The sequence below is a fragment of the Enterococcus sp. OL5 genome, assembly GCF_006491895.1.
In the GTDB taxonomy this organism is placed as follows: domain Bacteria; phylum Bacillota; class Bacilli; order Lactobacillales; family Enterococcaceae; genus Enterococcus_D; species Enterococcus_D innesii.
This window is the reverse complement of the sequence record NZ_VHIL01000006.1, coordinates 115,344-173,014: the sequence shown is the minus strand read 5'-3', so window position 1 is coordinate 173,014 and position 57,671 is coordinate 115,344. Positions and strand designations below refer to the sequence as shown.

The following is a 57,671-nucleotide window of genomic DNA, read 5'->3' as shown; positions in this document are numbered from 1 at the left end:
TTTTCAAACTTTACACCATTTATAAAAGATAGTTTAAAATCTAGCTCTGAAAATGTTGTATGCATGGATTATGTTCAAGAAAAGTTAAAAGAGATCTTTTCTTTGGATATACATTCTGGTATTATTAGAAATTTATTTGATAGACCATCTCAGAATAATTATATTATTGATACTGATTCTTATATATAAACCTGATCGTGAAATGTTAGAAAAAGAAAAGGGGAAAAATATCTTCATAATGAGATTCAAAAGAATTAAGGGTGGACAAAGACTAACGTGGAAATAGTCTTAGGATGTATAAAGGTTTTTTTGATACTCCGTTCGAGAGCTATATAAAGTCAGAAAACAATTTCGGTTACTTATTACGGCACTTAACAGGATGAAACTAACAAATACAGGTATTTGAATCACCGAAAATAATTATAAAAAATAAGGCGCACTTGAAAAATAAGACATTTTCGAGTGCGCCTTGTTTTTTAGAAAACGTAGCTAACTAATTTATATTTCACCTCTTTTGGTGATTTTAAAAGTACACACATAGTGAGTTTTAATAAAGATATTCTATGCGAAAATGTGTGAATAGTTATGTAATACCGATAACTTAATAAGGATTAAAATTTCTGTTATATCCATAATAGATTGGTTATCTCTTAATAAATTTTGCGACGTAAGTGGATGAGCAGGAAATGCCCTGAAAAGGATAATTTCATGTTGTTAATTTAGCAATGAGAGAATGAAATAATTAGAAGAGAAAATAATGATTTGTAATTTGTATCAATGATTTTTCGTTTTTAATCATCATTAAATGAAATCGTTTTATTTATTTTCTTTTTGTGATAAAAGTGAAATGAGAAGGTGATTAATAGTTATAAAGTAAGTAGGAGGGTGAAAAGAATGATAGAACTAAAAAGAATATATTATACAAATGATTTAGCGTATTCTACAAATGATCTTAGCAAGAAAGGGTGGACTATACTGTTGACGAAGAAAGGAATGTATCTGGAGAAATCAGAGGTAGAAATAATTCTAATAGAATATCAAATGATTTTTCAATATGTTGAACAAAACGTACTAAACCAAATTATTATCGTCGAAATGAATTTATTTTGCGAACCTTCTTCAAACTACATTCGAAAGATTGATCTGAAAATTAATCAAGAGTTATCCAGTTTGATTCAGTTGCTTTTTACAAGATTTGAAACGAAAGATCGAACCTATTTAGTGGAACCGGCTATCGAAATGATAATAAGAAAAGTATTTCGATTGAATATTTCTACCCTGAAAGAATATTTTGAAATATTTAAATTAATAGCATTCATAAAAGAGAACTTATCTGAAAATTTGTCCGTTAGTGATTTGGCGGAATTTATGCATATGTCCAAACCTACTTTAAATCGTTTTTGTTTGAACAAAATAAATACAGTACCTCAAGATTTAATTAATGATATAAAAATTACATTGGCGAAAAATTTGTTGGAATCAACGGATGAAAAAATCTTCGAAATTGGTGAGAGAGCTGGATTTTTTAACGCTAGTGCATTTACTATTTTTTTTAAAAGATCAACTGGTTTATCTCCAAAAGAATATAGACAGAATTATTTTGATTCTTGGAAAGAACATAGCTTAACTACCTAGAGGTGAAGTATTATGGGGAGTAGAGAAATAGAAGTTCGCATGATAGAAATAATGGATGAAATTGTTATTTTAACAAAAGAATATGTTCTGTTAAAGGACCGAACATTTAAATATGACAAGAAAATTTCGCAAGAGAAAATTCATGAAGAATATTTAAGAGAGAATGATTACCAAAAATATAAAAATAGTTACGACATTATTTCTTTGTATATAACTTCTTTTTTAAAGGAAAGAGGCATCCCAACAAAATCCCAAATTATTTATGAACACTTAGTGAATGAAAAGCGAATATCTTTATCTTATACTAATTTGCAAAGCAACTATCTTAAAAGGATCCATGATGACAATAATGTCAATGTGGAGCGCGCATATAGGGGATATTATCAATATAGACGAAAATCAAAATGAATTATAAATGTGTCTAGTGATGTCTATAATCAGTAACAATTAAATAAAGTTATAGCATTCTATATTTTAGAAGCACTAGTATTTGTGATTCGGATCAAAAACTTTTCAATATGTGTCATTCTATGCTGCGCCTATATATCTTCTGAAAAAAATTGATAAAACTATTTTAGAAAGGAACGATTGAGTTCCTTTATTGCTCATTGATAATCGAATAGTCCATTTTCTAAATTTTTTTCAGTGATTAAGTAGCAGGCAACTTTTTGGCGCCAAGATCTCTTAGATTTGAAGGAGCGATAGACCAAAAGTTGTGACTAAAGCATGGAAACTTTAGGCAAAGAGATAATTATTGAAGATAATGATACTCACGTAAGCGTCCCGCTGATGAACAGGGGGAGGAGGAGACTCCTGTGTACCTTTTCCAAGGTGGTTTAGAAAATGTTTAAAATAAAAAATGGAACAGCATAAATGTTTTCGAAATGCTTTCGCACCAACATTTACCTGTTCCGTGGGTTTGGCACCCAATGGGCCATGAAGGACTCGAACCTTCGACACCTTGATTAAGAGTCAAGTGCTCTACCAACTAAGCTAATGGCCCAAAAATTATTACTTTGATATAGTATCACTATTTTAAAATGTTGGCAACAATAACTTGTGATTTTTCTAGGAGGAAAAAATGGATCGAAACATTTATGACGTCATGTTTGAGAACTATAAAGATCTGGTTGGAATAAATGAATTGAGAGAGATGTTAGGAGGAATAGGTAGGAATAAAGCTTATGGGTTACTAAAAGCAAACAAGATAAAACATGTCAAGATAGGCAGCAATTACAAGATTCCTAAAAAGTGTGTGATCGAATACTTAAAAGGTGCCCAAAATGTGGCAGATGAGCATACGCAGGCTATGGTACAATAAAGTTGTTAGAATTGCGTTTTCCATAGCTTACTTTTTTCAGCTTTAGGAGGATTTGAATTGAAATTAAGAGCGAATATTGTAGAAAAAAGAGGAACTCTCCAAGTTGTTGTTACAATAAAAGATGGTTTTGGAAAAACTTCTCAACGATGGAGAGATACCAAACTAAAAAAGAAAGGAAATAAGAAAAGAGCTGAAAGAATAAAAGAACAATTTATATCTGAGATTGAGCAAGAAATTGCTATGAAACAAGAGGATTATCTTGTTTTAAAACAGGAAAAAACCGAAACTCCTTTTGTCGATTACCTTTATAGTTATCTTGAAACAGCTAAACCACAACTGTCTAAAACGTCTTACTTTAGTTATAAACGTTACATCGATATTAGGATAAAGGGTTATTTTGGACCTAGTGGAATTATGTTATCTGACTTAAAACCGGTCCATTTGCAAAGGTTCTATCAAAAAATATTAGATGATGGGTGCACTGGAAATACTGCTCTACACTATCATGCCTTTATTAGAAAAGCTATACAGGAAGCTTGTATGACAGAACAAATAGATGAAAATATTGCTGATCGTGTACGTAGACCGAAAAAGGACTCCTTCGTGCCAAACTTTTACACAAAAGATGACGTACTAAAACTACTACAAATATTCAAAGGTGAGAAGCTCTATCCAATAATTTTATTAACAGTATTTTATGGATTTAGAAGAAGTGAAGTTTTAGGGCTGAAATGGGATGCGATTGATTTTATGAATAAGACGATCACCATTAAACATGTAGTTTTGGAAAATAAAGAAGACTTAACAACAGTTCTTAAAGAAGACAGAACTAAAAATGCTTCAAGCTATCGTTCTGTTCCTTTAATAGAAACAGTTGAAGAGGAGTTAGTGAAATTAGCGCGGTGGAAGGAAAAAAATAAAAAGCTTTTCGGAGCTGAATATAATTACGAAGATGATGATTATCTATTTACTATGGAAAATGGCAATATCATAAGACCAGATTTCGTTTCCAAACGATTTGCAAAGGTGATCAAGAGAAACAATATAAAAAGGATACGATTCCATGATTTGAGACATACAACTGCTTCTATAATGATTGGAAATGGTGAGCACATGAAGAAGGTGCAAGAGTGGCTTGGTCATGCCTCTTATACGACAACTGCTAATCTTTACGCACACCTTGATCCAAGTTTCAAATATGCTTCTGCAGAAAATTTAGCTAATACATTTGGATTCAAAAAATAAATAACAAAAAAAGACTTGATCAAAATTGAATGGCAAGTCTTTAAGCGATTATTATTAAAAAAAGTCTGTCATTTTGTTGGCAAATTGTTGGCAATTAGATGGCCTGAAGATTATCAACTAAGTAAGCCTCGTTAAAACCTCTATATATCAACGTTTATAAACATACCTCTACATAAGAGGGCAGGTGATTAAGAGTCAGCTGCTCTACCAACTGAGCTAACGGCCCGTACCAAAAGTACTTCATTATCTTAGCACTCCGTTGTTTAAAAATCAATCATTCTTTTGAAAAAAATGTGTGCTTTTTCAGTTGTAAAACAGAGGTTATCTTAAAAAAATACCATTCATTCCCCAATTTCAAATGATAGGAAATTCTTAAAAGATTGATCAGAATGCTTTAAAAACTCAGAAAGCCGTGATAAAATGTATCTAGTTATCGAAACTAGGTGATTAGTTTGTGATAATCTAACCTTCTGTTAGTCAAAATGGAGGATGACATGGAAAAATTACGATCGGACATGAAAACATGGGGCGAATCGCTGCTGGAATTCCATCTGCCTAGGTGGGAAGAATTACCGACCCTGGAACTGTATATGGATCAGGTAATCACTTTGATTGACCAATATTTATCACCAGTGATCCAAACAGAAAAACATCCGCTATTGACCTCGTCTATGGTCAATAATTATGTCAAAAAAGGGATGATCCCCGCACCAGAAAAAAAACGTTACAACCAAAAGCATCTCGCATTTTTGATCGCGATCACGATGCTGAAGCAAGTGTTGACGATTCCAGAAATAAAGACAGGCATCCTTTTTCAAGGGAAAGCTGTCGGAATCAGAAATGCCTATAATGTATTTTGTGAAGAACAAGAAAAAGCAATTCATCTTGTTGGCAAAGAAGCAATGGGAGAGCCCGAGCAAATGGCATCGGAACCAATCCCGATTGAATTAGTGGCCATGAAAGGTGCAACGCGTTCCTTTGCTAATAAATTATTGGCAGAAAAAACAATCGAATTAGAAGTCATTTATTTAGAAACACATAAAGGAGAAGCCCATGAATAAAGAGAAAATTGCCCTATTAGTTGATTCAGGTACCGATGTTCCCGCACAGATCATGGAGCAATACGGCATGTATATGCTGCCATTGCAAATTATTTACAAGGATCGGACCTATACCGATAAAGTTGATATTACTGCCGAAGAAATTTACGAACGTTTGCCGCAAGAGATTCCTAGTACTTCATTACCTGATGGCGCGGCGATCGGGGAAATCTTTGATCGGATCAAAGCCGATGGGTATGAAAAAGTCTTTGCTGTAACCATCTCCAGCGGATTGAGTGGAACGTTTAATGTTGTTCGCCTGTTAGGTGAACAACGGACCGACCTTGAGGTTTTTGTACTTGATACGAAAAATATCGGGATCGGTGCAGGGCTACAAGCGATTCGTGCGGCAGAACTGTTAGAAAAAGGCGTGACCTGGGAAGAATTGCAGGCACAACTAACGAATGAAGTCCCGAAAAACAAAGTCTTTTTCAACGTAGCTACCTTAGAGTATTTACAAAAAGGCGGCCGGATCGGTCTTGTCGCATCCATCTTAGGTAATGCTTTAAAATTGAATCCCATCATTTCTTGTAATGAAGAGGGAATCTACTATACGGTCGCAAAATCTCGTGGACGGAAGAAAAGCTTGGACAAAACCGTCGACTTGATCAAGCAATTTATCGGTGATCATCGCCATGTGCGTTTAGCTGTGGCCCAAGGTGATGCACTACAAGAAGCCAAAGAGATGAAGGCAAGATTAGAAGCCGAATTTCCAAAGGTCAAAGAAATCTTGTTTGGGCAAATCTCTCCCGCATTAGTTGTCCACACGGGTCCTGGGTTGTTAGGAATCGGTATCCAGCTTTTAGAAGAGTAAAAAAGAAAGGCCCCGTGCCTTTCTTTTTTTGTGCTTTCCTTAAGAATGAGGCGGCGGTTTTTGGGAAAGATGAAAAGCCTGTTTAAATAATGTATAATAAGTAAGAAACCAAAAAAAATTGAGGTGACATTTTTGAAAAAGATCCTAGTCGTGGACGATGAGAAACCAATTTCTGATATCGTCAAATTTAATTTAACCAAAGAAGGATATGAAGTATATACCGCCTATGATGGAGAAGAGGCATTAGAAAAAGTAGCCGAGGTCGATCCTGATCTGATTTTACTTGATCTGATGTTACCAAAAATGGATGGGTTGGAAGTTGCACGGGAAGTGCGCAAAACCCATGACATGCCGATCATCATGGTCACAGCCAAAGATTCTGAAATCGATAAAGTACTAGGCCTTGAGCTTGGTGCGGACGATTATGTAACCAAACCATTTTCAAACCGGGAATTGGTGGCCCGCGTCAAAGCCAATCTGCGTCGCGGCTCGGCAGCTGCGAAGGAAGCAGACGACAATGCCAACAGCGAATTAACGATTGGTGATTTAACGATTCATCCGGATGCCTACATGGTCACTAAAAATGGTGCAGCCATCGAATTGACGCACCGGGAGTTTGAATTGATGCACTACTTGGCAAAACATCTTGGTCAAGTGATGACCCGAGAACATTTATTGCAGACTGTCTGGGGCTATGACTACTTTGGTGATGTCCGAACCGTTGACGTGACGGTGCGCCGTTTGCGTGAAAAAATCGAAGACAGCCCGAGCCATCCAAACTATTTGGTTACTCGTCGCGGAGTGGGCTATTACTTGCGGAACCCAGAACAGGAATAAGCTATGAAAAATAAGGTTCGCTTTTTTCAATCGGTGAACTTCAAAATCGCCCTGACTTTTATCTTGATCTTATTGATTGCGATCCAGATTATCGGGGCGTATTTTATTCGCGAATTGGAAAGAACAACGGTCGATGCCTTCAAACGCGACATGGAGGCACGGGCCAGCACGTTAGTGGTAACATTAGGCTCTGAATTGAGTCGCATGGATAATGATGACGGTTTGGATTGGGATTCCATGAATGCTTCCTTGAATCGAATCTTAACGAGTACCAACTCTTCGGAAATTTTGGAGATGCGGGTGGTGGATGAGCAAGGGATTATTCGTGCAACCACCAATATCAATGATCGTGGATCGGTGGGAGAAAAAAATGATTACCGTGATTACGATACGAACCGTAGTGAAGTCCTTTATGATGAATCCAGCGGACAACGCGTGTTCAATATCGTCCAGTCGATCCAATCACCGACAGGGGATGCCGTCTTAGGAACCCTTTATTTACGGAGCAATCTTGAGTCAAAATACAATGAAGTTAGTACAACAGCGGTCATCTTTGTTACCGCCTCGCTGATTGCGGCAGTGATTTCGATCATTGTGGCACTATTGGTCTCTCGTTCCATTACCCAACCAATTGGAGAGATGCGGGAACAAGCGATTCGTATCGCCAAAGGAGATTATAGCCGCAAGGTCGCGATTCATGGAAAAGATGAATTGGGGCAACTGGCGGAAACCTTTAATCAATTAGGGGAACGAATCGAAGAGACCCAAGAGGCGATGGAGTCCGAGCGAAATCGGTTGGACAGCGTCTTGTCTCACATGACCGATGGGGTTGTTGCCACCGACCGACGAGGCAAAGTCATTACCATCAATGAGATGGCGATGTCTTTATTGAATGTCACTAACGAAGAAGCGATCGGGCAGTCGATTTTGACGTTATTGGAAATCGATGAAGAATACACGTTACGAAAGCTTTTGGAAAACCCTGAAGACATGCTATTGGAGCGTCCTAGCAATGATTCGACGGGAACAAATCTGATTTTGCGCATTGATTTCTCCATGATCCGTCGAGAGTCCGGGTTCATTTCCGGTCTAGTTGCCGTAATGCACGATGTCACGGAACAAGAAAAGAATGAGCAGGAACGGCGAGAATTTGTCTCCAACGTTTCTCATGAGTTGCGAACGCCTCTAACGAGTATGCGCAGCTACATCGAAGCGCTGAGTGAAGGGGCTTGGAAAGATCCAGAAATTGCACCGAACTTTCTGAAAGTGACCTTGGATGAAACGGATCGGATGATTCGCATGATCAATGATCTGTTGAGTTTGTCGCGGATGGATAGTGGCAATTCGCAACTGCAGTTGGAATATATCAATTTCAATGAAATGGTTAATTTCGTGTTGGATCGTTTTGACATGATGGTGACGAATGAAAGTAAAAAATATTTGATTCGCCGCGAGTTTACCAAACGAGAATTGTGGGTGGAAGTCGATACGGACAAAATGATCCAAGTGATCGACAACATCATGAATAATGCCATCAAATATTCCCCAGATGGTGGGATTATTACGGTGAAATTGATGGAGACTCATAACAACATCGTCCTTAGCATCAATGACCAAGGACTAGGAATTCCGAAAAAAGATCTCACGAAGATCTTTGATCGTTTTTACCGAGTCGATAAAGCTCGAGCCCGCCAACAAGGAGGCACCGGCTTAGGGTTGGCGATCTCACGTGAAGTCATCAAAGCTCATGGCGGTGCGATTTGGGCGGAAAGTCGAGAAAATCGCGGGTCAACATTTTACATCATGTTGCCGTATGAACCGTATGAGGAGGATTGGTGGGTATGAGAATCTCAGAAAAAATCATTCGTGTAGGCTTGATCGTGATGATCGCCTTGAGTTTTTATTTCTCCTATATGATTTGGCTAAATCCGACCGGGTTCAACAATGCCAGCACGGAAACAGACACTGGCGTCAATCCTTCGGTTCAAACCTACAAACAAAAAAGCGATTTGTTTTTGCCCCTATATCTGACTTGGAATGATGAAGAGGATATCAAAGAAACCAATTCTGAAGCGGTGATTCGAGAGATCCAAGAGGTGATCAACGAGGCAACGATCAGTGATTTGACCCTGCGGACCTATGGTGAGGAACAAGCTTTTTCAAAAGCCCAAGAAGTCAATCAAGGAATATCCTTAAACTACTATACGACGTTTTACTTGAAAGACTACGAGAAAACCTTTGATAAAGAGCTGTCCTTAGAGGACGAAAGTGAAACAGAGGATTTTCCGTTTTCTCGCATCCAGTTTGATCTCGAAGAAAACACGATCCAATTTGTTGACTTTACCCATCAACGAGTAGTTCGAGGCAAGATCGACTGGGATAAAAGCCAAGTAAAACACTTACTGGCAGACAATCCTCGGGAATGGACGGCAATGAGGACTGATCAAGAACGATCCAGCAATCAATATTATACGCAAGATTCGATCAAGCTGAAAAAATACAGCTACTATTCTTCGACACAGTCTCAGAGTTTATTTCGAGAAGCCTTTTTCAGCAATCCTAAAAACGTCAAAATCAATGATGAAAGTGTCGATACCTACTATTATGAAGGTGGGCAAAACATGACGGTCTTGCAAGATCAACAGCAAGTCAAGTTTGAAACCACCACAGATGGTTCCGATGAAACGGATCTGGCAATGTTGAGTGCGGATTACATTATTCGTCTAGGCAATAACTTTGGGACAATCCGCTATTTTGATCAACAAGACAAACACTTGGATTATCGGGTTTTCGTTGAAGGCTATCCAGTCTTTAGTACTGGTGGCCAGGGGGTGATCAGTGTAGCTTTTTCAGAAAGTGGTCAGACCGGCAGTCGTGAAATGACGATTTCTGCCAGCTTGAATGCGATCCAAGTGCCGATTCCTTCTGAAACCGAGATTGAATTGCCTTCTAGTTTGTCAGTCAAAAACGATCTGATTGCGGCAGGGGCTGATCCTGAATCGTTGCAACAGATCATCGTCGGCTATCAATGGGGGGAGATCAAAGATGCACCACTTGTTGATTTGACGCCTGCTTGGTATGTCAATTATGACTCGTCTTGGATCAGTTATGATGCATTAATGACAAAATTAGCAGAAACGGAGGGGAATTAATTGGATTTTAAACGAATCGAATGGATTTTTTTCCTCGCTTTTCTTGGCCTGAATGTCTTCCTTTTCAATGTCTACAGTGAGGCTCGCAGCGAGCATCAGATGGTTTCACAATCAAACCAAACGATTCCAATCGAACAACGACTCGATTCTGAGGACATTCGGTATTCTGGCGAATTATCAGATGAGGTCTTGAGTGGCTATTATTTGAGCGGTGAACAGACGGATTTTGATGTGGAACTACGAGATCCGCAACTTAATACTCAGTTCAAAAGAGGGTCGACGGTCAAAGGGCAGCAGTTGATCCATGTCTCAACCAATGGCTTTTATATCAGTGATGATTCTCAAACGGAAGAAACCGTCAATGGTTTCTTGCAACGAAAAGATCAAGTCCTATTTGGGGATGAATATGACTATTTGGAAAACCTCTCTGTCTTGAACGCCAATCATCCGACCGTGGTGGCGGTTCAATCCTATGAAGGCATTCCTTTCAATGACAGCTCAAGTCGGATCGATATCACCTTAGAACAAACGGATGATCTTTTGCAGATTGCCCGGTACACCCAAACACATATCTCCAATATTACGCCTCTAAGGGAAAAGATGACGGTCTATTCAGAAAAAGAAGCAGTAAATACACTTTATCTGAACAACAAGCTGCCGAGTCACTCGAAAATTCTCTGGACGGAATTAGCCTATACGATGATTTTAAAAGTTAGGGAAAAAAATGTGTATATTCCTGCATGGTTTATTGCTTTCCAATTAGATGGCGATGACACTATCCAAATCGAAACGGTCAATGCCTTCAGCAATCGGATCATCACGAATAATGCCGTTCAAAAGGTAGAAAATCCATAAAAAAGCGGGTATAATGGAACTCGTTGAAACAACCAGAGAGGAAGTCACGTAAACCATGATGAAGGAAAATGCCTTTCAAGTAAGTATTCTAGCCAGCGGAAGCTCAGGAAATTCGCTCTATATCGAAAGCAATAAAAAGCGGATCTTAGTGGATGCCGGTTTGAGCGGCAAGAAGATCACTTCATTATTGGATGAAGTAGGGCGCAAACCAGAAGACTTGGACGCCATTCTTGTGACCCACGAACATCGGGACCATATCCACGGTGTTGGAGTACTGGCACGAAAATACAAACTTGATGTCTATGCGAATACAAAAACATGGCAAGCGATGGACCCAATGATCGGCAACGTCGCTGTCGAACAAAAACACATCTTTGAGATGGGCAAAGTGCTAACTTTGGGTGACTTGGACATCGAAAGCTTTGGTGTCTCCCACGATGCTGCAGCGCCGCAATTTTATCGTTTCCATAAAGATGGCAAATCATTCGTGATGTTGACGGATACCGGTTATTGCAGCGATCATGTGCGAGGCATTATCAAAGGCGCCGATGCATACCTTGTGGAAAGCAACCATGACCTAGAAATGCTGCGAATGGGCCCTTACCCATGGAGCCTCAAGCAGCGGATTCTTGGAGATCGCGGTCACTTATCGAATGAAGATGGGGCTCTTGTCATGACGGACATCTTGACCGACAACACCAAACGGGTCTATCTTGGTCATTTAAGTAAAGAAAACAACCTGAAAGAGTTGGCGCACTTAACGATGGTCAATACCATGAAAGAACATGATCTAGGTGTTGGAGAAACGTTTGAAGTCTATGATACCGATCCTGACAAAGCGACGGAATTGTTTGCGATCTAATCGATCATCAGAGGGATGAATTTGTTGGGTGGAGGCAGTGGGATGTTTGATGAAGAAAAAATCAAGACTTTGAACGAGCTTGAAATGGCAGTTTATAAATACATTGTCCAACATTTTGAAGAGATCGATCAGCTGACGATTCGCGAATTGTCAGCTGCATGCCACGTCTCAACGTCGACGATTTTACGATGTATCACGAAATTGGGCTATCGTGGATATTCAGAGTTAAAGTATGCGATCTGTCAAAAAAAGGAACAAGACGCACGAGCGTTTGATCTTTTCTATGATGCAACGATTCAAGTCAATACATTCTTAAAAAAAGTCAATAATGAAGATTACCGTAAGTTTATCCAGCCGGCAGTAGAACTGATTCTTTCCGCACGCCATGTGGCGTTTTCTGGAATCGGCACAAGTGGGATTCTTGGTACTTATGGCAGTCGCTATTTTGCCAACTTAGGTATCAATGCTTATAGCATCGTCGATCCCTTTTTGCCAGTACCGCCTCGTGGGATGGAAAATACGTTAGCGATCATTTTATCGGTGTCGGGTGAAACCATTCAAATGATCAAGCAAACGGAGGACTTTAAACGGTATGGGGCAAAAGTACTCAGCATCACCAATGATGAAAAATCGACGATCGCCCAAATGGCCGATTACAATATTTCCTACTATATGCCTGTTGTCAGTGGAGGAAAAGAAGTCGATTTGAACCTGACAACGCAAGTCCCGGTGATTACATTGATCGAACTTTTGGCCCACCAAGTCTACAAGCAAATCTAAGCAATGAAAAAAACAGCTTCGGCTGTTTTTTTTGTTGGAACATGTTTCATATCTCAGAGAAGCTATAGGCAAGGAGCATATTATCCATTAAGATTTATTTGTAAGCGGATTCACTGGCCGGTGGATAGAACTTTATTTTAGGAGTGATGTGAGATGAACGAATGGATCAATGAGAAATTATTACCCCCAATATTAAAATTTGTCAATACGAAAGCAATTACTGCATTAAGAAACGGCATGCTCTATACGATGCCCTTTTCAATCGTAGGATCGATTTTCCTACTATTAGCAAACTTTCCCGTCCAGTCGATTGCGGATTGGGTAACGAATAGCGGCTTAGGTGAATACTTCAACCAAGCCTATGGTGCCTCTTTTGCAATTATGGCCTTTTTCGCCGTAATGGGTATCGCCTATTCATATGTAAAAGCAGAAGGTTATGAAGGACTCCCTGCAGGAATGATTGGTTTAGTTATTTTCTTATTAACTATGGAGTCAAGTGTAACGGATGCTGAAACAAGTGTGACCATCGCAAATGTCATTGATAAAACATGGACCGGTGGACAAGGCATGATCAGTGCCATCTTAGTGGGACTTTTTGTGGGCTGGGGCTATACTTGGTTCTTAAAACGCGACATCCGGATCAAACTGCCAGAACAAGTGCCCACCAATGTCGCAAACTCATTTACAGCGTTGATTCCGGCAGCTGTTTTGACGACCATCGCATTAGGCATTTATGTTTTCTTTGATAAGGTCTTTCAGACAACCGTGGTCGAATGGATCTACACTGTGATTCAAAGTCCGATGCAAGGTGTGACGGATTCCCTTGGCGGTGCCTTGATGCTAGGCTTCTTAGTGCCATTCTTGTGGTTCTTCGGGGTTCATGGTTCGACGATCGTGGGCGGTATCATGGGGCCGATTTTACAAGCCAATTCATTAGCAAATACGGCTATTCTTGAATCTGGAAAAGCATTGACATTGGAAAATGGCGGACACATCGTGACCCAACAGTTTTTAGATCAATTTATGACGGTAACTGGTGCAGGAATGACGATTGGCATCGTGCTATACATGGTGGCTTTTGCCCGTTCAGCGCAGTTCAAACAATTAGGACGTCTCTCCCTGATCCCAGCATTCTTTAATATCAATGAACCAATTATTTTTGCGACACCGATCGTCATGAACCCAATCATGGTATTACCATTTATTTTGACACCGATGGTTTCAGGCGTGATCACGTATTTTGCACTTTATACCGGTATCGTGCCGCTCTTTACTGCTGTGCAAGTTCCCTGGACGACCCCGCCGATCATTTCAGGCTTTCTAGTAGGCGGTATCCGGACCGCAATTTTACAATTTGTTGTTTTAGCAATCGGCTTCTTTATTTACTATCCTTTCATTCGTAAGGTCGATAGTTTGAACTATAAACAAGAAACAGAGATCGTTTAATACCAAGGAAGCAGGTTGAACAGAAATGAATAAACTTAGAAACGATTTTTTATGGGGTGGCGCAGTCGCTGCTCACCAATTGGAAGGCGGCTATCGTGCGGGTGGAAAAGGCGTGAGTGTCGCTGATGTCATGACTGTAGGAGGCAACGGAATTCCTCGCCGAATCACGGAAGGTATCCAACCGGGCGAAAGTTATCCCAATCATGAAGCGATCGATTTTTATCATCGGTATCCTGAAGACATCAAGCTTTTTGCCGAATTAGGGTTGAAGTGCTTCCGAACATCGATTGCCTGGACCCGTATTTTTCCAAAAGGTGATGAACGCGAGCCGAATGAGGAAGGCCTGGCCTTTTATGATCGATTATTCGATGAGTGTTTACGTTATGGCATTGAGCCGGTCATTACCCTTTCTCACTTTGAAATGCCCTATCATTTAGTTACCGAATACGGAGGTTGGCGTAACCGTAAGTTGATCGATTTGTTTGTCCGCTTTGCAGAAGTTTGTTTTACGCGCTATCAAAAGAAAGTGAAGTATTGGATGACCTTCAATGAAATCAATAATCAAGCAAACTACAAAGAAGATTTTGCGCCGTTTACCAATTCCGGTCTGTTCTTTACCGAAGGAGAAGACCGAGAAAAAATCATGTACCAAGCAGCCCATTACGAACTCGTTGCCAGTGCGAAAGCAGTGGCGCTAGGGCATGCGATCAATCCTGCGTTTCAAATCGGATCGATGATCGCGATGTGTCCAATCTATCCGTATTCTTGCGATCCCAAAGACATGATGGCAGCCACGGTGGCCATGCAGCGCCGCTATTGGTTTTCAGATGTGCATGCCCGTGGACACTATCCGAGATATATGCGCAGCTATTTTGAGAGAAAACAATTTGATTTAGATATCACCCCTGAAGATGAAGCAATTTTGGCAAAAGGTTGTGTTGACTACATCGGCTTTAGTTACTATATGTCTTTTGCGATCAAAGGTAAGGAAAATGATCCAACCTATGACTATGATGAGAGCCAAGATCTGGTGGACAATCCTTATGTCGATGCTTCTGAATGGGGCTGGCAGATTGATCCCGTAGGCTTGCGCTATGCCCTGAACTGGTTTAACGAACGCTACGAATTGCCGCTTTTCATTGTAGAAAATGGCTTTGGTGCGGTGGATACGGTGGAAGAGGATGGACAGATCCACGATGACTATCGTATTGACTATCTGAAAGCTCATATAGAAATGATGAAAGAAGCAGTAGCTTATGATGGCGTCGACTTATTAGGTTATACACCGTGGGGCATCATTGACTTGGTTTCTGCGGGGACAGGGGAAATGAAGAAACGCTATGGTGTGATCTATGTGGACAAAGACAATGAAGGAAATGGGACCCTTGCTCGTCGGAAGAAAGATTCATTTGCATGGTATCAGCAAGTGATTGCATCCAATGGCATGAAGATATAAAGAAAAAAACGTTACGCGAAATTTCTGCGTAGCGTTTTTTTCTTTAGGGCATTTGGATATAGCCGTAATGAAGCAACAACTGAATAATAATCACTAAAGTGTTCATTCCCACATGGGTGATCATGGAAGTCCAAATGCTGCCGGTCAAAGCATAAAGCCCAGAAAAGAATAGACCAAGGAAGATATAGACTAAGAGATGATTGTCATTGTGGGCAAAAGCAAAGGCTACGGCGCTGACCACTGCACCGACCCAGACATTGCTGTATTTTCCAATGATACCAACCAAGGCTCTGCGGAAGACAAACTCTTCCATAATCGGTCCACCGACCATTGCTGCGAGAGCGAAGAGTGGGTTTTGCACCACGATGGCAATGATGTTTTCGGTATTTTGCGAAGCACTGACCTCACCGAAAAAGGATTCGATAAAAATGGCTAGATTTTGCAACAAAATTGCTGCGACAATGCCTGTCAGTCCATAAATAAGAATCGATGAAATTTTTGATCGTTTATGTTCAAACGATAACGGTTCCGTTTGTTTGAAATACAAGAAAAACATGATCGTAGCACCAACTAAATAACCAATCGTTGTTGCGGCCACTTGATGTCCGCTAGGGATGAAGGCGATCGGTAGAAAAAAGACGATGCCGTAAGTAAGAATCGTGGACAAAGAATATTTTGATAAAGACATAGTTGTTTCCTCACACTCCTTTGCTTCATTATAGACTAGGATGCTTCTATAAACAAAAAATCCTACCATTTTTTTCATCTAATAGAAATGCAAAAAAAATTTAGCAAAAGGCTTGCAAAAATGAGGGAAAATGAGTAATATTGAAAATGTAAGTTAGCACTCGACATAAGAGAGTGCTAATACTAAATTCTATAACATTCATTGGAGGGATTTATCGTGTTAAGACCATTAGGTGATCGTGTGATTATCGAAGTCGCAAAAGAAGAAGAAAAAACTGTAGGCGGAATCGTGCTTGCATCAGCAGCAAAAGAAAAACCACAAACGGGTACCGTTATTGCAGTCGGCGAAGGACGCACGCTCGAAAACGGTGAAAAAGCTCCTGTTGCTGTCAACGTTGGCGAACAAGTTATGTTTGAAAAATACGCTGGCACAGAAGTGAAATATGAAGGAACAGAATATTTGATCGTTGCTGCAAAAGATATCATTGCAGTAGTAGAATAAGAAAAATAAAAATACTTGAGGTGATGAAATCATGGCAAAAGAAATCAAATTTGCAGAAGACGCACGTGCAGCAATGCTTCGTGGGGTAGATAAATTAGCAGATACAGTAAAAGTAACCTTAGGCCCTAAAGGTCGTAACGTGGTTTTAGAAAAATCTTACGGTTCACCATTGATTACAAATGACGGTGTAACGATCGCTAAAGAAATCGAATTAGAAGATCATTTTGAAAACATGGGCGCAAAACTTGTTTCTGAAGTGGCTTCAAAAACAAACGATATCGCTGGTGACGGAACAACGACTGCTACGTTATTGACACAAGCAATCGTTCGTGAAGGATTGAAAAATGTTACCGCTGGTGCGAACCCATTAGGTATTCGCCGCGGGATCGAAATGGCAACAAAAGTGGCTGTAGAAGAGCTACACAACATTTCATCAATCGTTGATTCAAAAGAAGCGATCGCACAAGTTGGTGCTGTTTCTTCTGGTAGTGAAAAAGTTGGTCAATACATCGCTGATGCAATGGAAAAAGTCGGCAATGACGGTGTTATTACTATTGAAGAATCAAAAGGGATCGAAACAGAATTAGATGTCGTGGAAGGAATGCAATTTGATCGTGGGTACTTATCACAATACATGGTAACTGACAACGATAAAATGGAAGCAGCGTTAGAAAATCCATACATCTTGATCACTGACAAAAAAATCTCTAACATCCAAGATATCTTGCCATTGTTAGAACAAATCTTACAACAATCAAAACCATTATTGATCATCGCTGATGACGTTGATGGTGAAGCATTACCAACACTTGTATTGAACAAAATCCGTGGAACATTCAATGTTGTCGCAGTGAAAGCACCAGGATTTGGTGACCGTCGTAAAGCAATGCTAGAAGACATTGCGATCTTAACTGGTGGTACAGTGATCACTGAAGACTTAGGCCTTGAGTTGAAAGATGCAACCATCGATAACTTAGGTCAAGCAAGCAAAGTGGTTGTGGATAAAGACAACACAACGATCGTTGAAGGTGCTGGTGAAAAAGAAGCAATTGACGCACGCGTTCAATTGATCAAAAACCAAATCGCTGACACAACTTCTGACTTTGACCGTGAAAAACTACAAGAACGCTTAGCAAAACTTGCTGGTGGGGTTGCAGTGATCAAAGTTGGGGCACCAACTGAAACTGAATTGAAAGAATTGAAATTACGTATTGAAGATGCATTGAATGCAACACGTGCCGCTGTTGAAGAAGGCATGGTCTCAGGTGGGGGAACTGCCTTAGTCAATGTCATCAACAAAGTTGCAGAAATCGAAACAGATGGCGATGCAGCTACAGGTGTCAAAATCGTGTTACGTGCATTAGAAGAACCAGTTCGTCAAATTGCTGAAAATGCAGGCTACGAAGGTTCAGTCATCATCGACAAATTGAAAAACGCTGACTTAGGCGTTGGTTTCAATGCAGCAACTGGCGAATGGGTAAACATGCTAGAAGCTGGGATCGTTGACCCAACAAAAGTGACGCGTTCTGCCTTACAAAACGCAGCTTCTGTTGCCGCATTATTGTTAACAACTGAAGCAGTCGTTGCCGACAAACCAGAACCAGCAGCGCCAGCAGCTCCTGCAATGGACCCATCAATGGGTATGGGCGGCATGATGTAAGCAAGCCTTGAGAACTCCTCTTTTGAGGGGTTCTTTTTTTATTTGTGGAAAAAGTTTAGTGACTAGGGGCAAGAAAAAGCAAATTGTTTTTTAAAGCGAGAAATACTTACTCAGCGAGGGCTCTGATTTCTGATAGCTGAACAGATTAAGGCATCGATTCGGTTCGAAAATTCCAAGATTTTTAGAAAGCGGTAACAATAATCATTTCTTTTCATGGTATACTAAAAAAAATTTGAAGAAGGTGATTTTGTGCAGCTGGTAAACCCTTGGGAAAATATAAAGATAGAAAAACTAAATACTTCAGAGCTCTATTATTTTGATAATGATATTCATCTGCTGTTCGTTCTGATCGGCGATGTTTCGATTCAAGACAGTGAACAGCTATTTGTTTTGCAAAAAGACGATTTTTTAGTTGTTCCTAAAGGAGAAAAAATTTTGATCCAGAACAACAATGCGGAAGTGTTCACACTGACTTTGTCTTATGATTTTCCCATGAACACAAAGGATACTGATATTGAGTATATCTTCCAAGGCAACTCTATTGAAAAGCAAAGTACTGTTAACAATGAGATTCGTAAATACATTCATCGCTTGTTGCAATTATTTGTTTATAAAGAATATAACCAGAATGCGTTTGCCTTTCAAAATTATTTTGCGCTGATCGGAAATCTGGAAAAGCATTTTCGAAAAAAAGAGACCATGGACCGTAAAAAAAGTACAACGAAAAAAAATTGAAGAAATCAAGTTTTACATCGACAATAATTTTCAAAAGGATATCAAATTAGCGGATATCGCCAATAATCTGTACTTGTCTGAACAATATATTTCTCGAGTCTTTTCTAAAGAAGTTGGGCTTTCGATCAGTGATTATTTAGTGCAGAAACGTCTGGAAAAAGTCAGAAATGAACTGCTTCATACGGAAAAATCGGTGATTGAAATTGCTTATGATGCCGGTTTTTCCAATATCAATTCTTTCAATCGAATATTTAAAAAGTATCAAGGCCTGACGCCGACTGATTATCGGAAAGAAGTAAAGCAATCAATCGTTGTCTTATCGAATCCTGTGGAAGAGGAGGAGACAGATCTGGCGGATTTAAAGAAGCTGATCGATACGACAACTTCCCATGAAGGAACCGACACTTATGCCATCCAAATCAGCAATGAGAAAAGTTTTGAAAGCTATGCACCGACTTTTTTGATAAATTTAGGGTTTGCACAGGACTTGTTAAGAAAGGATTTTCATGTAGCGCTAGCACGTGTGAAGAAAGATGGACCATTTACTTACGGACGGATTTGGGGTCTATTGTCGCCGGAAATTATCGGTTGTGACCCAGATCAGCTGGACTTTTCACAGACAGACCAAATCCTTGATGCGATCCTTGATGCTGATTTAATTCCATTTCTGGAACTTGGCTTTAAAGGGAAAACAATCTACAAAGATTACACTTCGATTTTGGCGAATCAAGTTTTCAGTAAAAACAGCCTTCACTTAGAAGCGTACCTAAAAACCATTGCTCTGTTTTTGAAGCACTGCATCAGCCGCTATGGTCGGGCCGCAGTTGAAAAATGGCAGGTCGAGGTATGGAAACCGCATCCCATCGTCCTACAAGCAATCCAAGCTCCATTTCTTGGTGAAGTCTTTTATGATGATACGCGGTTAAAAATTACGCGAGCCAAGGACTTCTATTGCTTTTTTACCAAGATAAGTGAGCAAATCAAGAAAATCCTTCCGAACATGAAGGTGGGTGGTTGCGGCATTAGTGTCGATATCAAAAATAGTGACGAAAATTTCCCTACATTTATCGAGTTATGGCTAGAACAAAAACAGCAACCGGACTTCTTTAGTCTAGCGGTTTATCCGATGGATGAGATCAAAAGTGATTTTACTGAACAAAGAAGAAGTAATCCAATATCACCGGATATGTACTTTATGTCGCGCCACGTAAAAGCCGTCAAAAAGATATTTAATCGCCTTCAAGCTGATATCCCGATTTATATCACTGAGTTTAATGTCACGATCGTGAATCGAGATCTGATCAATGATACAGCTTATAAAGGCAGTTATATCATTAAAAATGCGATAGAAGTCAGTCCGTACTGTAAAGTGATCGGCTATTGGCTGCTTTCAGATACCTCAGCTGTTGCTGTTGATTGCCAGGAGAAGGAAGTATTTGGCGGGGCAGGTCTCCTAACCCGTCATGCGATTCCGAAAATCGGTTACTATGCGTTCTTATTTTTAGCGAAAATGACAGGGCGAACCCTCTACTATAATGAAGAGCTGTTAGTTACAATGCCTGATCCGTATACGATCAATATTCTGGCGATCAGTTATTCCCATTTAAATTCAGCATACTATTACAATTCTCAAGGAACCTTCCGCAAAGAAAATGTCTATGCAGTTTTCAATAATATGCCAGATAAAAAATATCGCGTGACGATTGATTTGCCGGAGATTAACAAAAGACAACAAGCCAAAATCACTTCGCAGCAGATTGGCTTAAAAAACGGGACTCACTTAGAAGAAATGGCAAAAATTGCGATTGAGACTCTTAGTACAAGAGAAGAAGAGGCGTATTTACAAGCGCAAAGTCTGCCAAAAATGTGGATCGAACATTTGCCGCTAGGGGAACAGCTGACGATTGAATTTGCGATGGAAACCCATGATTTGCTTTTTAAACGTATTGTAATCGAAGAATAATAAGTAAAACAAACAGGAAAGTATCACACTTTCCTGTTTGTTTTGTTTTCGAAACATAGTAGTGTCATACACATACAAGAGATAAGGAGAAACCTGCGAAGTAACCACAAGGAGAACTTGATATGATTCAATTGTAATCGATTACAATATTTTTAGATTATAGAAGTAAGCAGATGTGATGACAGAAAACGAGGCGAGTGAAGATGGAAATTTATTTTGTTCGACATGGTGAAACGTATTTGAATAAATACGATCGTATGCAAGGATGGGCGGATACCCCGCTGACACATCAGGGGAGAATAAGTGCTGAAAAATGCGGAGCTTATTTGGCTTCTAAAGGAATCAGCCAGATTGTTTCAAGTGATTTAGGCAGAACGATTGAAACCAGCAAAATCATTAGAACTCAGTTAAACATAACAAAGGAGCTCTATCTCATGCCAGAGTTCCGCGAAACATTTTTCGGTTATTTTGAAGGTGAATTAAACCAAAACGTTTGGCCCAAAGTTGCAAAGTCAAAAGGCTTTAAGACCGTCAACGAGTTTTATGCAAATTTAAAAATCAACGAGGTGATGAATGCTTTTCATGAAGCTGATCCGCAAAAAGACGCAGAGGATTACGAAACTTTTATCACTCGAATCAAAGCTGGGTTGGAAAAACTCGAAAATACGTTTTCTTCTGACAGCAAGATTTTAGTCGTGACTCACGGCAATACGATTAGAAATCTCGCCTATTTAATTGATCCGCAGATAGATTGTGCGGAAGTTGTCTTGAATGCAGCAATCACAAAGATAGCACTGACAAAGCATGAAATAAAACTGCTCTTTTATAACCAGAGCGTGAATTTATAAGTATAGTTTTATCGAGAACGAGAAAAGACGATCACAATGGGAAGGAATTTGTAGTACGTATTATGCAGACACTAAAGCGATGAGTGACTCATAAATTTAAAGTAAGTCATCGAAGAGTGGGTTAAATTAGAGAAACGAATGGGGAGGTTTCAAAAATGAATTTTATAAATAAGCTTGAAAAGCTGCAAATAGCGGCAGAAGGAATGTCGAATAATCGTTATTTCAAGGCAGTCAGTAAAGGGATGGTCATGACAATTCCTTTCAGTATCACAGGATCGATGCTGACTTTGTTGGCAAATATACCTTTTGATGGTTACCAAAATTTTATTGATGCTAATGGGTTAAGAACATTGTTGCTGCTTCCAGGAATGTTTACTAGCAATATCATGGGGGTCATCGTGGTGTACTTTATTGCCTTCAATTTGGCAAAATCGTTTAAACTTGACGGAATGGTTCCCGGTTTCTTAGCAATCGTTTCATTCTTGTTACTGACCCCTTTAGCAACGATTGATCAAGAAGTACGCGGAGCCATGCAACCAGTCGATTTTATTAGCTTTGATTTTATCGGTTCCAGAGGGATGTTTGTAGGAATCATTGTCGGCTTAGTCGTAGCAAAGTTATACAGTTGGTTTATTGAAAATAATATTACCATCCGAATGCCAGAAAGTGTGCCGAGTTTTGTAGAAAAATCGTTTAGTTCCATCATCCCGTGTTTTTCGATCGCTTTATTGATGGCGGTTATTTCTTGGGGGTTTGCTTTCACAAGTTATGGTAGCGTTCACAATATGATTTATACAGTGGTTCAAGCGCCGATTCAATCGATTGGCGGGTCGGTTGCCGGTGTCTTAGTCGCCTATTCATTGATTGGCTTGTTCTGGTGGTTTGGTCTGCACGGCAAAGCGATTATTTTCGGAGTATATGCGCCGATCTTACAAGCGATGACGACCGAGAACATGATTGCAGCAGCAGCTGGTGAGGTACCGCCTAATGTGATTGATCTTGGTTTTACTTATGTCTTTTTGGAAATTGGCGGGGGAGCCTGTGTTTTAGGACTTGCGGTTTGTTTTATTCTTTTTGCTAAAAGCAGTCAGTACAAAAACATCGGTCGGATCACCAGTATTCCAACCTTCTTTAGCATCAATGAACCCATTACTTTTGGAACACCGGTTTGCTTGAATCCGATATTTCTTGTACCGACCCTAGTAACGCCGTTAGTGACTGGTTTAATTGGCTACTTCTCGATTGTCAGCGGATTGGTACCTAGACCGCAGGGGGTCCATCTTCCAACAGGGTTTCCAACTTTCTTTAATGCAATAGTGGTCGGTGGCTGGAAAATGATGCTAGCACAAGTCATTTGTGTCATTGTTGCCACTGCAATTTACTTCCCGTTTTTCAAAGCAGCCGACAATCTTGAATACAAGCGGGAGCAAGCAGAGGAAAAAGAACAAGCGGCAGAAAAAGCAGTCAATTTAGGTGCTGTCGTAACGGAATAAACATAAAGGAGCGAATGAAAATGAAAAAAATCAACATTTTATTAGTCTGTAATGCGGGAATGAGTACTAGCCTTCTAATTGAAAAAATGGAGAAAGCCGGGATAGCCAAGGGAATTGACGCTAGTGTTGATGCGCGACCAATCGAAGACATCAAAAGTTATCTTCCCGGCAAAGAGGTGATTCTGTTAGGTCCACAAGTTCGATTTAAGGAAAAACAGATTCGCGCAATGGTAGAAGATCAGATTCCAGTTTCGGTGATCGATATGTCTGCATACGGAACGATGAACGGAGAAAAAGTACTACAACAAGCATTAGGATTGGTATCACAAGCACAGTGACCGAGTGTTAAGAAAAGAAAAAGCGAGTTGCGAATACAGGATTAGTAAAATCAACAATGTATCAGCTGGAGGCTACCCAAATTTTCGAAGACTCGTCAGTCACGTTGTTGCCAATCAAGCAATGCGAAAATTTGCGATAGACAGCAGGAAACCTTAAAAACAGCACATAGAAGGGATTTATTCCTTCTGTGCAAAGGAGAATCAACCGATGAATCAAGAACAGTTAGAAGCAGTGATGGGATTGATCATCCATAGCGGTAACGCAAAAAGTGACGCGATGGAAGCTATCAGTGCGGCAAAAAACAGCGACTTTAAGCAGGCGAAAGAACGGATGAAAAGCGCAGAAGCTGCGATTGTAGAAGCGCATCATGCCCAAACCACTATGCTGACAAATGAAGCCCAAGGAATCGCAGCAGAGATTACGCTGCTGACCATCCATAGTCAGGATCATCTGATGACAGCGATTGCGTTTTGTGATTTGGCGAAAGAAATCATTGCGATCCACCAACGGATCGAGTAAGACGAAACATAGATGCTTAATCATTGCTCTTTGCGTGTTCTAAGGTATTTTGTCCAAAATCAACTTAATCTGTGTTTCCTAACGTACCGGACGTTCTTCAAATGAAGGATATGTCCGGTTTTTTTATTGATAGGCCAACAGCGGTAATGCAGTATGAAAAGTATGGTGTTTTTTTGCTTTGGATCGAGATGAAGTTTTTTTTAGTTAAATTTGTGTGTGCAAATTTATTGAAATAAGGAAGTGGATTTTTTTGAAAACGGTTAATCTATAAATGTAAAACAAAACAAGGAGGAACCAACATGACAAAATTACGCTTTGGATTTATCGGATGCGGAGGAATTGCGAATACAAAACATTTTCCAGCACTAGCTAAGTTAGCTGACCAAGTAGAGCTGGTCGCCTTTTGTGACATTATCGAAGAACGAGCTGTTCAAGCGGCGGAAACCTATGGAATCAGTGGTGCTTTCGTTACGACAGACTATCAGGAATTGACCCAACGCCCAGACATTGATGTGATTCACGTCTTGACACCGAATGTTTCTCATGCGGAAATCACAGTGGCAGCGCTGGAGGCTGGTAAACACGTGATGTGTGAAAAGCCAATGGCTATCAATTATGAAGAGGCAAAAAAAATGTTGGAAGCAGCCAAAAGAACAGGTAAAAAATTAACGATCGGCTATCAAAATCGCTTCCGTTCGGATTCATTAGCTACCCATGATGCCTGCGCCAAAGGGGAATTGGGAGACATTTATTTTGCTAAAGCTCATGCGGTAAGACGCAAAGGAGTACCAACCTGGGGTGTGTTTCCGGACAAAGAAAAACAAGGCGGCGGACCGCTGATTGATATCGGGACACACGCATTAGACCTTACTTTATGGTGCATGGATAATTACAAACCAAAAATGGTCTTAGGGTCAACCTATCAAAAACTAAAGGATAATCCAATGGCGAATATGTTTGGTCCTTGGGATCCTGAAACATTTGAAACCGAAGATTCAGCGTTCGGTTTAATCAAAATGGAAAATGGTGCCACGATCTTTTTAGAAGCTGCTTGGGCCTTAAATATGGTGAATCCGAAAGAAGCACAAGTTACCTTATGCGGAGATAAGGCAGGTGCGGAAATGTTTGGCAAAGCCTTTCTTGATCAGGGCTACGTCGTTTTCAATAAAGCCGATCATAATCAATTAGAGCAAACACAACCTTCTGATGCTGGGGGTGTCTTCGGTTTTGAAGGGGCTTCGTTGGAACAAAGAGATGCGGAAGCGAAACAATGGGTCGAAGCAATCTTAAATGACACTGAGCCGTTGGTAAAACCGGAGCAGGCAATCGTTGTGACACAGATTTTAGAAGCAATTTATCAATCAGCAGAAACCGGGCAAGTCGTGGAATTATAGAAGAGGGGAATAGACGATGCTAAAATTTGGAATCATCGGTTTTGGTTTTATGGGCCAGACCCACGCAAAGACGATCGAGACATTGGACTATGCAGAACTGCTTGCAGTATGCGATACCAATGCACTGCAGTTTAAAGAAGCAAGCGATCCTATTTTAACCTTTTTAAAAGCAGATGAGTTGTTGGCTGTCCCTGAAATCAACACAGTCATTATCGCAGTTCCGAATCACCTGCATTTAGAAATGGTCAAAAAAGCAGCCGAAGCCGGCAAAGACATTATTTGCGAAAAACCAGCTGCTATGAATGCCGCCGAATTTTCCGAGATGATGCAGATCACTCAAGCTGCCAATGTCCGCTTTACGATTCATCATCAACGTCGCTGGGACAAAGATTTCTGTATTGCCAAGGAAATTTACCAAAGCCAGACGTTAGGAAAAATCTTTACGGTCAAAAACAGTCTCTATGGGTTTAATGGCAACATGCATGATTGGCATATTTATCCAGAATTTGGTGGTGGCATGCTTTATGATTGGGGCGTTCATTTGATCGATCAAATGTTGACGATGCTCTCACCGAGTCGTTTAACATCTGTTTACGCCGATGTGCAAAACGTCATTAATAAGAATGTTGATGATTATTTTTCGATTATGCTTCGCTTTGACAATGGAGTGACCGGGCAAGTCGAGCTAGGCACCTATATGCTGAGTGAGAAGGAGCATTGGTTTGAGCGCCACTGGTTTATCGGTGGGAACAAAGGAAGTGCGGTTATCGATGGGTTTGATCCGCAAGGTGCGATCACTCGTACTTCTGAGCTGCTGCAAAGTGTTAGTGGCAAAGTAACCATGACCCCAGCAGGTCCGACCCGTTCATTTGGCCCACCGCCGGAAGGCCGAATCATCAGCGAACCGCTGCCGGAGGTTCATGTGAATCATGAAATGTTTTTTGATAATTATTATCGCTTTGTCCAAGGAGAAGAAGAGTTGGCTGTTAAACCAAATCAAATCTTTTTCTTGATGAAAGTACTGGATGCTATTCGCGTATCTGCCGAAACGAAGCAGGCAGTTGCGCTGGCCTAGTCGCTTGGTCGTTTTATCAGACAAATTTCAGACAGTAGCTACAGAAGGAAAATGATTGAAACGAGAAAAACCCACTTGAACAGGTGGAAAAAAGAAGGAGCAGATAAGGATGAAACTTGGTGTTGTAAGTGCCATATTTGATCAAAGCAATTTTGAAGAAATGATCGATATCGTTGCTGCTAACGGCTTGGAGTGCGTGGAAGTCGCTTGCTGGCCGCAAGGAAAAGCCCAAAGGCGTTATGCAGGGGTATCTCATATTGATACGAAACAGTTGACGGATGAACGCATTCGAGAAATCCAACACTATTGCCAAATAAAGGGAGTGGAAATTTCTGCATTGGCGTATTATCCCAATCCTTTAGACGAAAACCTGAATAAAAGGCAAGAAGCGATTGACCATTTGTATACGCTGATTGATGCGTCCAAACGCATGGGAATCAATCTTGTCACAACGTTTTTAGGAAGAATGCCAACAAAAAATATCCGAGAGAACCTTGAGGAAGTGGTCAACGTCTGGCAACCGATTCTTGCTTATGCCGAAAAGCAGAAAGTGAGAATCGCCATCGAAAATTGTCCGATGCTTTTTACAGAAGATGAATGGCCGGGAGGACAAAATCTGATGACCACACCAACGATTTGGCGTCAGGTTTTTCAGCTGCTCGACAGCGAATACCTTGGTCTAAACTATGATCCATCCCATTTTGTTTGGCAACAGATCGATTATATTCAACCTTTATATGAATTTAAGGAAAAGATTTTTCATGTTCATTATAAGGACATTAAGGTGTATCAGGAAAAGCTAAACGATGTTGGTACGATGGCTGTGCCTCTGAGTTATATGAGTCCTAAATTACCTGGTCTCGGCGATGTGGATTGGGGCAAGTACGTCTCGGCATTAACAGATATCGGCTTTGACGGATACAGCTGTATTGAGATCGAGGACAAAGCCTTTGAGAATAGTTATGAGGCCGTCAAGAAATCAGTTGCCCTAAGTACCCAGTACTTGCGAAATTTTGTTTAGGAGAAGCTGCTATGGAAAACTATTATCTTGGCATTGATTTAGGCGGTACTACGACTAAATTCGGGTTGGTCACCACCGAAGGCAGATTGAAAAAAGAATGGTGGATTCCGACAGACTGTCGTCAGAACGGAACACGGATCATTCCTGACTGTCTGGCAAGTATTCAAAAAGAGCTGGCATCAGAACTGAAGCAAAAAAGGATTTTAGGTATCGGGATGGGCTGTCCTGGCGCCGTTGACCGGGTCCATGGAACGGTCAGTAATGCCTTTAACCTAGGATGGACGCATGCGCAACCGATTCGTGCGGCCTTTGAACAAAGTTTGTGTCTGCCTTTCTTTCTTGAAAATGATGCCAACGCGGCGGCTTTAGGAGAGAAATGGCAGGGGTCTGGGGATGGCGAAAAGGATGTAGTTTTTTTGACACTAGGAACTGGAGTCGGTGGAGGTGTCATTTTGAATGATCAACTAGTTACCGGAGTCGGCGGTGCCGGTGGTGAGATCGGACATTTTCCTGTGACAAATCCTCATTCGTTTGATTGTTCGTGCGGTAACAGCAGTTGTTTAGAGACGTTAGTCAGTGCTACCGGTATCGTCAATTTAGCAGAAAGTTATCGGCTTACCACTGCGACTACGTTGAATGATTGCCCTAAATTGACCAGTGCAATCATCTTTGCTGAAGCCGAGAAAGGGGATTTGCTTGCATTAAAAGTGGTGAATGAAGCTGCCAACTATTTGGGACAAGCCTCTAGTATGATTGCCAATCTGCTAAATCCCCATTCGATCATCATTGGTGGCGGGGTAGCAGAAGCTAAGGACTTTTTAATGGACCGTGTTCGTGCACGATTCGAACAAGGGAATTTCCCAGCAGTTCGCAAGACAACGAAACTCAAAAGGGCATCATTAGGTAAAGATGCTGGTATCTTCGGTGCAGCTTATTTAGTCAAAATTAGAAACACTGCTGGCTGAAAGAATAAGACAATAATAAAAATAGTAAAGGAGAAGTTAGTATGGGAATAAAATCAGGTGTAAGCTTATACAGCTTGCAAGACGAATATATGAACAAACGAATGACCCTTGCAGAAATCATCGCATTTTTAGATGAACATGACGTTGAGGGGTTTGAAATCTTACCGGATCAAATGCTCCATAACACACCTCATCCAAGTAAAGAAACGCTGGCTGATTGGGATCGCATCATGAGTAAAGCACAGGTCAAGCCGGTTTGCGCAGATGTCTTTCTTAATACAAATTTGTATAACAATCGTGAGTTGACGCAAAAAGAATGCCTGGATCTTTTAATCGAAGAAATCAAGCTTGCCTCTCGCTTAGGCTTCAAACTCATTCGACTGGTCTCGATGGTTCCAAGTTTTGTGATTGAACCGTTGCTACCGTATGCGGAAAAGTATGATGTGGCTTTCGCGCTGGAGATCCACGCGGGGATGAGCTTTGATATTCCCGAAACAAAAGCATTTATCGATGAAATGAAACGAGTCAATTCACCCTATTGCGGTTTGGTGATTGATACCGGTATTTTCTGTGATCGAATTCCCCGTGTCTTTAATGAATTCAATAAGCAAGTTTTGGGAGTCAATCCAGCTATTATCGACTATTTCAATGCCTTTTTTGATCAAGGATTGGATGGCTCGCAAGCCTTTGATGAAGCTCACCAATTAAAACCAGAATTGGCTGCGATGGCTGAACCAAAAGACATGCCTTACATTATGTTGGCTGACGGTTATGAGAATACACCTCTCTCAGTTTTAGAGGACGTTTTTCCGTATATCAAACATTTCCATTTTAAACTGTGGGAAATGACGGACGAAGGAGAAGAGTATTCCATCGATTATCGTAAGATTTTGACTTACTTGCATGAACATGGCTACGATGGTTATGTGGCGACAGAATATGAAGGCAACCGTTGGATTTTGCCAGGGCACCCAATGGTCGAAAAAGAACAAGTGATTGCCCATCAGAAATTGATTAAGTCAATAATCACTGAATTGGAAGGGGCGACGAGCAATGTTTGATAACAATGTGTTTATTAAAGGATCCTGCAAAAATAAAGTCGTTGAAGGAGAGACGGCTGGGTTTGAATTACAAACGCACATCACGTATTATCGTGGTGTTCCTTTATCAATGGTCAATGATATTCGCGTTACTGTAGACGGTGAAGAAGTAGCAAGAGAAGCTATTTGTTGCAGTGTTGACCAAAAAGATTGGTTCACACTAGATGAGATGACGACGGTTACCACTTATAAGTGGGAGTATGGCGAGCCTTTATACATTTATATTCAGCAAGCAGGCGGTTTACCCGCAGGTACTCATGAAGTCGAATTAGCTGTGGTGACTCGTACAGCTTACATCCCGATTCCGATTGAAGGGATCTGTAAGAGAGAAGTAGTTGTTTAAGTAAAAAGAGATAGCGGAACCAACTGGTTCTGCTATCTCTTTTTCTACTCTTTATTCGCAACAGCAATGAAAAAGCAGCAGGTGTGCGAACAGGATATCCCTTTCAAATGATTGTTCCTGTTAGTTGGCTATTTTTCATAGGTTAGAGACTTGCTAGCGCTCTATATAATTTTTAGTTAACGAAGTAATCGTTACAACCGTTCCCAAAATCCCTGCGCAAACCCAGTGATAAATTCATAAAGAGCCGGTAGGAGCACAGAAACACATAAGACGAGAAAGACCATTTTCTGAACAGCGGTTAATTGTTTGAGGAAATGGTTTTTTGTGAACAATAAATACGCGATACAGATAACGGCAAGTAGCTGCAATAGATCAAATAAAATGGACAAGAAAATCACCTTTTCTGATTAGATTATATGGATGTTAGAATGATGGATTGTCGTAGCATAGAGCAAAGGGTTGAATGATATTGTTCTGAGAAAACGTGAAGATCAACGTTTATAAAGAAACGGTATTTCGACCCCAAAGAATGCGAAGATACCGCTTAAAAGAAAGTAAGTCAATAAGCCTAAATAAAAAAGGACTTTCCAATTCAATTTCTTTTTCATTCGATCCACTCCTTTTGTGTATCATAGCATAAAAAAACGATAATATAAATAAATAATTTAAAGATGCAAATATGCATTTTTTAGCAAGTGTAAGCTCTCTCAAGCTACATTTTCGCTATCTTGAAAAACCTGAGCTAAAATAGAAAGAGAAACAAAATCATGGCTCACTTTGATTTTTAAATGAACAACGAGTCGAAAGAAGGAGACATTTCTTTGCAAAAACCATGGATAAAACGCAAAAAGAAACAAAACGAAAATGAATTATTAACGGAACAGTCCGTTCAAGTCGAGCAAAGTCAAACGAGAGAGGAGCTGCAAGAAGAAGCGGAATTTACTTCTTTTTTTGCGGATGTCATGAAGCGAATGCCAAAAAAATCGGCTGCCCTTGTGATGAAAGGCTATGACGGATCAAAAGCTCAGGCGGAAAAAGTGTTAGCGAAAAGCAAGGATCAATTTGATCAGGTGTTTGAGGAGTTTTTGGTTGGCGTAGATGATGAAACGCGGAAAAAAGCCCACCGCACGATCCATGCGGCTTCTTTGACGGCGGCGATCATCGGCTGTTCACCGATTCCTTTTTCAGATGCAGTGTTACTCGTGCCGGTTCAGATGACGATGATGGCACGTTTGTATCGTATTTTTGGGAGGACATGGCGTGAAGGGCTAGCGAAGAGTATCTCGAAAGAGTTAGTGGTTGTGAGTTTCGGTCGCAGTGCCGTTGGTAATATCTTGAAATTTATCCCAGCAGTTGGTACCGTTGCCGGAGCTGCGATCAATGCCAGTGTGGCTAGCGGTATTACCGAAGCATTAGGCTGGGTGACCGTCAAGATGTTGAACAATGGGGAAGATGTTTTTGAGCAAGTGATGTCCTTTAAAGGCCAATTCCACACGTTGTTCAATGCGTTGAAAGTTGGCAAAAAGTCCAAGTAGGTCAAATAGAAGGACGTAGGAGGTCCATCAAAAGACGACGTGCTTTTGTTGCTTCTTTTTCTTAACAGCAAATAAATCATTTTTAAAGGAGTGAGTAAAATGAAACAACGAGTGACACGGGAAGAAGTCAAAGAACGGTTGGTCACCGATGCATATTTTCAAAAAGGTCGTTCTGCTTTGAAAACCCGCCAAACGTTTTTGACGATTCTTACTTGGCTGATGGTCTTGGTTCCGTTTGTCTGGCTGGCCATCCCGCTGACTTTACCGAATCTTGCGGATCGGATCGCCTTTCGGACATATCTTGAAGAAGCAGTGACTTTTGATTTTTTGGCGTTGTTCTTAGGAATTTCTTTTTTGGTCTTGGTTCTGACGTTTACTTTGTTGACTTTGAGGAACAATCGCCGTTTCAAACGATTGTTACAAAAGCAATCGATGCATGACGAAGTTGCCTTAGAAAAACGCAAAGAAGTATTAGAAGGATTTTACGAAGAACGCTTCGGAACGAAAGAAGAGCGTCACGCTGCCAAATACTATGCCGTTGCTCCTGAACAAAACATCGGAGAAACTGAGATCCAGGATCTTTACCGTAGAAATGGGGTGGGCTGATGGTTGTCAATTTTGATACTGGGTTCCCGTGGCTGGATACATTTTTAACGGTTGTTTTAATGATTCTGTTCACGTATCCGATATTAGGAGGTTTTGCTTGGTTCATCGGGGTGATCTGCAATCGGTTTTTATTCCGCTACCGTCAGTTGGAGTGGATACCGATTCCCGAAGAAATCGAACCGATGATCACCATTATGGTACCGGCTCACAATGAAGAAATCGTTATTGAAGACACGATTCATTACTTAATGAATAACATAAACTACAGCAACTATGAAGTGTTGGTGACGGATGACGGCTCAACGGATCAAACCCCTATGATACTAGATCGCTTAATGGAACAGTACCCGAATCTAAGGGTTTTGCGTATCGAAAAAAACCAAGGGAAAGCCCATGCCTTTAATATTGGGGTAGGGTTTGCCAAAGGGGAATTGATCTTGAGTAACGACGCAGATACGGTCCCTGAACCTGATGCATTGTGGAAATATGTCAATTATTTTATCCGTCAAGATTCCATCAATATCTCTGCTATTACGGCGAATATGGACGTTCAAAATCGCACAACCATCGTCGGAAAGTCACAAACTGTTGAGTTTTCAAGTATCGTAGGAATTATTAAACGGACCCAGCAAGCTGTTTTCGGCGTCATCTATGCCTATAGTGGTGCCAACACAATGTATCGTAGAGCCGCATTGATGGATGTTGGTCTCTTTCGACAAAATCGTGCCACGGAAGATATCAGTATTGCCTGGGACCACCAATTCCATGGTTGGTTGTCCTTATTTGCGTCACGAGTGATGTTTTTCATGGAGGTACCAGAAACCCTCAAGATGCTCTATCGGCAACGGAAACGTTGGGCGAAAGGCGGAACGGAAGTGTGGTTGACCAATTTTAAAAAAGTGTTCTTACACCCTTTTGAAAATATCGGTCGAACCGCCATGTTTGTGGATCAGTCCTTAAGTATTATCTGGTCATTCTTTTTCTGGTTGTCTTCGGCTTTGTTTGTTTTTTATCTGATTTATTATGGGGCAACTGGGAATTACGAGCGGATCTACCATATGTTTACGATGGCCTTTCTCTTCGTTTGTTTTGAGATGATTGCGGGGGTCATGCAGCTATTTACCAGCCTCTTGGCGGATGATAACCGCAGCAAGCTGAAGTATTTTCGCTTTGCCCCTTTTTACATGCTGTTTTACTGGATGATCAATGCCATAACGATTGTCACTACCTTTATACCAGCCGTCAAAACCATCCTCGGCTACGGCAGCGGCGTTTGGGTCAGTCCCGAGCGAACGGCGAAAAAAACCGAAGAATCTTAACGAGTTCACCTTTCCTAGACAATAAAAACAAGTCTGAGTTTTCTTCAGGCTTGTTTTTTTGCCATTAAGGTTCAGAAAGATAGTAAATCTCACGATTTTGGTAAGGATAACGAGTTTGCGAAAATTCGAAGGGCCGTCCGTCGGAGAGACGAGCAACTTGTTCCAATTCTAAGATCGGATCATTGGGATCGACTTCTAAATATTTGATATCATAGGAATCTGCTTTGTCGGCACGGATTTTACGTATGGCGGGACCTATTTTGAGGTGTAAGGAATCAGTGATATATCGATAGATCGAGTGTTCAAGGATCGCCATATCAATATCGGGAATGGTTTTGATGGGCATGATCGTGTACTCCAATTCAAAGGGTTCGTTATCAACATAGCGCAGTCGTACGATATCATAGACAGGTTCGTTTTCTCGCAAGGACAAGTAATCCATTTCGTTGGCTTCTGGGAAACGAACATTGAAACTAATGATTTTACTTTGTACTTTATGCCGTCCGCCATATCGGTTGACTAAACCGATATACTCATTGATCTGTCCTTGGTAGGTTGCTGAATTGACATAGGTGCCATGACCTCTTTTGGTGGAAATCAGGCCTTCTTGCTTCAGTTGATTTAGCGCTTTTTGGATCGTCATTCGCGAGGTTTGAAATCGTTTGGCTAACGCAGTCTGTTCCGGTAATTTTGATAAAGCTGGAAAAACACCTTCATAAATGTTCGTCCGCAACTGATCAACGATCTCTTTGTATTTTGTCATAGTCATCACTCCTTATGTAAAAAAATTCATGGACTTGAGTTTTGTTTGAAGGGGATAAAAACAAGCTCTATCACCAAAGAATCAACTGCAATTCACATGTACAGAAAAAGCTTTACATGTGTTTTCGAAAAATTTACATGCCGATTTCACCTAATTATAATAGGTTTTGTAAGCGAATACAAATAATGGAGGGATCAATATGACAACTTTTTACTGGGGGAACAGTGTCAGCAGTATGCAAACAGAAGGTGGTTGGAATGAAGGTGGTAAAAGCTTATCCGTTTATGATATACGGGAAGCTTCGGAACAGGCTAGCGATTGGCATGTAGCAAATGATAACTATCATGCGTATACAGAAGACTTTGATTATATGCAAGATTTGGGGATGAACATGTATCGTTTCCAAATTTCTTGGTCAAGGGTCGTTCACGATGGAGATGGTGCCTTTAATGAAGAAGGGATCGCCTATTACGATCGTTTTATTGATGATCTGTTAGCTCGAGGAATCGAGCCCATGATTTGTTTGTATCATTTTGATATGCCCCTGCATCTGGCGAAAACCTATAACGGGTTCATCAGCAAAGAAGTGAAGGACGCATTCATTCGCTTTGGAAAAGAAATGGTGGATCGTTTTGCGGATAAAGTCCATTATTGGTTAACCTTTAACGAACAAAATCTATTCCACCAAGACCATGGTTTTAAGATCAGCGGCTATTTAGAAGGGGAAGAAACAACAGAAGAATTGTATCAAATTTTCCACAATGTCATGGTTTGCCATGCAGAGATCTGTAACTATCTTCATGAAACAACAAATGCGAAGATTGGCGGCATGCTGGCGTATTCTGAAGCGTATCCAGCGACTTGTCGTCCACAAGACATCAAAGCAGCAAGAGAGTTTGATGAATTTGCGAATTTTACTTTATTAGATTGCTATGCGCACGGCAAGTATTCGGCAGCACAAGACCGATACGTGAAAAATCATCAACTCAATATGAATATTTTACCTGGGGAATTAGAAGCGATCGCAGCGCAGAAAAATGATTACATTGCCTTTAGCTATTATGCTTCTTCTACCTTGAACGCTGAAAAAATTCCTGAAGGAACGCCGCCAAATCGGTACATGACTTTTGGAAAACAAGACAATCCGTATATTGAAACGACGGAATGGAATTGGCAAATTGATCCGCTCGGCTTCCGTGATGTCTTAAATAAAGTCTATCAGCGGTATCGGTTGCCAGTGTTTCCGATTGAAAACGGGATTGGTGTCAGAGAGCATTGGAATGGCAACGAACCGATTCAAGATGATTACCGTATTGCCTACCATCAAGAGCATATTCGAGCGATGTTTGAAGGGATGGTGGAAGATGGAGTGGTCTGTCTTGGTTATCTTGGCTGGGGACTGATCGACATTTTGAGCTCCCAAGGTGATATGGAGAAACGATATGGACTTGTGTATGTCAATCGTGGCAATCATGAGTTGCGAGATATGAAACGTGTGCCGAAAAAATCGTATGAATGGTTCAAAGAAGTGATCAAAACGAATGGTAGTACGATCTATACAAACCCATATGCAGAATAGGAGGAACAAAAATGGCAGCAGAAAAGCGCACGTTTTTAGATAAATTTACAGAGTTTTCGGTCCGTCTCGGCAATCAGGTTCATCTCAAAAGTCTTCGTGATGCGTTTGCGACCTTAATGCCTGCCTTTATTATCGCAGGGATCGCTGTGTTGTTTAATAATGTCTTCTTTCCATGGTTTTTAGAAGGGGCTGCCTTGGCGCGAATGCAAGTGTTTGGCAATTCCATCACCAATGGAACATTGAATATCGCCGGTCTGCTGATCGCCCCGATGATCGCTTATTTTCTTTGCCGCAACAAAAATAATCCAAGCGCTATCAATGCAACCTTTGTAGCAACGACTTGCTTAGTGGTCATGTTGGCGATGGCTCATGCCGTGATGCCAGAAGGCGCTCAAGCAGAAGTAACCATCAGTGGTGTGATGCTGTTTGACGATGTCGGGACCAAAGGGATGTTTTCTGGAATCATTTGTGGGTTAGTTGCCACGGAATTATTTATTCGACTGTCAGAAAACAAGCACTTAAAAATCAATTTAGGGGATCAAGTTCCTCCTGCCGTCAGCAAATCCTTCAGTACGTTGATCCCTGCTATTTTAGTGATTTCCTTCTTTGCCGTAGTTGCGACCGTGCTAGCAGCCTTTGATACCGATCTGATTCAAATCATTTCCACAGTGATCCAAGAACCACTGCGTTTATTGAACACATCGATTTTTGGGTTCTTGATCATCTATTCAACGGGCAACTTTCTGTTTACTTTAGGCATTCACCAAACCGTCATCAATGGCACCTTATTAGATCCATTGCTGTTAGTCAATATGAATGAAAACATGCAAGCCGTGCAAGAAGGCGCTGCGCCGCCCAATATCTTAAATTCAGCATTCGTGACGGTATTCGCACAACTAGGCGGGACTGGATTTACGATCAGTTTGATCATTGCAGTGCTCTTATTCGTCCGCAATTACCAACCTTTTCGGGATGTCGTCAATCTATCCCTAGCTCCGGGTATTTTTAATATCAACGAGCCAATCATCTTTGGTTTACCGATCGTCTTCAATTTACCAATGATCATTCCCTTCGTTGCAAGTCCGATTGTTGCAACGTTGATTGGCTACTTTGCTACCGCAGTAGGATTCATTGAGCCACTTTCAGTCATGGTTCCTTGGACGACACCGCCAATTCTTAGTGCATTATTGGCATCAAAAGGGGATTTCAAAGTTGTTATGGTTCAGGTGATCATCATCGTCGTCTGTGTAGCAATCTATTTTCCATTTCTAAAAATCGCTCAACGGGTTGCAATCAAATCTGCTGAATTGGAGCGGGCAGAATAAAAAAGAGGAATCTGATATTATAGTGACCTACAAAAGTTAGAACAAAATTCTAACGTTTTGGGGGTCACTATTTTTTGAGGTGATTTTTTTACTAAGTTTCTATTTTGAATTTTAATAAAATGGTATACTATCCTAAAAGGAGCGACTATGAAACTATCAGAAATGCAAAAAGCGATTTATCAAAACAAGATTGATCACCAATTCAATGTCACAAACATTGAAAAAGAGTTTTTGGCTTTATATGGTGAAGTAGGGGAAGCCTTTGACGCGTATCGGAAGCAACAAGAGGTAGGAGAAGAATTGGCGGATGTGGCGATTTATCTTCTTGGGTTAGCAGAAATCCTTTCCATTGATCTTGAAACTGAGATTCATAAAAAAATGGCCGTCAACCAAAAGCGTCGTTATACTAGTTATGGCAATGGCTATGCAAAACGAATCGATAATTGATACATGCACAAAAACTAGTGGATTCTTCAAGTATAGGCCCTTATCGAAATAGAAATGGAAGCAGGAGATAGGATGGAAAAGAACGTAAGCATGCGTGAATTAACAACGGCAGATTTAGCAGAAGTCGTGGACCACTATATTGCTGTATTTTCAGCAGAACCATGGAATGACCAATTGACAGTGCCGCAAATCACCGACTATGTATCATCAATGATGGCAATGAATACTTTTATTGGTTATCGACTAACAGACCGAGCGTCGAATGAATTGATTGGTCTTTCATTAGGCTTTATCAAGCCCTGGTATCAAGGAAAAGAGTATGTGATCGATACCTTTTTAATTACTGGCACGCACCAAGGAAAAGGCTTAGGTTCCACTTTTTTAGAAAGGATCAAAGAGGATCTACTCAAGAAAGAGATCCCAACGATCCTGCTAGATACTGAAGAAAGTATGCCAGCAGCGGATTTTTACAAAAAGAATGGTTTCAAGCCGCTACCAGATAATGTGAGCTATTATTTATCTCTAGAATAATAATAGCTTGTCAATAAATAAAAAAGTCTGCGAAAAAATCGCAGGCTTTTTAGTTATGCACAGTTTCAACAGGTTTATCCACAATATGTTGTAGGAACGTGTTTTCGCCTACTAAATATTGTATGTCTACAGTTTTTTGATGATGAGAAGGATAGTAGAAAGTTCCAAATCGTTGATCAATACATCGAAGCTTTTTTCTAATTTTCTTAAAATCTTTGCAATAATCAAAGCATCTTGCTTAAATGTTTTCATTACAGCTAGATTCGCTTTGGCAATGTTGGGTGAACGATTTTCTAATAACCGTTCAATCAGACAGGCTAAGTGCATGAATAAGCCAATGGATTGATCAAGAGAAAGAGGATAAAGGGTGCAAATCTCATCGATGACTTCTGGTAAGATCATTTTTAATTTGCCAATGTCGGTATACTTGAATGAATCAGCTAAGTAACTATAGACTTCTGTGTAATCAAAGAATTGCGTCTTTACGGGCTCAAATAAAAGTAAGCGATCGAGTGTTTCCTTTGGTGTCTCAAATACTTTTCCAATTGAGATAAAGGGAATACCGAAAATGTTAGGATCATAAGTCCCAACAAAAGCATGTACTTTATAGACTTTCTTTAAGTTACTCACTTCTTTGATTAGTTCATTTCTCGAAGAGATAGCCAGTGCTTTAACCTTCATACCAAGTTTCGAGTAACTTTCGATGTACCGTTTTAGTTGTTCTGCGCCTCCTTCTCCGGTATGGCATAAAGTAATGATCAATTCATATCCTTTTTCCGCTTTTTGTAACAAGTCATTCATACTCATACTGACCGTGTGATAGACATAATCAATATCGGTTTCCATAGCACTTTTTCGAGCTGCTTCGATGCCGATAAGAGTTATGGGTAAGTAAATCAGTCGAAGCTTACAGTTTAATTCCTCAGCGATCGTTTCAACAATCGTTTTTATTGAACCCATATCATAAAGAACGATCACACCTTGTCCTTGATCAATTCGTTTAATGCCTTCTTTAATTTCGATCATCGACTGACGGGGTGTGCTATCAAGTTTCATATCATAGCTATAGATGTTATTTGTCTGAGTCAGCATGTTTGTTGTTTCAGCTAATGAAGAAGCCGTTCGATTTCCATGCATGATATATAACAATACTGGATGACCGGTTACTTGAGTCTGTTCTTGGTTGATCAGAAAAAGTAAAATCAGAATGATTTCATCTCTCGGTAAATTTAAGTTGAGCTGCTTTTTAATTCGATCGAAAGCTGAACACTTAGCGCATATTCCTCAGGGTATTGTTGGATAAATTGAGTGACTTCCTCTTGCGAGAGGGTTTGTCGATTGGAAGCCAGTGTCAATAAGGAGTTGATATGAAGACAAAGCCCATAAAATACGCTTGATTTAAATTCTCTGTTGAGTTCCTTTTTACAGGTTTTTAGCCAGAAATCAACAATTTGGATGACTTTAGCATCGACGATTTTTGCTAATTGAGTAATGTTATATTGATCATCAAAGACATTGTAATAGTTGTACTTATTAAAAAGATTTTGCACATACTTGTTCATTAAGGGAGTGATCGTTAATTCATTGATGCCGCTCTCCGAAAGTGATTGATATTGATTGCGAATCTCCTCATAAAGGTATAAACGTTCATTTTTTCCAAATTCTTTTAAATAACCCTCATTCTTATCATAAATAATATGCTCAACATTTCCGAATAGCTCGTCGAAAACCATCGCATTTTCTTTCACCCGTAACAAGCTCTGTTTGATTTCTGGTTTGAAATCAGCGAGGGAAAGAGCAATATCTTGGTCACCCTCATTGATTACGCGAACATACCCTTTGGCACAAGCAGCTGTAATATCCATTTTCAGCTCTTTTACTTGATAAGAAAAATTTGCTAACAATAGACCACGGATCACTTCTGAGGGAACAACGATTGTACGTCTAGAATGAACGGCTTCTCTGGAAAAGAAATGATTGATCAAGTCAAAACGTTCTTTATAGGAGCGCTTCTCTATTTCAGGCAATTCGATCGTCAGTGGAATCGCTTGATTAATTAAAAGTTCCTTTGAGGGCATGATTGATAAGATCACCATCACATTATTCGGCTGAGACTGCTTTTTTTCTTGAAATAGGGGAATTTTGTTGTTTAAAAAATCTAAAATTTTGTTTTGCTGCTTCGTGTTTAATGAATCGTATGCCTCTAGAAAAAGAATACCAGACCAAGCTTTCTCAAATACGCTATTGGCATAATCCTCGTTGGTTCCGAAAAGATCCTCATCAAGCAAATGAGGATCTTTGGAATAATTTCGACAATTAATTTTTATATAAGGAGCTTCTTTAGCCAGCACCTGTCGCCGTTTGGCAAAATCTACTAGTGTATCAACTAAGTAACTGGTACCACAGCCTGGCTTGGCTTGAATCAGCACATTTAATGGATTTTTTGGATATAAGACGGCAGCTTTTGCCAATTGAATCGCATTTTTGAGACTTTGATTGGCACCAATGATGACGTCAAATGCATCCTTTTCATCGATTGGTTCTGCTAAAGAATAGAGAACTGGTCTCGATGTGGATTTCACTAACTTCTTTTCTTGAACAAGTTGATTAAGAAGAGTGCTGGCATTCGATCTTTGTAAATTCAATGCCTCAGCAACCTGCTTTGTAGTCAGACCATTCACTTGTTCTTGATTGGTGTAGATTTGATTTTGGACAAAGTCAAATACGATAGCTTTCATTCTACTCATAGTTTTACTCCTTTGAAACATTCTCAATGTATTGGCTTAGAAATAGCCTATCCCCATTCTATGTCGATTCATCAGGACAAATCAGTCCTCCTCTTCTCATGGATTTTTTTTTGAATATCGAATAGAGTATCAGACATTCTTCCTAAATAGACCCCTTCGCTAAAGAGCCGCATCAGTCGGTTTTGTTTTTTTATTTCAAAACTTTCGATGTGCTGTTCGAATTGTATCTCTAAACCGTTTTCATTTTCTTGCGTTGTATACTTAAGAAAATATGTCTCATAGGAAGAGGAGATTTTGACTTCATAAAGTGTGCCACGAATATAGTTGATCACGAAAACTGAAATTTCCAATTGGGTTTTGGGATCAGTTTTTTTGTAATTCAGTCCTTTCTCAATCTTTGTTTTCGTAAGCTGACATTCGCGAATGAGTTCACCTTCAAGATAGTCATAGAATTCGTTTTCGCTTATTTGTAACGTTCGTTTGATTTTCATGAGTGTATTATAGGGGGAATTAATTGAGGGTGCAACCGACGGTATTTTCTAGAGATTTACAAATTTCATACAACTATTTTATAGGATTATACAGTAGGAAGAAATTGATTTACTTCTTTATACACTAGGCATAGAAATGGATCGATGAAGGTATTATTTTGATTTTTTCAGATTTTAAGGGGTGCTTTTGTGAAACTTAGTGTATAAAAAATTTTTTTGCGAAATGTAAGCGCTTGATAATAAAGGTGTTTATGATAGTTTTTGATTTTGTAAGTGAGAAAAAAATTGGGAAGGAAGAGTCACTATGGAAAAAATAAACAATACAGAGTCGGCAGCCATGAACTTGATTGCTAACTCAGGAGATGGGCGTTCCTATGCATTCCAAGCATTAGAGGAAGCGCGTAACGGCAATTTGGAAGAATGTAATCTTTTATTGAGAAAATCGGATGATGCGATCAAAAAAGCCCATCAGGCACAAACAGAACTATTATTTTCAGAAGCAAGGGGGGAAAAGCAAGAAATCAATGTTCTATTGATACACTCACAGGATCATTTTATGACAAGTATGTTAGCTAATGAATTGATCAAAGAAATCATTCGATTCTATCAAAAATAAAATGGAAAGAAGGGAAATTTATGAAGAAGATGAAAATTTTATTGGTTTGTGCTGGAGGTATGTCTACCAGTATTTTGATGCAAAAAATGAGTAAGTACTGGAAAGAAAATGATATGGAGTTAGACATTAAGGCCGTCGGATTATCGGAATATCAGGATGTTTATCAAGAGTATGATGTAGTGATGGTGGGACCACAGGTCTCTTATCGTTTGAAAGAAATCGTGGAAAATACTGGTTTGCCAACTGAAGCCATTCCATCTTTTGATTATGCAATGGCAAATTGCTCGAATATTATGAAGCTCGCAACGAAATTGTATGCTCAAAAGTAAGACACAATAATAAAAGGAGTGTGGATCATAATATGGAAAAACTTTTTGATAGTCCAGTGATGATAAAATTACAAGATTTTGGACAGAAACTCGGGAGTAATAAGTTTCTAGCAGCTTTGCAAGCATGTATGATGTCTTTGATGGGCATCATTATGGTTGGGGCAATCTCTCAAATCACTGTTTCGGTTTTAGGTCCTACGATGTTTAATGTGATCGCTGCGGAAAGTCAGCTCTACGAAATTATTTATCTGCCTTATAAGTTCACAATGGACCTTTTATCTGTATGGGTCGTCATTCTATTTTCTTTTAATTATGCCAAAAACTTAAAAATGAAGTCGCCCATTATGAATGCAGTTGATGCATTGATTTGTTTTTTCTTGGTTGCTGGTACGTTAATGATCAGTGAAGTAGGAATTACTAGTATCGATATGACTTACTTAGGATCGACCGGCATGTTTATCGGATTTGTTGTTGTCTTCCTTTCTGTTCAAATTGAAAAATATTGTGCGGATCATAATATTCGCATCAAAATGCCAGACGTGGTACCGCCATTTTTACAAGATGGCTTTGCCTCGATCGTACCGTTAGCAATTAGTGCCTGCTTTTTCTTAGCGTGCAGTGCTGCGGTAGATATCTTTACCAACGGCAATTACACGATTGCCTCTGGTTTTATGGCGCTTTTAGGCATTCCATTGTCTGCATTGTCTTCCACCGTTGGGATGTTTATCATGTGTGTATTTGCAGCGTTATTATGGTGTTTTGGGATTCATGGCACGATGATCTTAGTGCCGATTATTATGCCTCTTGGAATCCAAGCTGCAACCGCAAATGGCGCTGCTGCTGCTGCAGGCGAGCCACTCGTTTTTTATCCCGTGGCTTTGTTTGGTGGGATGGCAATTGCCGGAGGAACAGGGAACACGTTACCACTAGCTTTAATGGGTTTAAAATCAAAATCGAAACAAATCAGCGCGATATCAAAAATCGCAGCTGTGCCAGGATGGTTTAACATCAATGAACCGCTGACTTTTGGTATGCCGATTATGTACAATCCTATCATTTGTATTCCATATGTGCTAAATATTCCTGTGGTGATGTTACTGACATTAATTGGCTATCGAATCGGTTTTCTAACACCTGGTTGGATTTCCATTTCTGCTTTGCTGCCAATGGGGATGGCAAGTTATCTCAGTACGCTCAAATGGCAAAATGCTATCTGGGATTATCTAATGTTGATTCCTGCAGGCTTAATTTATTATCCATTTTTCAAAGCATATGAAAAACAATTGATCGCCAAAGAAGCGTTGGCGGAACAAGAGGAACAATTTGGTGTAGTAGCAGAACAAGAATAAAGGAGCGAACAGAATGAATAAACGATTTCCAGATAATTTTTTATGGGGTGGGGCAACTGCCGCGAATCAATTAGAAGGAGCATTTCTTGAAGATGGAAAAGGATGGTCAACTGCGGATACTGCCCTTTACATTGGAAAAGAGGCACGGACACAAATGCTGTTAGGGGAACCTATGACTAGAGACCAAGTCGAATTTGCTATGAAGGATAAAAAGGGACATTATCCAAAAAGGCATGGTATCGATTTTTATCATCGATACAAAGAAGACATCGCGCTTATGGCAGAGATGGGGTTTAAAACATTTCGTTTATCAATCTCTTGGCCAAGGATCTTTCCAAATGGCAATGACCAAGAACCCAATGAAGCTGGTTTAGCCTTTTACGATGCAGTCTTTGATGAGTGTCTAAAGCATGGAATCGAACCGTTGGTGACGATCTCACATTACGAGTTCCCATTGCACTTAGCGCTGACTCAAAATGGCTGGCTCTCACGGGATACCATCGATCATTTTGTTCGCTATGCAGAAACGCTGTTTAACCGTTACAAGGATAAAGTCAAATATTGGTTGACGTTTAATGAAATCAACATAATTGGGATGACTGGTTATCTGAGTGGAGGGATTTTGGCAGACGGAATTGACAATATGCTAGCAGCACAATATCAAGCAGGACATCATCAGTTTCTTGCAAGTGCTTTAACTGTAAAGAAATGTCATGAAATTATCCCAGATGCTAAAATCGGTTGTATGTTGGCTCGAATGGAGGCATATCCTGAAACATGTAATCCGCAAGATGTTTTAGCTTCTGTAAAAGCAGATGAAATGAATTTCTTTTATACTGACGTTCAAATACGTGGAGAATATCCAGCATATATGGATTCATTTTTTGAAGAGAATGGAGTTGTGATCGACGTTCAGGAAGGCGATCGAGATATTTTGAGAGAAGGAACAGTGGATTTTCTTTCCTTTAGTTATTATATGTCAATGGTTGTGGGAGAATCAAAAGAAGAAACTGGCGGGAATCTTTTTGGATCCATCAAGAATCCTTACTTAAAAGCAAGTGATTGGGGCTGGCAGATCGATCCAGTAGGTTTACGAATCACCATGAAAAAAATGTATCAGCGTTATCAAGTCCCTCTCTTTATCGTTGAGAATGGTTTAGGTGCTGAAGATGTGGTGACAGAGGATAAACGGATTCACGATGCGTATCGAATCGATTATTTGCGTGACCATATCGAGCAAATCGGTTTAGCGATTCAAGAAGGAGTTGAGGTGATGGGCTATACTCCTTGGGGGTGCATCGACTTAGTCAGTGCTAGTACAAGTGAAATGTCGAAGCGTTATGGGTTTATATATGTGGATCTTGATGATGATGGAAAAGGAACCTTGGAAAGAATTCGTAAAGACTCTTTTTATTGGTATCAAAAAGTGATAGCGACCAATGGTGAAGAGCTGGCATGAAAATTTTATCGCCGTAATAATCTTAGCTTTCATTGATTCCCACTCTGTATTGGGGAATCCCACAATCTATATCGACCCTAACAAAGTTCAAAAAAGTGATCGGACTAAGTTTTTTTAGACAAAAATAGTAATTGTCAAAAAAAAAGACGAGATTCGCCAAAATCGGCGAAGCCTCGTCTTTTTACAGGTCAACAGAAAAAGAAAACACAGGAGTCTACGCTTTCTTTTTCTGTTCTTCTTTTTTCTTGTCTGTGGTCTGTACGGAATCTAGGGCTTTTTTGAAAATCTCTTCTTTTTTCGTTTTATAGTTATGTTGTCGTTCAGCATAAACTTTTTCTTTCGTCTTTGTTTTCATACTCGGTCACCTCTTCCTTTTTTTTAAGTATAGCACGATTTCACAAACTCATGCAAATGCTTGGTTTTATCCTTGGTATTATAATCTTTTGAATAAAATAAATTGTGAAAATATTTCTTTCGGTAGAAGTGAGTGACTTCTCTATCAAATAATTCGTATCCATTTGGAAGCGATGTAACAGGATTTCATCATAGCGTCGATGACACTGGTGAAAGAAGCATTCTTTTTGAAAAAACTTTTTCACAGGATCCCTTGTGTAAAAAAGGAATGATAAATGGGTGATTTTAGTATCGATTTTTGAAGAATGGGATAAGAAAAGAAATGCTATTCAAATAACAGACCTGTTTTTCAAAAAGTGGGTTTATCTGCAAAAAAATTCCTGTTTTTATTCGCAAATTAAAATAACGTTGAATGAAATAGCTTTTTTCTCTTCATTATTGAAATCACTGTATAAATAGTTCACTTGAGCAATATCGAATAAAAAGCGATGAAAAAGAATAACGCGGAAAAATAAATGACACGTTTTATTAAACGCAAATTAAAAAAATACAAAACGAAAACAATATCAAAAAATATTAATTTTTGTTAAAATGGGGTACAGGGGGTGTTTTATTGGAATCTCGGAAAATCAAACGGAAGCGTTTAGTGAAACAAAAACGATCCCTTTTCGTACAAAAAGGATTGGGTATCACAGCAGCGTTAGCATCAACATCAGGTGTCTTTACGTCTCTTGCTCATGCGACCGAAACGACGAACGCTTCGTCATCAACCAACACAACTGCTACTCTTGCCAGATCGTCAGCTGAAACGGCGATCAATCGACAATTTAAAACAACAGCTTCACTGAATGTTCGTTCAAATGCTTCAACAAGTGCCTCTATCGTAAGTGGTGTAGGAGCAAATACAACAATCACTGCGGTGGCTCAAAAGAACGGTACCTCAGTGAATGGCAATACAACATGGTATAAGCTATCAACAGGCGGCTGGATCTCAGGGGCTTATGTGAAGAGCACCTCAGGTTCTTCTTCTGCCAATACAGGCTCGTCCAATTCGTCGTCTTCTTCATCGGAAAAAGCAATTTCGAAATCAGTGAAAACGACTACTGCATTGAACGTCCGTTCAAATGCAACGACAAGTTCTAGTGTCGTACGCGGTTTGAGCAGTAATGCGACAGTACAGGTCGTTGCACAAAAGAGTGGGACATCGGTGAATGGCACGACCACTTGGTACAAATTGTCCACAGGCGGTTGGATCACGGCAGCCTATGTCAAAGATGTGTCCAGTAGCTCCACAGGCAATAGTTCTTCTGGCGGCAATACAAGTGTTTCTGCAGAAACGGCTATCAGCAAGAACGTGAAAACAACAGCGGCATTAAATGTTCGTTCGAGTGCGTCAACAAGCGGCAGTGTCGTTGGCAGCCTAAGCAACAGCACGACGGTGAAGGTCGTTGCCCAGAAAAATGGCACATCCGTTGGCGGCACCAATGTTTGGTACAAAGTATCGACCGGTGGCTGGATCACAGCGGCATATGTGCGTGATGTCACGTCTAGTTCTGGAAATACAAGTAATAACAATAATTCAAACACAGGTTCAAACAATACTGGCTCATCAAACGGCTCAAGCAATGCGAGTGAGCAAGCCATCAATAAGACGTTCCAAACAACCACTGGTATGAATGTCCGCTCAAATGCATCAACTTCTGCAAGTGTAGTCAGCAGTTTGGGCAGCAATGCGACCTTCAAAGCAGTTGCTCAAAAACAAGGCACGTCAGTCAATGGCAATACCACTTGGTATAAGTTATCAACGGGTGGCTGGGTATCTGCAGCATATGTCAAAGAAGTCAGTGCAACGACTCCTGGCAACAATAACAACGCAGGCAATACCAATGTTCCAATGAGCGTGGATGGAGCAGCGATTGTTGCAGAAGCTAGAAAACATATCGGCACTCCTTATCAATGGGGAGGCAAAGGACCAGATGTTTTCGACTGTTCTGGGTTTACACGCTACGTCTTCTTAAAAGTGACGGGCAAAAACATCGGTGATTGGACAGTCCCACAAGAAAGCGCAGGGACGATCATTCCTGTCTCGCAAGCACAAGCTGGCGACTTGCTGTTCTGGGGTCAAAAAGGGAATACCTACCACGTAGCGATCGCTACCAGTAATACAAGCTATATCCATGCGCCAAGCACGGGTTATACAGTCACCGAAGCACAATCAGGCTTTTCGACTGCTAGCTTCGCTCTACGTGTGAAATAAATATTTCATTGAAAAGGCAAAGAGTTTGTCCTTTGTTAGAAACGCCCCTAAGAAAGCTGCAATCAGTTTTCTTAGGGGCGCTTTTTGTGCTGGGCGCAGATCCTCTAAAAGGTGGGTCTTTGCCCTGTTTTTTTGACAAAAAGGCCGATTTGTCAAAATCACTTGTTTTTACTGGTACAAATTTTTGTCAAAAAAAATAGTTACTGATACCATAAAAACGTACCAATATTAGGAGGGATCTACATGAGATATACGAACGGAAATTACGAAGCTTTTGCAAGAAGCAGAAAACCGAAAGATGTCGAAAAGAAAGAAGCCTATATTGTTGGTGGGGGATTAGCAGGACTTGCTGCGGCAGTCTTCTTGATCCGTGACGGCCATATGGCGGGTGAGAAAATCCACGTCCTTGAAGAACTTTCTTTATCAGGCGGTTCATTAGACGGAAAATTCATTCCCCATGATGGATTTGTGACCCGCGGCGGTCGAGAAATGGAAAATCATTTTGAGTGTCTGTGGGATCTATTTCGCTCGATTCCGTCTTTGGAGGTGGAAGATGCTTCGGTGCTAGATGAGTTTTACTGGTTGGACCACGATGATCCAAATTCGTCTAACTGTCGGATCATCCACAATCGCGGCCAACGAGCAGCAGATGATGGAGAATTTACCTTGTCTGCTACAGCACAAAAAGAATTAACCCAATTATTTATGACTTCAGAAGATCAATTGATCGGGAAAAAAATCGAAGATGTTTTTGGCGAAGAATTCTTTGAATCTAATTTTTGGCTATACTGGTGTACGATGTTCGCCTTTGAAAAATGGCATTCGGCGATTGAAATGCGCCGCTATGTGTTGCGTTTTGTGCACCATATCGATGGCTTGCCTGATTTTACTGCGTTAAAATTTACCCGTTACAACCAATATGAGTCATTGGTCAAACCACTACTTGCTTATTTGGAAGAACAAGGAGTTGACTTCCAATATGAATGCACCGTCAGCAATATCGATGTTCGGATCGTGGGCGAGGAAAAAGTTGCTCAAAAACTTGTGCTTGAAAAAGCGGGAGCAATCGAAGAAATTCCTTTGTCAGAAGATGACTTGGTCTTTGTTACCAACGGATCGATCACTGAAAGTTCCACGCAAGGGGACCATTATACCCCAGCGCCTATCTCAAAAGCACCTGGTGGCAGCTGGCGTTTATGGAAAAACTTGGCGGCGCAATCGCCTGAGTTTGGTCATCCAGAAGTCTTTTATGAAAACTTACCTGAAGAAAGCTGGTTTGTTTCGGCAACCGTCACTTGGCAGAATTTTGATGTGGAACCTTATTTAGAAAAGTTGACCCATCGCAAGTTACGAACAGGCAGAATCGTCACTGGCGGGATCATCACCATCAAAGATTCCAATTGGATGATGAGCTTTGCGACCCATCGCCAACCGCACTTTAAAGAACAAAAAGACCAACAAACGATCACATGGGTGTATGGCTTGTTGTCAAATACGCCAGGAAACTACATCAAAAAACCAATTGAACAATGTTCTGGACAAGAAATCGTGCAAGAACTGCTGTACCACTTAGGTGTGCCGGAAGCAGAAATCCAACGCATTTCAAAAGAATCAAGTGTGGCAGTTCCAGTCTACATGCCGTTTATCACTTCTTACTTCATGCTGCGTGAACCAGGAGATCGGCCATTGGTTATTCCAAATGGCTCCAAAAACTTAGCTTTTATCGGTAATTTCGCAGAGACTGAACGAGACACTGTATTTACAACAGAATATTCCGTTCGGACCGCCATGGAGGCTGTTTATCAGCTATTAGATGTGGAACGCGGGGTACCAGAAGTGTTTGCTTCCGCTTATGATCTACGTACTTTGGCCAAAGCTGTCTATTATCTGACCGATAAGAAAAAAATCACGGAAATGGAGCTGCCGTTTATCGAACGGAAACTCTTGGAAGGCTTCGTTAAGAAAACCGAACATACCTACATTGGCGATCTGTTGAAAGAAAACCATTTGATTTAAATAAAGCGCAACGACAACGAGGCGAAAGAAACTGCTCGTTGTCGTTGCGTCTTTTATTTACTTTTCCAACGCTGTTTGAACGATCCTTATTCCTCAGATAAAATCCGTACTTGGATCTCTGTCAAATAAGCTTGCTCGTTGCTAAGGGTCGTTTCGTGGATCGATCGTTCATAGAAGTAGTCATCGATTTGCCATTGGTGCGTCGCAATCAGCTGCTTGAGTTTTTGATAGAACTGCTTCAATCCTTCGTCATCCCCCTGATAAATGGCGGTTAAGTAGCAACCTGCCGGTTTCACGAAGGAAGCTCGTTGTGGTTCTTCTTGCTGCACATAAACGTAGTCGATGTCTTGCGTATCGTCTTTGTTCGTCCGAATCATAAAACCATATTCGTTATTCGAGAAAAGATAAGGCTGTGCCATCAAAAGGTCGTAGGCTTGGGTGATCATCTCTGGGATGCTGCTACCGTTTAATCTAGGACTAAGGGAGAAATATTCCTCTGGCTGTTCCTTCAAGGTGAAGGGGGAAGTTTTTTCTGCAGCTAGGCACAAATCCGCCGCTTTTCGTTCGATGATTTTTTTGATGTTGCTCAACTGCTGAATTTTTTCATCGATGGTTTGCCGCTTGGCTTCCAATAAGTTTCTCATGGTCTCGGCATCCCCCTGCAACGCTGTTTGGATCTCTTTTAAGGGCATCGATAATTCTTTCAATGACAGGATCAATCCGAGATCCAAAAGTTGATCAAGGGAATAATACCGATACCCGTTCTCGTCTTTGCTGTTTGGTTGAAATAGCCCAATCTCGTCATAATAGTGGAGTGTCCGAGGATTGATCCGCGCTAAGCGTGCCATTTCCGATACTTTTAATTTGGTTTTCATGGCGTTCCTCCTTGACTTTACAGTTACTGTAAACTTTATACTAAGGATAGTCAACTACTGGGAGGAAGATAGAATGAATAAACAAGTAACGTATCGACCATTTAAACGAGAAGATCTGCCTGCGCTTGTGCAAGTAATTATTGATAGCTGGAACTATGACAAGCAATTTGACAAGAAGACCGCCAAGCACTTTGCTCACGTCTTTTTGTGTTATGAACTTGCCCGTGCGACCTATTCACGTGTGGCTCTTTTAAATGGTGAAGCTGTCGGTATCTTATTAGCAGACAGTAAAAGAGGGAAGAAGCTTCATCCAATGCGCTATTGGGGGAAAACGATTTGGCATGCTGGCTGCTTACTGCTTACGAAAGAAGGGAGAAACACGCTGTTGCATTATGCCAAAGAGGTGGCTGAGTTAAATCAAGCGATGTTGAAAGATTTACAAACTCCTTTTCAGACCGAAGTTGGTTTGTTTGCCGTTAGTCCCAAAACACAAGGATTGGGTGTAGGCAAGCAGCTCTTTACTTCCTTTTTAGCGATGGTCCAGCAGGAAAAAACGGCTCCGTTTTTCCTTTATACCGATACCACCTGTAATTACGGTTTTTATGAGCATATGGGCTTGAAGCGGGCAGCTGCTGTGAAACGCTGGATCAAAAAGCCGATCAAGAAGGAAATCGAGTTTTATATCTATACTTCCTAAGAGTGCAGCGACGCACTCTTTTTTCATTGGCTAGTATGGTAAACTGGAAGCAAAGAAGGACAAGAAAGTTGTTTTCGTTTTATGGAAATGGCGCTTATTCTGGTCAAAGCGATAGATCAATCCGCTTTCGTAAAAAGGATGGGGAATGGGAAAGGATGGTTTATTTGGAAAAAAAGCAGATAGGGTTTATCTTAAGTGATATTGATGGGACGATCTTGGATCATAAGCATCAAATCGATCTGGATTTGATTGAAGAAATCAAACGATTGAAGCAGCAAGCGGTTCCTTTTGTTTTGGCTTCCGCTCGCTCCCCGAAAGGAATGCTACCGATAGCTCAAGAGTTAGGGCTAGAAGACTGGCCCTTGGCTTGTTACAACGGTGCCCTGATTGGACGATACGATCAACAGGGCACACTGGTACCGATTTTCAGTCATGAGGTCAAAAAAGCAGAGGCAAAGACTTTGGTCGCGCGCATCAAAGCTGATTTTCCTGATGTTTCCATCAATGTCTACTCTGGTGATCAGTGGTATTGCGAAAGAGTGGACCAATGGGCACAGGCAGAAGCGGCAATCACCAAAGAGACTCCTGTGGAAACTTCATTAGAACAACTGTTGGCACAAGAAGCTTTTGAGGTTCATAAGTTTCTTTTGATCGGCACAACGGCAGAAATCCAAGCGCTTCATGCTGCCTGCCAGAACGCTGGATTTTTAGAAAGCGCCTTTTACTTATCCAAAGAGAATTATTTGGAAGTCACTCATCAAGCTGTGGGAAAAGATAAGGCGCTAAATGAATTGGCGGCCTATTTTCAAGTGCCGCTGGCGCAAACCTTAGCGATCGGCGATAATTTTAACGACCTGCCAATGATTGCTTCAGCTGGTATTGGTGTTGCGATGGAGAATGCGCCCGAACTGGTCAAAACAAAAGCTGATTTTGTGACGGCTAGCAATACAGACCACGGGGTTGCTGATGCGTTGCGGCGATTTGTCACAGAATAGATAAAAAAACTAGGTTTTTTGAACAAATTGATTGACTTTCATTTCTACTCTCCTTAAACTTTTAGCTATACCTAAAAAGGTAAGTGTTTGTTGGAAAGAAGGAGAAAAATGAATAAGAAGATCGAGAAGACATTGACCAAATTTGCCGAGCCGTTGGGGCTCTCAGTTGATACTTCCACCGGGGTGATTTATGGAACGTATCATAGTTATAAACTTTTTTTAGTTCAAGAGAATAACAATAGTTATTCGCTAGTGGCCCATTTTTCACTTAGCAAAGATGGGGAACTTCCCAACCAAGAAGAAGTCAAAGAAGTTTTAAGTGAGTCAAAAGAGATCACCGACTGTGTGATCCAAGGATATCAAGTTGCCTATACATTACGCGGAGCGATGACGGCAGGGAAAACCGTGGACAAGATCCGTACTGCGTTGGACCAGTTGACGAATTTTTTGAAGAATAAAGGCTTCCAAAATGCTTGTACCTTCTGTGGCGCGGTCACTGAACCGGTTTCGCTGTATGCGATTGGCGGCGCTCCCGTCATTGCCTGTGAAGCTTGCTTTAAGAAACAACAAGAAGCGGTCCTTGCACAAGAACGGGAAAAAGGGCAGAAAAAAGAAAATTGGCTAGCTGGAACAGTGGGCGCGTTTCTTGGTTCACTGATTGGTGCTGGCGCAATTATTTTATTAGGACAACTGGGGTATGTTGCTGCATTGTCTGGAATCGCAATGGCGATCTGTGCCATCAAAGGGTATGAATTATTAGGTGGAAAACTCAGTACAAAAGGTATTATTAGTAGTATCATCGTCATGATCATTATGGTCTATGTCGGGAATCGTATCGACTGGTCGATCAGTGTAGCGAATTATTACACGGACGTTGATGTCTTCTATGCTTTCCGTATTTTACCTGATTTGATTCGTGAAGGGTATTTGGAAGCGAGTCAATATTATGGGAACTTAGGTCTGGTCTATCTCTTTACGGCGATTGGGGCTGTGCCAACTATTATCGCTGCGGTACGAGATGGTAAAGTGACGCGTCAAAGCTATAAAATGGAGTAATCCACTTTTCTATCCAAAGATAAAAAAACACAAAGCGCGATCTCTTTCGCTTTGTGTTTTTTGTTTTTGTGTCATAAATAATAACATGCAGTGTTAACATAAAAAATAAATAATAATAAAATGAGAAAAATAGCTTGCTTTTATAATTAATATTTATTAAAATCTTATTTAGATTCAGAGTTTTGTAATAATTCTGAAAATTTTGGATTTTCATAAGGGGTAGGTAAGATGAAGAAAAAATGGGGATATGGTGTCATCGCTGTTTGTGGAATCGTATTAGCAGGTTGCTCAACAGGAGGGACATCAAGTACAGGTGAAAGTTCAAGTGGTAGTGGGACAGCAGCTGCCGAACAAATTTTTAATGTTGTGGTTCAACAAGAAATGCCTAGTGCCGATCTATCCTTAGCCACCGATACGATCAGTTTTAGTGCTTTAAATAATGTGTATGAAGGGTTGTACCGCTTAGATGCTGATAGTAAGCCCGAACCAGCAGGTGCCGCCGAATTAGCGGAAGTCAGTGAAGATGGTCTGACTTATAAATTGAAATTACGGGAAGATGCCAAATGGTCAAATGGAGAACCAGTAACAGCAGCGGATTATGTCTTTGGCTGGCAACGCACCGTAAGTGCGGAAACAGGTTCTGAATATGCGTACTTATTTGCGCCCGTAACCAATGCCGAAGCGATAACTGCAGGTGAAAAAGATGCCTCAGAATTGGGGATCAAAGCAGTCAGTGACTATGAATTAGAAATCACGCTGACGACACCTACGCCATACTTCCAATACTTATTGGCATTTCCATCCTTCTTCCCACAAAGCCAAGCAGTCGTAGAAGACAACGGCGATCAATATGCTTCAACAAGCGACAATGCCGTTTACAATGGACCGTTTGTGTTAGCTGGCTTTGATGGTCCAGGAACCGATACAGAATGGTCATATGAAAAGAACGACCAATATTGGGATAAAGATACAGTGAAACTTGATACGATCAATGTCAGTGTCGTAAAAGAATCATCGACCTCCTTGAATCTATTCCAGGATGGGCAAGCGGACGACGTCATCTTAACAGGAGAATTGGCGCAGCAAATGGCCAATGATGAAGCATTTGTGTCAGAACCATTAGCCCGTACTTCCTATATCGAGTTGAATCAGCGAGAAGAAGATTCGCCATTCCGCAATGAGGATCTGCGTAAGGCAATCTCTTATGCCATCGATCGTGATGCATTAGTGACATCGATTTTAGGTGATGGCTCATTGGCTTCCACAGGATTGATACCAAAAGGAATGACCTTTAACCCAACTGATAATACTGATTTTGTCGATGAAGCGGAAAGTTTCATTGAATACGATCAAGAAAAAGCCAAAGAACATTGGGAAAAAGCCAAAGAGGCTTTGGGAATCGATTCTTTAAGTTTTGAAATTTTGGCCTCTGACACAGACTCAACCAAAAAAGCCATTGAATATATTCAAAGTGCGATTCAAGATACGCTTGATGGGGTGAAAGTTAGCCTAAGTCCAGTACCTTTCTCTGTTCGCCTTGATCGTTCAAACTCAGGTGATTTTGATGTTGTTATGGGTGGCTGGGGTGCTGACTATGCGGATGCCAGCAGTTTTACAGATCTATTTGTAACCGATAATTCATACAACCGCGGTCGTTGGACAAGTGAGGAGTACGATGCAGCAGTGAAATCGTCTGCCACGACAAACGCTGGCAATCCAGATGCCCGCTGGCAGGATTTGTTGGATGCAGAGAAAATCATTATGGATCAACAAGGGGTCATCCCTGTGTACCAAAACGTTGAAGCTCATTTACGTGCACCAAAAGTAAAAGGGGTCGTTTCTCACGGTGCCGGTGCGCAATACGATTACAAGTGGGCAGTTATTGAAGAATAAGCGCCTAAAGAAGAAGCTGGTTTTGCGTAAGCAAGCCAGTTTTTTTCTTGTGCTTTGTTCTTACTTACACAATGTTAGTAATGAGAGCGGATGCAATTGTTTATAAAAAAACAAAAAAAGTTGGCAAGGGATCAATGATCAACTTGCCAACCTCGTTTTTTATTCATCTATTTCACAGAAATCCAGTGAAAGATTATTCGCTAACTGTTACGTCGCCTGTTACAGAAGCGCCATCTTCGTCAAGTGTTGCTGAATCTTGGAATTCTTTTGAAGTGAATGTTACGTTACCTTCAACTTTTGCACCGTTCAATACAAAGCCGTTAGCATTCACTTCAACGTCACCTTTGATTACACCGTGAACGATGTTGAAGTTTTCTGAGTTAACGATCAATTTAGGAACAGTTACTGTGTATTCAGCAGTTACGTTGCGGTCTTCATCTTGTGAGTACAATGCAAATTTACGGTAGATATCAGCAGAGTCGTCACCTTTGTCATGGAATTCACCATCAACGGTTACATCGTTATCAAATGTCATGTCAGCAGTTACAGCAACGATCCAGTTACCATCTGCGCTCAATGCTTTTTCGATCACTGAAGTTTGGTCACTGATAGAAGCAGTTGAAACAACGTCATCTGATGATTCAGTTGATGCAGCAGTTGAAGCTGCTGTTGATGATGATGAGCTTGCAGCTGTATCGTTATCTGAACTACATGCAGCTAAAAGAGTGCCTCCCATAAGCAATGATGCAGCAATTAAAGTGATTTTAGTTTTTTTCATGTTTCCTTCTCCTTTGTATTCCCATAGTTTTCTTAAAAACAAAATGATTATACCATACCGAAGTGAAGTTTGTGAAACAAAAAACATAAATGAGGAGAAATTTAATAAATAGCAGCCTAGGATTAAAAAATTTTCAAAGAAACTAAGAATAAATGAATGAGACATCTCATTCACAAAGAACCCTCCATTATGGAAGAAATGCACTTCTTCTATAATGGAGGGTCATTATTACATGCGCTTTCGATCCGTCAACTGCTTGAACTTCGATACGATCAAATCCATGATGAACTGATACATAAAGGCATGAGTTTGGAAATGGGTTTGATGAGGGAAGATGATTGCTTCTTGGACAAAAGGAAGTTCCGAGATCTGTGGGTTGGCGGTAATCACGATGACTTTGGCTTTGGTTCGATCGAAGAAATCTTTCCGTGGTGTTCCATTTCGAATTTGCTGTTTCGTTAGGTAATCACCGGAGTTGGTAAAAATGATAAACAGCGATTCTTCATCAGCGGTCTTGATGATTTCTTCCTGTACGAGATCGTCTTGGAAGGTCCGAATGAACTTGCCGTTGTATGCTAGTTTGATCTGGAAATCAATAGCAGCCGATTCTGAGAATAAAATTCCAAAAGCAAAGACATTTTTATGCGTCACAATGGCTTGTGCGACCCGTTCGATGGCTGGCAGATCAAGATGATGACGCAGATAATCGATGTCTTGTACAACTGCGTCAAAATAGGAGTCTACGCCCTCTTGCTCTAAGGCAGACAAAATATTCGAGCGATAATTTAGCGGATTGTTGAAGCGGTTCTCGATGAAAGCTGCGTTGTCTTTTAAATCACCATAGTCATCAAAGCCTAAGGTACGGGCGAATTTTGAAACGGTTGACTTTGACACATGGCAAAGAGCGGCGAATTCACCAATACTTAGAGTTTGGATCTGATCATAATGGTTGATCATGGTCAAACCGATATAGTAGTTGGTGGAATCAGTGGGTGCATTATTTAAAAGATTCAATAAACGAATGATTAAGAGGCCCATTTTCTTTCCTTTCTTGTAAGCAGTTTCCAAATTGCGAACTTTCGCAGGTGAGAGAAAAAAATCTGCTATAGTAACGCCATAAAGCGCTTTATAAATCAAACACGGGAGTGAGTCATTTGGCAAAAGATTATTCAAAACTTGCTAGTGAAATTATAGCACAGGTCGGTGGGGAACAAAATATCGTTAGCCTGTATCATTGCATCACTAGATTGCGTTTTAAGTTGAAAGATGTCGAGTTGGCACGAAAAAATAAGGATAAGATTCAGCAGCTTGATGGGGTATTGTCTGTCATTGAAGGAAATGGCCAGTTTCAAGTCGTGATCGGTAATCATGTGGCAGAAGTTTTTCAAACGATCATGAGCAAGTATTCGATCCAAAACGCTTTGGAAAGTGATGGAGATGCCGAAGAATCGACAGAAAAACAAGGCAATGTATTAATCAGATTCTTCAATGTATTGTCTGCGATCTT

The 57,671-nt window shown here is 40.5% G+C and carries 55 protein-coding genes and 1 tRNA gene (1 of these 56 only partly in view); 46 read left to right on the top strand and 10 right to left on the bottom strand.

Annotation, left to right across the window (positions count from 1 at the left end; all coding sequences use genetic code 11):
• Positions 1-894: 894 nt before the first annotated feature.
• Together FJU10_RS09330 and FJU10_RS09325 are read left to right on the top strand one after the other, a co-directional pair.
• A complete protein-coding gene (locus tag FJU10_RS09330; protein ID WP_140965721.1) occupies positions 895-1,635 on the top strand; it encodes a helix-turn-helix domain-containing protein in 741 nt (246 codons plus the stop codon).
• Between the two features lie 12 nt (positions 1,636-1,647).
• A complete protein-coding gene (locus FJU10_RS09325) occupies positions 1,648-2,043 on the top strand; it encodes a hypothetical protein (protein ID WP_140965720.1) in 396 nt (131 codons plus the stop codon).
• Between the two features lie 522 nt (positions 2,044-2,565).
• Here FJU10_RS09325 and FJU10_RS09320 read toward each other — a convergent pair.
• Positions 2,566-2,638: transfer RNA gene (locus FJU10_RS09320), tRNA-Lys, on the bottom strand.
• A gap of 78 nt (positions 2,639-2,716) precedes the next feature.
• On the opposite strand from FJU10_RS09320, the gene FJU10_RS09315 reads away from it, so the two are divergent.
• From FJU10_RS09315 to FJU10_RS09260, 12 genes are all read left to right on the top strand, one after another.
• Positions 2,717-2,956, top strand: coding sequence for a helix-turn-helix domain-containing protein (locus FJU10_RS09315; protein ID WP_140965719.1), 240 nt, complete (start codon positions 2,717-2,719; stop codon positions 2,954-2,956).
• Between the two features lie 57 nt (positions 2,957-3,013).
• Entirely contained in the window at positions 3,014-4,201 is a 1,188-nt protein-coding gene (locus tag FJU10_RS09310; protein WP_140965718.1) for a tyrosine-type recombinase/integrase, read from the top strand.
• A gap of 494 nt (positions 4,202-4,695) precedes the next feature.
• Positions 4,696-5,262: a DUF1836 domain-containing protein gene (locus FJU10_RS09305; RefSeq protein ID WP_140965717.1), complete on the top strand. Its 567-nt coding sequence runs from the start codon at positions 4,696-4,698 to the stop codon at positions 5,260-5,262.
• Positions 5,255-6,115: a DegV family protein gene (locus tag FJU10_RS09300; RefSeq protein ID WP_140965716.1), complete on the top strand. Its 861-nt coding sequence runs from the start codon at positions 5,255-5,257 to the stop codon at positions 6,113-6,115. The genes FJU10_RS09305 and FJU10_RS09300 overlap by 8 nt, the downstream gene beginning before the upstream one ends.
• Positions 6,116-6,247: 132 nt before the next feature.
• Positions 6,248-6,952, top strand: coding sequence for a response regulator YycF (gene yycF / locus FJU10_RS09295; RefSeq protein WP_010747607.1), 705 nt, complete (start codon positions 6,248-6,250; stop codon positions 6,950-6,952).
• 3 nt (positions 6,953-6,955) lie between these two features.
• Positions 6,956-8,797 (top strand): cell wall metabolism sensor histidine kinase WalK, encoded by a 1,842-nt coding sequence (gene walK / locus FJU10_RS09290; RefSeq protein ID WP_140965715.1) that lies wholly within the window; start codon positions 6,956-6,958, stop codon positions 8,795-8,797.
• Positions 8,794-10,104, top strand: coding sequence for a YycH family regulatory protein (locus tag FJU10_RS09285; protein WP_140965714.1), 1,311 nt, complete (start codon positions 8,794-8,796; stop codon positions 10,102-10,104). The genes walK and FJU10_RS09285 overlap by 4 nt, the downstream gene beginning before the upstream one ends.
• On the top strand, positions 10,105-10,959 hold the full coding sequence (locus tag FJU10_RS09280; RefSeq protein WP_081118365.1) for a two-component system regulatory protein YycI: 855 nt from the start codon (positions 10,105-10,107) through the stop codon (positions 10,957-10,959). It begins immediately after the preceding gene.
• Between the two features lie 55 nt (positions 10,960-11,014).
• On the top strand, positions 11,015-11,821 hold the full coding sequence (locus FJU10_RS09275; RefSeq protein WP_005231151.1) for an MBL fold metallo-hydrolase: 807 nt from the start codon (positions 11,015-11,017) through the stop codon (positions 11,819-11,821).
• 42 nt (positions 11,822-11,863) lie between these two features.
• Positions 11,864-12,601, top strand: a complete 738-nt coding sequence (locus tag FJU10_RS09270) for a MurR/RpiR family transcriptional regulator (protein ID WP_034872439.1) — start codon at positions 11,864-11,866, stop codon at positions 12,599-12,601.
• Between the two features lie 153 nt (positions 12,602-12,754).
• Positions 12,755-14,047 carry a PTS sugar transporter subunit IIC gene (locus FJU10_RS09265; protein ID WP_081118367.1) on the top strand — a complete coding sequence of 431 codons (1,293 nt, stop codon included), beginning with the start codon at positions 12,755-12,757 and terminating at the stop codon, positions 14,045-14,047.
• Positions 14,048-14,072: 25 nt separating this feature from the next.
• A complete protein-coding gene (locus tag FJU10_RS09260; protein ID WP_081118368.1) occupies positions 14,073-15,503 on the top strand; it encodes a 6-phospho-beta-glucosidase in 1,431 nt (476 codons plus the stop codon).
• 43 nt (positions 15,504-15,546) lie between these two features.
• Here the strand turns inward: FJU10_RS09260 and FJU10_RS09255 are convergent, their stop codons facing one another.
• Positions 15,547-16,191 carry a CPBP family intramembrane glutamic endopeptidase gene (locus FJU10_RS09255; RefSeq protein ID WP_081118369.1) on the bottom strand — a complete coding sequence of 215 codons (645 nt, stop codon included), beginning with the start codon at positions 16,189-16,191 and terminating at the stop codon, positions 15,547-15,549.
• A gap of 216 nt (positions 16,192-16,407) precedes the next feature.
• Here FJU10_RS09255 and groES point away from each other — a divergent pair, with 216 nt between their 5' ends.
• From groES to FJU10_RS09165, 17 genes are all read left to right on the top strand, one after another.
• A complete protein-coding gene (groES, locus tag FJU10_RS09250; protein WP_005225291.1) occupies positions 16,408-16,692 on the top strand; it encodes a co-chaperone GroES in 285 nt (94 codons plus the stop codon).
• 31 nt (positions 16,693-16,723) lie between these two features.
• Positions 16,724-18,352, top strand: coding sequence for a chaperonin GroEL (gene groL, locus FJU10_RS09245; RefSeq protein WP_005237384.1), 1,629 nt, complete (start codon positions 16,724-16,726; stop codon positions 18,350-18,352).
• A 249-nt stretch (positions 18,353-18,601) separates the two neighbouring features.
• Positions 18,602-19,087, top strand: a complete 486-nt coding sequence (locus FJU10_RS09240) for a hypothetical protein (RefSeq protein ID WP_140965713.1) — start codon at positions 18,602-18,604, stop codon at positions 19,085-19,087.
• Entirely contained in the window at positions 19,020-21,050 is a 2,031-nt protein-coding gene (locus tag FJU10_RS09235) for a GH39 family glycosyl hydrolase (protein ID WP_317615669.1), read from the top strand. The genes FJU10_RS09240 and FJU10_RS09235 overlap by 68 nt, the downstream gene beginning before the upstream one ends.
• A gap of 203 nt (positions 21,051-21,253) precedes the next feature.
• On the top strand, positions 21,254-21,898 hold the full coding sequence (locus tag FJU10_RS09230) for a histidine phosphatase family protein (protein WP_140965711.1): 645 nt from the start codon (positions 21,254-21,256) through the stop codon (positions 21,896-21,898).
• Between the two features lie 155 nt (positions 21,899-22,053).
• On the top strand, positions 22,054-23,391 hold the full coding sequence (locus tag FJU10_RS09225; RefSeq protein WP_140965710.1) for a PTS sugar transporter subunit IIC: 1,338 nt from the start codon (positions 22,054-22,056) through the stop codon (positions 23,389-23,391).
• 20 nt (positions 23,392-23,411) lie between these two features.
• Positions 23,412-23,729 carry a PTS sugar transporter subunit IIB gene (locus FJU10_RS09220; RefSeq protein WP_140965709.1) on the top strand — a complete coding sequence of 106 codons (318 nt, stop codon included), beginning with the start codon at positions 23,412-23,414 and terminating at the stop codon, positions 23,727-23,729.
• A 208-nt stretch (positions 23,730-23,937) separates the two neighbouring features.
• Complete coding sequence (locus tag FJU10_RS09215) at positions 23,938-24,249, top strand: PTS lactose/cellobiose transporter subunit IIA (protein ID WP_140965708.1); 312 nt, start codon at positions 23,938-23,940, stop codon at positions 24,247-24,249.
• 299 nt (positions 24,250-24,548) lie between these two features.
• Positions 24,549-25,643 (top strand): Gfo/Idh/MocA family protein, encoded by a 1,095-nt coding sequence (locus tag FJU10_RS09210; protein ID WP_140965707.1) that lies wholly within the window; start codon positions 24,549-24,551, stop codon positions 25,641-25,643.
• Positions 25,644-25,659: 16 nt separating this feature from the next.
• Positions 25,660-26,718 carry a Gfo/Idh/MocA family protein gene (locus FJU10_RS09205; protein ID WP_086294717.1) on the top strand — a complete coding sequence of 353 codons (1,059 nt, stop codon included), beginning with the start codon at positions 25,660-25,662 and terminating at the stop codon, positions 26,716-26,718.
• A 109-nt stretch (positions 26,719-26,827) separates the two neighbouring features.
• Entirely contained in the window at positions 26,828-27,739 is a 912-nt protein-coding gene (locus tag FJU10_RS09200) for a sugar phosphate isomerase/epimerase family protein (protein WP_140965706.1), read from the top strand.
• A gap of 11 nt (positions 27,740-27,750) precedes the next feature.
• Positions 27,751-28,704, top strand: a complete 954-nt coding sequence (locus tag FJU10_RS09195; RefSeq protein ID WP_140965705.1) for an ROK family glucokinase — start codon at positions 27,751-27,753, stop codon at positions 28,702-28,704.
• A 41-nt stretch (positions 28,705-28,745) separates the two neighbouring features.
• A complete protein-coding gene (locus FJU10_RS09190) occupies positions 28,746-29,765 on the top strand; it encodes a sugar phosphate isomerase/epimerase family protein (RefSeq protein WP_140965704.1) in 1,020 nt (339 codons plus the stop codon).
• Positions 29,758-30,147, top strand: a complete 390-nt coding sequence (locus tag FJU10_RS09185; protein WP_140965703.1) for a DUF6379 domain-containing protein — start codon at positions 29,758-29,760, stop codon at positions 30,145-30,147. Before FJU10_RS09190 ends, FJU10_RS09185 begins: the two co-directional genes overlap by 8 nt.
• 788 nt (positions 30,148-30,935) lie before the next feature.
• The gene (locus tag FJU10_RS09175; RefSeq protein ID WP_081118371.1) at positions 30,936-31,682 is read left to right on the top strand and encodes a YcjF family protein; all 747 of its coding nucleotides are present in this window, start codon (positions 30,936-30,938) and stop codon (positions 31,680-31,682) included.
• A 99-nt stretch (positions 31,683-31,781) separates the two neighbouring features.
• On the top strand, positions 31,782-32,288 hold the full coding sequence (locus tag FJU10_RS09170; RefSeq protein ID WP_016620620.1) for a hypothetical protein: 507 nt from the start codon (positions 31,782-31,784) through the stop codon (positions 32,286-32,288).
• Positions 32,288-33,607: a glycosyltransferase family 2 protein gene (locus FJU10_RS09165; RefSeq protein WP_140965702.1), complete on the top strand. Its 1,320-nt coding sequence runs from the start codon at positions 32,288-32,290 to the stop codon at positions 33,605-33,607. The genes FJU10_RS09170 and FJU10_RS09165 overlap by 1 nt, the downstream gene beginning before the upstream one ends.
• Before the next feature lie 64 nt (positions 33,608-33,671).
• Here FJU10_RS09165 and FJU10_RS09160 read toward each other — a convergent pair whose 3' ends face one another.
• Positions 33,672-34,370: a GntR family transcriptional regulator gene (locus FJU10_RS09160; protein ID WP_034868333.1), complete on the bottom strand. Its 699-nt coding sequence runs from the start codon at positions 34,368-34,370 to the stop codon at positions 33,672-33,674.
• 199 nt (positions 34,371-34,569) lie between these two features.
• On the opposite strand from FJU10_RS09160, the gene FJU10_RS09155 reads away from it, so the two are divergent.
• From FJU10_RS09155 to FJU10_RS09140, 4 genes are all read left to right on the top strand, one after another.
• Entirely contained in the window at positions 34,570-35,949 is a 1,380-nt protein-coding gene (locus FJU10_RS09155; protein ID WP_140965701.1) for a glycoside hydrolase family 1 protein, read from the top strand.
• An 11-nt stretch (positions 35,950-35,960) separates the two neighbouring features.
• Positions 35,961-37,274 (top strand): PTS sugar transporter subunit IIC, encoded by a 1,314-nt coding sequence (locus FJU10_RS09150; protein WP_077453574.1) that lies wholly within the window; start codon positions 35,961-35,963, stop codon positions 37,272-37,274.
• 147 nt (positions 37,275-37,421) lie between these two features.
• On the top strand, positions 37,422-37,721 hold the full coding sequence (locus FJU10_RS09145; RefSeq protein WP_077453573.1) for a MazG-like family protein: 300 nt from the start codon (positions 37,422-37,424) through the stop codon (positions 37,719-37,721).
• A gap of 72 nt (positions 37,722-37,793) precedes the next feature.
• The gene (locus tag FJU10_RS09140; protein ID WP_005225310.1) at positions 37,794-38,252 is read left to right on the top strand and encodes a GNAT family N-acetyltransferase; all 459 of its coding nucleotides are present in this window, start codon (positions 37,794-37,796) and stop codon (positions 38,250-38,252) included.
• 126 nt (positions 38,253-38,378) lie between these two features.
• Here the strand turns inward: FJU10_RS09140 and FJU10_RS19335 are convergent, their stop codons facing one another.
• The 3 genes from FJU10_RS19335 to FJU10_RS09130 form a co-directional block, all read right to left on the bottom strand.
• Positions 38,379-39,389 (bottom strand): PRD domain-containing protein, encoded by a 1,011-nt coding sequence (locus tag FJU10_RS19335; RefSeq protein ID WP_223273010.1) that lies wholly within the window; start codon positions 39,387-39,389, stop codon positions 38,379-38,381.
• 92 nt (positions 39,390-39,481) lie between these two features.
• Entirely contained in the window at positions 39,482-40,999 is a 1,518-nt protein-coding gene (locus tag FJU10_RS19330; protein WP_223273009.1) for a sigma 54-interacting transcriptional regulator, read from the bottom strand.
• Positions 41,000-41,070: 71 nt separating this feature from the next.
• Positions 41,071-41,490 carry a DUF3284 domain-containing protein gene (locus FJU10_RS09130; RefSeq protein WP_140965700.1) on the bottom strand — a complete coding sequence of 140 codons (420 nt, stop codon included), beginning with the start codon at positions 41,488-41,490 and terminating at the stop codon, positions 41,071-41,073.
• 304 nt (positions 41,491-41,794) lie between these two features.
• On the opposite strand from FJU10_RS09130, the gene FJU10_RS09125 reads away from it, so the two are divergent.
• Genes FJU10_RS09125 through FJU10_RS09110 form a run of 4 tightly spaced genes read left to right on the top strand, consistent with a single transcriptional unit; the run spans position 41,795 to position 45,243 of the window.
• A complete protein-coding gene (locus FJU10_RS09125) occupies positions 41,795-42,106 on the top strand; it encodes a PTS lactose/cellobiose transporter subunit IIA (protein ID WP_005225315.1) in 312 nt (103 codons plus the stop codon).
• A 20-nt stretch (positions 42,107-42,126) separates the two neighbouring features.
• Complete coding sequence (locus FJU10_RS09120) at positions 42,127-42,435, top strand: PTS sugar transporter subunit IIB (protein ID WP_077453571.1); 309 nt, start codon at positions 42,127-42,129, stop codon at positions 42,433-42,435.
• 32 nt (positions 42,436-42,467) lie between these two features.
• The gene (locus FJU10_RS09115) at positions 42,468-43,784 is read left to right on the top strand and encodes a PTS sugar transporter subunit IIC (RefSeq protein ID WP_185932378.1); all 1,317 of its coding nucleotides are present in this window, start codon (positions 42,468-42,470) and stop codon (positions 43,782-43,784) included.
• A gap of 13 nt (positions 43,785-43,797) precedes the next feature.
• Positions 43,798-45,243: a glycoside hydrolase family 1 protein gene (locus FJU10_RS09110; protein WP_140965698.1), complete on the top strand. Its 1,446-nt coding sequence runs from the start codon at positions 43,798-43,800 to the stop codon at positions 45,241-45,243.
• 214 nt (positions 45,244-45,457) lie between these two features.
• On the opposite strand, the gene FJU10_RS19045 is transcribed toward FJU10_RS09110, so the two are convergent.
• Entirely contained in the window at positions 45,458-45,598 is a 141-nt protein-coding gene (locus FJU10_RS19045; RefSeq protein WP_170920126.1) for a hypothetical protein, read from the bottom strand.
• Positions 45,599-46,210: 612 nt separating this feature from the next.
• Here FJU10_RS19045 and FJU10_RS09105 point away from each other — a divergent pair.
• Together FJU10_RS09105 and FJU10_RS09100 are read left to right on the top strand one after the other, a co-directional pair.
• The gene (locus FJU10_RS09105; RefSeq protein WP_077453567.1) at positions 46,211-47,854 is read left to right on the top strand and encodes an SH3 domain-containing protein; all 1,644 of its coding nucleotides are present in this window, start codon (positions 46,211-46,213) and stop codon (positions 47,852-47,854) included.
• A gap of 243 nt (positions 47,855-48,097) precedes the next feature.
• Positions 48,098-49,870 carry an oleate hydratase gene (locus FJU10_RS09100; protein WP_008377255.1) on the top strand — a complete coding sequence of 591 codons (1,773 nt, stop codon included), beginning with the start codon at positions 48,098-48,100 and terminating at the stop codon, positions 49,868-49,870.
• Positions 49,871-49,956: 86 nt separating this feature from the next.
• Here the strand turns inward: FJU10_RS09100 and FJU10_RS09095 are convergent, their stop codons facing one another.
• On the bottom strand, positions 49,957-50,745 hold the full coding sequence (locus tag FJU10_RS09095) for a MerR family transcriptional regulator (protein WP_081118376.1): 789 nt from the start codon (positions 50,743-50,745) through the stop codon (positions 49,957-49,959).
• Between the two features lie 73 nt (positions 50,746-50,818).
• Between FJU10_RS09095 and FJU10_RS09090 the strand changes: the two genes are divergently transcribed.
• The 4 genes from FJU10_RS09090 to FJU10_RS09075 all read left to right on the top strand — a co-directional run bounded on the left by FJU10_RS09090 (position 50,819) and on the right by FJU10_RS09075 (position 55,386).
• Positions 50,819-51,442, top strand: a complete 624-nt coding sequence (locus FJU10_RS09090; protein WP_140965697.1) for a GNAT family N-acetyltransferase — start codon at positions 50,819-50,821, stop codon at positions 51,440-51,442.
• Between the two features lie 155 nt (positions 51,443-51,597).
• Positions 51,598-52,437, top strand: coding sequence for a Cof-type HAD-IIB family hydrolase (locus FJU10_RS09085; protein WP_140965696.1), 840 nt, complete (start codon positions 51,598-51,600; stop codon positions 52,435-52,437).
• A gap of 108 nt (positions 52,438-52,545) precedes the next feature.
• Complete coding sequence (locus tag FJU10_RS09080; protein ID WP_081118379.1) at positions 52,546-53,493, top strand: hypothetical protein; 948 nt, start codon at positions 52,546-52,548, stop codon at positions 53,491-53,493.
• A gap of 228 nt (positions 53,494-53,721) precedes the next feature.
• Positions 53,722-55,386 (top strand): peptide ABC transporter substrate-binding protein, encoded by a 1,665-nt coding sequence (locus tag FJU10_RS09075; RefSeq protein WP_140965695.1) that lies wholly within the window; start codon positions 53,722-53,724, stop codon positions 55,384-55,386.
• 193 nt (positions 55,387-55,579) lie between these two features.
• On the opposite strand, the gene FJU10_RS09070 is transcribed toward FJU10_RS09075, so the two are convergent.
• Positions 55,580-56,164 carry a polymer-forming cytoskeletal protein gene (locus FJU10_RS09070; protein WP_086293139.1) on the bottom strand — a complete coding sequence of 195 codons (585 nt, stop codon included), beginning with the start codon at positions 56,162-56,164 and terminating at the stop codon, positions 55,580-55,582.
• Between the two features lie 228 nt (positions 56,165-56,392).
• Positions 56,393-57,202 carry a MurR/RpiR family transcriptional regulator gene (locus FJU10_RS09065; RefSeq protein WP_005225327.1) on the bottom strand — a complete coding sequence of 270 codons (810 nt, stop codon included), beginning with the start codon at positions 57,200-57,202 and terminating at the stop codon, positions 56,393-56,395.
• Between the two features lie 116 nt (positions 57,203-57,318).
• Here FJU10_RS09065 and FJU10_RS09060 point away from each other — a divergent pair, with 116 nt between their 5' ends.
• Positions 57,319-57,671, top strand: the beginning of a protein-coding gene (locus FJU10_RS09060; protein ID WP_223273008.1) for a beta-glucoside-specific PTS transporter subunit IIABC. Its footprint extends 1,417 nt past the window's final position; the window shows 353 of its 1,770 coding nt (coding positions 1-353); the start codon lies at positions 57,319-57,321; the stop codon falls past the right edge of the window.

Coding starts and splice junctions, on each gene's coding strand:
- FJU10_RS09315 (WP_140965719.1), top strand. CDS start 2,717: ATGGATCGAAACATTTATGACGTCATGTTTGAGAACTATAAAGATCTG.
- FJU10_RS09270 (WP_034872439.1), top strand. CDS start 11,864: ATGTTTGATGAAGAAAAAATCAAGACTTTGAACGAGCTTGAAATGGCA.
- FJU10_RS09255 (WP_081118369.1), bottom strand. CDS start 16,191: ATGTCTTTATCAAAATATTCTTTGTCCACGATTCTTACTTACGGCATC.
- FJU10_RS09325 (WP_140965720.1), top strand. CDS start 1,648: ATGGGGAGTAGAGAAATAGAAGTTCGCATGATAGAAATAATGGATGAA.
- FJU10_RS09200 (WP_140965706.1), top strand. CDS start 26,828: ATGAAACTTGGTGTTGTAAGTGCCATATTTGATCAAAGCAATTTTGAA.
- FJU10_RS09330 (WP_140965721.1), top strand. CDS start 895: ATGATAGAACTAAAAAGAATATATTATACAAATGATTTAGCGTATTCT.
- FJU10_RS09145 (WP_077453573.1), top strand. CDS start 37,422: ATGAAACTATCAGAAATGCAAAAAGCGATTTATCAAAACAAGATTGAT.
- FJU10_RS09110 (WP_140965698.1), top strand. CDS start 43,798: ATGAATAAACGATTTCCAGATAATTTTTTATGGGGTGGGGCAACTGCC.
- FJU10_RS09090 (WP_140965697.1), top strand. CDS start 50,819: ATGAATAAACAAGTAACGTATCGACCATTTAAACGAGAAGATCTGCCT.
- FJU10_RS09265 (WP_081118367.1), top strand. CDS start 12,755: ATGAACGAATGGATCAATGAGAAATTATTACCCCCAATATTAAAATTT.
- FJU10_RS09065 (WP_005225327.1), bottom strand. CDS start 57,202: ATGGGCCTCTTAATCATTCGTTTATTGAATCTTTTAAATAATGCACCC.
- walK (WP_140965715.1), top strand. CDS start 6,956: ATGAAAAATAAGGTTCGCTTTTTTCAATCGGTGAACTTCAAAATCGCC.
- FJU10_RS09150 (WP_077453574.1), top strand. CDS start 35,961: ATGGCAGCAGAAAAGCGCACGTTTTTAGATAAATTTACAGAGTTTTCG.
- FJU10_RS09205 (WP_086294717.1), top strand. CDS start 25,660: ATGCTAAAATTTGGAATCATCGGTTTTGGTTTTATGGGCCAGACCCAC.
- FJU10_RS09185 (WP_140965703.1), top strand. CDS start 29,758: ATGTTTGATAACAATGTGTTTATTAAAGGATCCTGCAAAAATAAAGTC.
- groL (WP_005237384.1), top strand. CDS start 16,724: ATGGCAAAAGAAATCAAATTTGCAGAAGACGCACGTGCAGCAATGCTT.
- FJU10_RS09215 (WP_140965708.1), top strand. CDS start 23,938: ATGAATCAAGAACAGTTAGAAGCAGTGATGGGATTGATCATCCATAGC.
- FJU10_RS09130 (WP_140965700.1), bottom strand. CDS start 41,490: ATGAAAATCAAACGAACGTTACAAATAAGCGAAAACGAATTCTATGAC.
- FJU10_RS09175 (WP_081118371.1), top strand. CDS start 30,936: ATGAACAACGAGTCGAAAGAAGGAGACATTTCTTTGCAAAAACCATGG.
- FJU10_RS09100 (WP_008377255.1), top strand. CDS start 48,098: ATGAGATATACGAACGGAAATTACGAAGCTTTTGCAAGAAGCAGAAAA.
- FJU10_RS09230 (WP_140965711.1), top strand. CDS start 21,254: ATGGAAATTTATTTTGTTCGACATGGTGAAACGTATTTGAATAAATAC.
- FJU10_RS09220 (WP_140965709.1), top strand. CDS start 23,412: ATGAAAAAAATCAACATTTTATTAGTCTGTAATGCGGGAATGAGTACT.
- FJU10_RS09160 (WP_034868333.1), bottom strand. CDS start 34,370: ATGACAAAATACAAAGAGATCGTTGATCAGTTGCGGACGAACATTTAT.
- FJU10_RS09260 (WP_081118368.1), top strand. CDS start 14,073: ATGAATAAACTTAGAAACGATTTTTTATGGGGTGGCGCAGTCGCTGCT.
- FJU10_RS19330 (WP_223273009.1), bottom strand. CDS start 40,999: ATGAGTAGAATGAAAGCTATCGTATTTGACTTTGTCCAAAATCAAATC.
- FJU10_RS09285 (WP_140965714.1), top strand. CDS start 8,794: ATGAGAATCTCAGAAAAAATCATTCGTGTAGGCTTGATCGTGATGATC.
- FJU10_RS09085 (WP_140965696.1), top strand. CDS start 51,598: ATGGTTTATTTGGAAAAAAAGCAGATAGGGTTTATCTTAAGTGATATT.
- FJU10_RS09190 (WP_140965704.1), top strand. CDS start 28,746: ATGGGAATAAAATCAGGTGTAAGCTTATACAGCTTGCAAGACGAATAT.
- FJU10_RS09305 (WP_140965717.1), top strand. CDS start 4,696: ATGGAAAAATTACGATCGGACATGAAAACATGGGGCGAATCGCTGCTG.
- FJU10_RS19335 (WP_223273010.1), bottom strand. CDS start 39,389: ATGCATGGAAATCGAACGGCTTCTTCATTAGCTGAAACAACAAACATG.
- FJU10_RS09115 (WP_185932378.1), top strand. CDS start 42,468: ATGGAAAAACTTTTTGATAGTCCAGTGATGATAAAATTACAAGATTTT.
- FJU10_RS09195 (WP_140965705.1), top strand. CDS start 27,751: ATGGAAAACTATTATCTTGGCATTGATTTAGGCGGTACTACGACTAAA.
- FJU10_RS09210 (WP_140965707.1), top strand. CDS start 24,549: ATGACAAAATTACGCTTTGGATTTATCGGATGCGGAGGAATTGCGAAT.
- FJU10_RS09080 (WP_081118379.1), top strand. CDS start 52,546: ATGAATAAGAAGATCGAGAAGACATTGACCAAATTTGCCGAGCCGTTG.
- FJU10_RS09165 (WP_140965702.1), top strand. CDS start 32,288: ATGGTTGTCAATTTTGATACTGGGTTCCCGTGGCTGGATACATTTTTA.
- FJU10_RS09170 (WP_016620620.1), top strand. CDS start 31,782: ATGAAACAACGAGTGACACGGGAAGAAGTCAAAGAACGGTTGGTCACC.
- FJU10_RS09140 (WP_005225310.1), top strand. CDS start 37,794: ATGGAAAAGAACGTAAGCATGCGTGAATTAACAACGGCAGATTTAGCA.
- FJU10_RS09155 (WP_140965701.1), top strand. CDS start 34,570: ATGACAACTTTTTACTGGGGGAACAGTGTCAGCAGTATGCAAACAGAA.
- FJU10_RS09225 (WP_140965710.1), top strand. CDS start 22,054: ATGAATTTTATAAATAAGCTTGAAAAGCTGCAAATAGCGGCAGAAGGA.
- FJU10_RS09075 (WP_140965695.1), top strand. CDS start 53,722: ATGAAGAAAAAATGGGGATATGGTGTCATCGCTGTTTGTGGAATCGTA.
- FJU10_RS09120 (WP_077453571.1), top strand. CDS start 42,127: ATGAAGAAGATGAAAATTTTATTGGTTTGTGCTGGAGGTATGTCTACC.
- FJU10_RS19045 (WP_170920126.1), bottom strand. CDS start 45,598: ATGAAAACAAAGACGAAAGAAAAAGTTTATGCTGAACGACAACATAAC.
- FJU10_RS09300 (WP_140965716.1), top strand. CDS start 5,255: ATGAATAAAGAGAAAATTGCCCTATTAGTTGATTCAGGTACCGATGTT.
- FJU10_RS09095 (WP_081118376.1), bottom strand. CDS start 50,745: ATGAAAACCAAATTAAAAGTATCGGAAATGGCACGCTTAGCGCGGATC.
- FJU10_RS09070 (WP_086293139.1), bottom strand. CDS start 56,164: ATGAAAAAAACTAAAATCACTTTAATTGCTGCATCATTGCTTATGGGA.
- FJU10_RS09125 (WP_005225315.1), top strand. CDS start 41,795: ATGGAAAAAATAAACAATACAGAGTCGGCAGCCATGAACTTGATTGCT.
- FJU10_RS09275 (WP_005231151.1), top strand. CDS start 11,015: ATGATGAAGGAAAATGCCTTTCAAGTAAGTATTCTAGCCAGCGGAAGC.